This is a genomic window from Clostridium sp. YIM B02555, assembly GCF_022320955.1.
In the GTDB taxonomy this organism is placed as follows: domain Bacteria; phylum Bacillota; class Clostridia; order Clostridiales; family Clostridiaceae; genus Clostridium; species Clostridium saccharoperbutylacetonicum.
The window spans coordinates 1-57,671 of the sequence record NZ_JAKJJY010000023.1 but is presented as its reverse complement, the minus strand read 5'-3'; the positions used below and the strand labels follow the sequence as shown (position 1 = coordinate 57,671).

Sequence of the window (57,671 nt, the reverse complement as noted above, 5' to 3'; positions counted from 1 at the left end):
GGTACTACGAGCATTTTTAATAGATCCATGAATCCATTACCAACTAATCCATACCATTTTATAACTTCACCTATCCATTTAACATCTCCACTGCTCTTTGGAAAACCAGCTATAAATTGTATAACAACTCCCAGAATTAATCCAGCCCCTGTAGAAATAAGCATACGCTTTGAAAAATTCAAACCTGCCTTTTCCAGTTTATATATTACAAACATTAGTCCAATTAATACTGCTATGAATACAAGCGGCATAAAGCTTGTAATCATTATAAATTTTGAAAAAAATGTATTTTCCATAATTATCCCCTTCCATTTCTTATAATTCCTATAAATTTAGTAAGATTATATTATCAATTATATTCTTCTATGTCAATAGCGTGTGTTTTATTTTTTTCTTCTATTATAAGCAAATATTTAAAGCTTTAAACGGTTTCTCTAATATATACTGATTTTTTATGATATTACTCAAAACTTTTAAAGCATCTGTGACACGTTTAATTAATTATCCATCATTCACCTTCAAAACCCTTTATTTCATATGGCTCTCAGGTTTCTTAAATTCTTATTCCTGTACAATAAAAAAATCGCAGGCGACTGTGGAGCCTTAGATTTTTAATATTAAGTTCCGTATTGTGCTTCGCACTCTTTTTATAGGTGCGCATCTGCCTTTTCGACCGCATGTGAGAAAAATGTGCACCTTAGAAAAGGCAGCTATGCTGCAAATAAGAACATTTTATTAGAAAAGGCAGCTATGCTACATATAAGAACATTTTATGCAGGCGAATATGATTTATTTTTTTCTTCTTTTAAAATATTAAACCTAGTTGATTAGTCTGTTTCAAAAGTTATCCACAGATTGTCCAACAATATAATTTCCTAAAGAATAAAAAAACTATGTATAAACTTAATAGTGTTAAGACTCTTATACATAGTTATATATTGGCTTCTTATTCATGTAGTCTTCTGATGATTTTATATGCTACTACATTTTCCATTACTAAGGGCGACTTATGTGCAAAAAATATTATTCCATCAGTAGGAGATATAACTTTTTCTATAACCTCTCCTTCATAAGGATGAATTATCTCACCAAGAATATCTCCTCTTTCTACTCCATCTCCGGGATTTTTTAATCCTCTATATATTCCGGCAGCTGTAGTCTTAACAGAAAGCAAATCATCTTCTTGCAAAACACTTGCTATATAACCACTATGACTAGTATACTTTATTACTCCCATTCTTGTTAAGAATCTCAGAACTGCAACCACTGCATGCTTTGCAGAGCTTTCATCAATTTGATCTGTAGCATTTGTATATAATGAAAAAGCACTTGATTCCCACATTTGCCAATTATAATTTAAGGTCATTTTATCATATGGTTTAGGCTTACGTATCACTACATATTGCAAGCCAAACAAATTTGCAAGACTTGGACTATGATATCCAGTTTCCATCATTCTTATATGTGGTATAAAATCTCCTGGCATATAAAAACTAGTGAATTGAATTCCATATGGGTAATCCTTAACCTGTTCAAAAACACCATTGGCAATTCTTTGAGTAGTTTCTCCATTTGCTTGTCCAGGAAACATTCTATTTATATCAGTATTATCCATTGCCCAAAATCTTTTTCCTATATTCATGGAATGTGGATTTACACAAGGTATAACAAGAATTTCACGATCTTTTGAAATTGCTCCTCTATGTTCTAACTTAGTTAAGGTTTTAATTAACTGAGAACACGTATATAATTGTTGAATTTCATTTCCTCTTATAGCTCCAACTATGCAGGCTGTCTTTTCACCTTTTCCAAATTTATATCCTGTAATTCTCATATCTTCACGATGAGGTGACTTTAAAGTATATATTATTTCCTTTCTCATTTTGTACCTCCAACAACCCTTGCAATAAGAGAGCCTTCATAAACTACTGGATATTCTCTTAATGTAAATATTACTCCATCACATGGTGAAAAAACTTTTTCATCTATTTCACCAGATAAAGAATTTATTATTTCACCTATTTTTTCACCTTCTCTAACCACATCTAAATGCTTAACAGAGGGCATAAAAACGCCTGAAACATTAGCATTAATAAAGTTCATTTCCTTTTCTACAGATATTATTGGTTCTCTAACATCAATTACTTCACCCTTCCAGATATTTAACTTTTTCATTAAATTAAATATTCCATCTACCAATTGATCCCCATATTTCTTAGTAATTCTCATTCCAACTCCCATTTCTACAAGTAAGGTTGGTATATTTCTTTCATTTAAGTTGTATGTAAGAGTAGATTCTAATACTGTTGATTCTGGATGTATCCATATAAAATCCATATTAAGCAATTTTGCATAAGGTACAAGCTTATCTTTCATATTTTCACTGATTCTTACTTGAGGTACTTCTCTTAAAAATATGTTACTTGCATGTAAATCTACACAAATATCAGCACCTTCTATATCCTCAATTATTTTTGCTGCGACATGTTCTGCCATAGCTCCACTTTCTGATCCAGGAAAAATTCTATTCATATCTAAATCAAAAGTTGGCAAGCCCCTATGTACCGAATCTATTCCTAGTGGATTTAAGGATGGATATATATCAACTACTCCATTTAAGCACTTTATATTATCTTGTATTAATTTTATTAATTTATAGCATACATACTGCCCCTCTAATTCATCTCCATGCATTCCTGTAACAATACATATTCTTTTTTCTTGTCCATTTATATTACTTGGAGTAAGCCTATTTTTCTTGATGATTAAATTTTCATCTACTGCTAATTCCAAAGATACAACATTTTCTATCATAACGCCCTCCTTATGCTTACTGCTACTTCTTATATGTATAATACTATATAAAAAATGACTATTTTATTATTTTTCATGTAAAAAATTTTTCTTCGAACATATTATAAATATCAGATATAAAAATAGACAAAGACCTCAGTAATGAGCATCTTTGCCTTAATTTAATATTACTACTCCATAATTTTATTGTCAAATATTTTAATATAACTGTCTAATCAAGTTCAAAGGTATCTATAATATTGTTTAAAGTTAAGGTAATTTCATTTAAGTTATCAGCTAATGAACTCAATTCCCCAATATTACTTTCTTGGAATTCCATTGAATTTAAAACCTCTTGAGATGAAGCTGAGGTTTCTTCTGTAGCTGCAGATATATCAGAGAAACATTTAATAACTTCATTTTTATGTTCATTAACCTTGCTTATAGAATTTACTAAACTAGATACACTTTTATTCATTATATCTACTTTGTTATTTATATCTACAAATACATTTTTTGTTTCATTCATACTTTCAACATATTCATTTGTAGATTTCTCTGCTACCTCCATATTTACTTTTGTTAATTCTATTTCTTTTTGAATTTCTTGAATAATTTGAATTATACGCTTTGTAGAACTTGCAGTCTCCTCTGAAAGTTTTTTAATTTCATTTGCTACTACTGCAAAGCCTTTTCCATATTCTCCTGCCCTAGCTGCCTCAATAGATGCATTTAGCGAAAGTAAATTAGTTTGAGTTGCAATTTCACTTATAGCATTACTTATTTCACCAATAGAAATTGATTTTTCAGCTAACACTTCAACATTCTTACCTGCCTTACTTTGAGCTAATGCTGTATCTTCTATTTTTCTTGATAATTCATCAATATACATCATACCTTTATCGATATGCTCTACTGTAACAGTGGAAATTTTCTCTAAAGTATTAGTATCCTCTGCTGCTGTGTAAATTTCTTCTGAAAGGTTAGTCAATTGTTCAATACCATATTGAGATTCTTTAGCTTCACTTTCAATTGCCTTTACAATTTGCGAAAGAGTTTTAGTAACATCTTCAATAGAAGCTACATTTTCATTTACAACTTCTGAAAGCTTCGAGCTTCCATCAATAACCTTGTTAGATGCCCATCGTAATTCCACCACAATATTGATCAACGTAGCTCTTAAAGCATCTACAGCCTTGCATATAGTATCAGTTTCTATATTTGAAGCTTTAATATCTCGATATTTTATACTTTCTTCGTTATTGGTTAATTTTAAATTTTTAATATCATTAATTGTAGCCGTCAATATAGAAATAGGCTGAGCTATTTTAACTCCTAGCAAGTGACCAATGACATATGTAATTATTGATGCAATGAGAATTATAACAACAAAAATACTTATTAATATTCTTAATGAAGAATTATAAACACTTTCAGGCACTGCTAATCCTATTTTCCAACCTGTACTAGGAATAGTTGTAAACATAAATAGTCTATCTATGCCATCATAATCCTTTAATTTATTTGTATTATAAATACCATTGCTTATTTGTGCAGCGCTTGAAAATGCATTTCCAATAATACTTTCAATATTAGTAGTTTTATCTTCTTTAGGCATATATTCATCATTTGGATGAGCTATAATATTATTTCCATTATCAAGAACAAATCCATATGTATTTTGATCCTTCTTTGCCTCCTCAATAGTTTCTGCTAGTACTTTTAAATTTACATCTAAAGAAATAACACCTACAATTTTATTTTCTCTAATAATAGGTTTAGAAATAGCTACGCACATACTTTGAGTTGTAAGATCAAAATAAGGATCACCGTAATTAAGATCTTTCTTATTAATAGCATTTTTAAACCAACTTCTTGTGGTACAATCAAAATCTGCCTTTGGAGTCCATCCAGATCCATCTAAAAATGTTTTATCTATTAATCCAACATATATATCTGATGTGGATTTATTTTGTTTAAATTGTTCCGTTACAAATGAAAGAATTTTTTCATTACTAAAATCAGACATTGTCTCTAAATAATTATCTATAATATTTATAGTATTTCCATGAACCTTAAGATATCCATCTATCTTTGAAGAATATGCTTCAATTTGATTTGAATATTTATCCTGTGTTTTAGAAGAAATCATCTTTGATGAAATAAAACAACTTATAAACATAGCAATAACTAGACACCCTATACAGACCAAACTAAATACCGTTATTAATTGTGTTTTTATTTTTTTCATAACTAATCACCTCTTCTTATCAATACTTATCCCCAATTACAAATCATATAAAAAATTAAATCCATGCAATCTATAAATTTCGATTTATAGATCACATGAATTAATTCCTACGTTGAAATATTAAATTATATAGATACTAGAACTTATATATAGTTTATATTTTTTAACTTATAGACATTCTTTAATTGATTCTTCTAATACATCCATTCCATATTTAACTTGTTCCTCTGTCATTACAAGTGGTGGTAAAAAACGAATTACATTGCTAAGCAATCCTGCATTTAATAAAATAACACCTTTTTCATAGCATTTTTTAATTATTGCTTTTACTAAATCTGCTGCTGGTTCTTTAGTTTCCAGGTCTTTAACAAATTCTACTCCTATCATAGAACCAAGCCCCCTTACTTCACCAATAGCATCAAATTCTTCTTTCATTTTATTTAATCTACCAGTAATATATTCTCCAAGCTTTTGTGATTTCCCACATAAATCCTCTTTTTCAATTTTTTCAATTACTTTAAGTGCAGCCACACATCCAAGCGGACTTCCAGCATATGTTCCACCAATTCCACCTACACATGCTGAATCCATTATTTCTTTTTTAGCAACTACAGCACTTAATGGAATTCCAGCTGCTATTGATTTTGATAGTGTAACAATATCTGGTTCTATACCATAGTGCTCATGTGCAAACATTTTTCCAGTTCTAGCAAACCCAGCTTGTATTTCATCTACAATTAAAAGTATATTATTTTCATTACAAAGCTTTTGTAATTCTTGCATATATTTTGCAGATGGTACTATAAATCCACCTTCACCTTGTAATGGTTCAATAATCAAACATGCTATCATGTCTGGAGATAATGTTGTTTTAAGCATACTTTTTAATTTATTAAGACATTCTTCTGCATAGTCTTCCTCTGAAACTCCAAGTGGAGCTCTATAGGAGTATGGGTAATCAAATTTATAAGTTTCAGGTGCAAATGGTCCAAACCCATTTTTATAAGGCTTATACTTACTTGTAATTGACATAGTCATATTTGTACGACCATGAAAAGAACCTGTCGCTGAAAGGATTCCTGTTTTTTTCGTATAAGTTCTTGCTATTTTTATAGCATTTTCTACTGCTTCTGCACCACTATTTGCAAACATTACTTTTTTTTCAAAATCCCCAACTGTTATTTCTGTTAATTTCTTTGCTAAAGCTCCATAAGATTCATAAGTTACAACATTATATCCTGGATGAATATACTTAGCTGTTTGCTCTTGTATTACTTTAACTATCTCATCATCACAATGCCCAACATTTTGGACACCAATTGCTCCAGCAAAATCTAAAAATACATTTCCGTCAACATCTTTAATTAAAGCCCCTTTTGCTTCTGCAATAGCAATGTCTGTGGATATCGATACACCATTTGCTACATATTTTTTTCTTTCTTCAAAAATTTCCTTTGATTTAGGTCCTGGTATGGCTGTTACTAATTTTACATTTGATTCTTCTATCATTTTTAATCCCCCTATATTTTCAAATGAATGATGAATAATGAATGATGAATAATTTCGGTTGAAATTACTCCGTAATTTCTTTAATGAACTTTATCCTATGAAGCTTTTCTCATCAATCATTAGTCATATATCATTAATTATTAAGAACAAAGTGGCTACGCCACGTTTAATTAATGGTGAATAATGAATAATTGAGGTTGAAAACCGCAGGTTTTCTTTAATTTATTCTTATTTTTTGAAAAGCCGTAGGCTTTTCTTCCTTAATCATTCACCATTCACTATTCACCAAAAAAAGAGTCTTCATGTTTATACCCATAAAGACTCCATTGTCTACAAAACTTTTGTGTTGCGCTCTTTGTATTAGCTTGTTTATATAATAATACTTTCTTTCCTTTTTTTCTATGTCCAAACACCATAATATTTTTGTCTATTTTGACCAAAACACTACCTCATCTATAGTATTTTATTTATATATAATGCCATTTTTATATTAAGACATTCTTCAAAATTGTGCAGACTGCAATTTAATAACTCTTCAATTTTTTTTATGCGATATGTTAGAGTATTCCTATGAATGAGTAATTTTTCTGCAGTTGTAGTAATGTTACAATTTTCATTTAAGTACATATCTAATATTTTAATATAATTAACATCTTTATTATTTTTTGATTTTTCAATAATTGGCCCAATTACTTGCTTGCAATAATTTTCTAATATACTCTTATTATTAACATTTAATATCAAACTATATATCCCTATATCATTATATTTCTTAATTGCCTGTCTCCCACCATCAAATTTTAAACTCTCAATTACTATTTTCGCTTCATTAAAAGATTCCTTCATAAAACCCAAATCTTCATATCCATTCCCAATTCCTACATTTATTGATATCCCCGCCATGCGCTTAGAAACTAATTCTTGTATTTCTTGCAATGCTCTGTTTAATCTATACATAGAATTTTCTTCTGCTCTAATTAAAAAAATAATTTCTTCTTCATTATCAATTATAGGAACCTTCAACGAATATTTTTCTAATATGTCCTGAACTAATTTCCTTAGCGTAACTTTAATTTTAGTTATACTAATTTCATCTTCCAGAGCTTTCGACTGAGCAAATTCCTTTAATCCATTTATCTGCAAAATGCATATACAGCATTTTCCCTGCAGGTTATATCTAAAATAATTAGCTTTTTCTTTGACATTAACCCCTAAGTCCGCTTGAGCAAATAATATATTATTCAAAAAATCATTCATAAATTTTTCTTCAATTCGTGCTAATATAATAGCATTGCTTATTTCCTTTGAGACCTCTACAAGCCTAACTTCCCACGGAAGTGCAAATAAAGGAATTTCAAGTTTATCAGCAATTTCAACCGCAGTCTCTGGTATTTTTTTTATGTATTTACCTACATTTACTATTAAACCCACTCCACTTTTTTTGCTTATTTCCTTGATAAGTTTTGTTAATACTCCTATATCACTTTTTATTCCTACACCTGTTATAATTACAATTTCTCCCCCTTGCAGCCACTTTATACCTTCCAATGGATCTTCTAAGCATTCTGATACATATATCCATTCTATGCATTTTTCTAGACCTGCACTTCCTCCAACCAATACCATGTCTTTTAGAGTGTCTAGTTTCAGAATATCTTTTACTAAAATTGACATATAACCACCCCACTTCTCAGTTTACAGTTTACAGTTCACAATTCACAGTTATTCTTATGCTTAAAATCTATGAAAAAACAAAAGCCTATCACTGCTGTGATAGACTAACATCGTCTTTTTATTTAATTATCCAATATTGATAGTTAAATTATAATATATATAAGTTATAACTATTATTGTACATCTCACTCCAATAAATTCAAAAAACTTAGCTATTAATTTACAATTTAATATTAATAATTAGCAATTAGAATATAACTATTATATAAAATTCTGTATTTATTTTATATGTCTACAAACTATAATAAAATTGTCCACTGTATCCATAACCTTACTTTTTTAATACTTTGCTAACATATAATGCTATTTTCACTTTAGTACATTCATTAAAATTATGCAAATCACAATTCAATAATTCTTCTATCTTTTTTATTTTATATTTAAGGGTATTTCTATGTAAAAATAATTTTTCGGCTGTAACTGTGATATTGCAGTTTTCATTTAGATAAGTTTCCAAAATTTCAATCAAATTATTATCTTTATTCTCACTATTTATAATTGGTCCCAAAATTTCAGTAAAATAATTTTCTAATACAGTTCTGTTGTTAATACTAAACAAAAGACCATAAATTCCTATATCTTTATATCTTGTAACTGTATCATCTAACCCTTGACATTTTGCGCTATCAATAGCTAGTTCCGCTTCATTTAATGATTGCTTCATCATTTTTAAATCTTTATATGAATTACCAATTCCAACACTTACAGAAAGATTATCCATACGCTTTTTTATTATTTCTTGTATTTCTTTTAAAGCTTTATCTAATCTATTCATGCAATTTTCTTCTGATCTAATAAAAAAAATAACTGCATCATCTTTGTCAATTATTGGAACTTTAAGTGCATGCTTTTCCAAAATATCTTGTACTATTTTTCTAAAGGTAATCTTAATTTTAGATATACTCATTTCATCTTCTAATTTTTTGAACTTTAAATATCTTTCAAAGCCATCAATATCAACAACACAAATACAACATTCACCAGCTAAATTATATCCAAAATATGCTGCCTTTTGTATTGCATCTCCTTCAATTTCTCCATCACCAAATAAAATATTACTCAAAAAATGAGTAAGCGAGTTTTCTTCTATACGCGACAAAACTATTGCATTGCTAATCTCTCTTGAAACTTCTACCAACTTAACTTCCCATGGCAATGTAAATAATGGTATTTCAAGTTTATCTGCAAGCTTAATAGCTTCTTCAGGAATGCTTTTAATATATGGGCCTATATTTACAATTAATCCAGCTCCATTCTTTTCATGTATTCCCTTAATTAAATCTAATAATCTTTGAACATTATCTTTTATTCCTACACCTGTAATAAATATAATTTCTCCACCTTGAAGCCACTTAATTCCTTCTAATGGATCTTCAAAACATTCTGCTACGTAAATCCATTCAATACACTTTTCTAATCCAGCCTCCCCACTAACTAGTTCTACTTTTTGTAATGAATCTAATTTAAATATATCCTTTACTGAAATTGACATGTCATCCACCCTTGCCCTTTTATTATTAAAAATATCACTATTGCTTATAATATTTTTATCACATATTAATGCATAAAAAAAGGGTAATTTATAATATTCTTAAATATAAAATAAAAACCACACCATTATTGCCTTTATTTTAATGTAAGCAAAAGATGTAGTCTTTAATAATTTAAGGACCTAACTGAATTTTAGCATTTTCTTTTCTACTAATTTTACTAATTGAGATAGTGGCAAACTCAATATTAAATAAAAAACAGCTAAAATTGTATATGATTCAATGGTCAAGAACGATTGAGATGCATAACTTTGAGTTCTTAACAACAATTCACTAACTGATACATATGCAAGTAATGAAGTATCCTTCAACATCATAACCAAGTAATTTCCAAATACAGGTATTACATTTCTTAATGCTTGAGGTATTATTATTCTAAATAAAGCTTGATTATTTGTAAGTCCTAATGCCAATGCTGCTTCATTTTGCCCACCATCAATTGATACGATTGATGATCGAATAACTTCTGATATATAACAACCATAATTAATTCCAAGGCCTACTATTCCAGCAACTAACGAACTTATTTTAAATTGATATCCAGGATTCCAAAATTGTACAATCATTGATACTAAAAGTGGTACTACATAATACATATATACTAATTGAACTAACAAAGGCGTTCCTCGAATAAATTCTAAAAATACTACTAAGATTCCTCTTAATACTTTAAATCTGCTAATACGTCCAATTGCAATAAGTAATCCTAAAACTATTGCTAAAAAAAATCCAAATACTGTTGCTTCCACAACAATCCAAAGTCCATCCCCTAAGGAAGGTACCAAATATTTAAAAGCGGTGTCAAAATCTAAATTAGATAAAATATCCATATATACTTCCTCCTTTTCTAAAAAAGAATCCTTTTGGATTCTTTTTTAGATTTTATTATTTATCTGAAGTTTTACCATCTTCTATTGATACAAAATAATCTTCATTCATTCCATACTTCTTAAGAAGTTTAAGAATAGTTCCATCTTTTTTCATTTCATCAAGTTTTTCATTTACAGCATCTGCTAAAGCAGTGTCATTTTTTCTAACTGCTGCTGCTATCATTCCAGATGCCTCTGCCTTATATGGTGATAAAATCTTCAAATTAAGGCTACTATCCTGAGATAAAGTATAGCCGGCAACCATTCCATCTGTGATACAAGCATCAACTTTTCCAGTATTAACAGCTAGCATTAATTCAGATTGACTTGCAAAGATTTTAACATCTTTAACCAAACCATCTTTTTGCCACTTTTGAGCTGTTTCTAAGAAGGCTGTTCCTTTTTGTCCTCCTAATGTTGCATTTTTCAAATCATCTTTGCTTGTAATTTTAGAATCTTTAGGAATAACTATTGCTTCTCCTTCTTTGTACCATATATTTGTAAATTTAGCTAATCTCTTACGTTCATCCTTAACATACATTCCATCTGTTACCATATCTACTGAATTATTATTTAGTTCAACCAATAAATTCTCAAATGGTATTTGCTTCATTTCAACTTTATTTATTCCAAGTCTTTTAGCAATTTCAGTTATTATTTCTGCATCAATTCCAGTAAATTCATTACTCTTAGCATCTATAAACGCAAATGGTGCATCATTTGATGAAGCAACCGTCAATACTCCTTTTTCCTTTGCCGCTGCTAAAGTATCCTTTCCCTTACTACTATCTGCTGCCCCTGAATTACTAGCATTTCCTCCTGATCCACATCCTGCCATTAATCCAATACACCCTATAACAACTACCGTCAATATCACTAATTTTCTCCACAATTTCTTCATATTAATTTCCCCTTTTCATAATTATTTTTGCTTATTTTGCTATATTAATTAAATTTAATATTCTATTTAATTGAGAACTCTAGATAAAAATTCTTTTGTTCTCTCATTTTTAGGATTTGTAAAAATCTCTTTAGGTGATCCTTCTTCAACTATATAACCTTTATCCATAAAAATTACTCTATCAGATACATCTCTAGCAAATCCCATTTCGTGTGTAACAACTACCATAGTCATACCATCCTTTGCTAACTGCTTCATAACATCTAATACATCTCCAACTAATTCTGGATCTAGAGCGGATGTTGGTTCATCAAACAAAAGCATCTTAGGCTCCATCGCTAGTGCTCTTGCTATAGCAACACGTTGTTGTTGTCCTCCTGACAAAGTCTTCGGATACACATCTGCCTTTTCTTTCAAGCCAACCTTTCCTAAAAGTTCTAATGCTTTTTCTTCTGCTTCTTTTCTATTTTTCTTTTTAGTGAGTACTGGTGCTAGCATAACATTTTGAACCACAGTATGTAGTGGAAATAAATTATACTTTTGAAACACCATTCCTACTTCTTCTCTAAGAGTTCTGCTATCTGTATTTTTCTCCATAATACTTTTACCGTTATAATACATTTCTCCACCTGTTGGAACTTCAAATAAATTTAAACACCTTAAGAATGTACTTTTTCCGGATCCAGAAGGTCCTATAATACATACAACTTCGCCTTCTTTTATATCTACACTTATATTCTTCAATACTTCAAGATTTCCGTATTTTTTTGATAATTCGCAAACTTTATACATATTCTCAACTCCTGTTTTCTTATAATATAAAAAGACGCACTGTTTTAATTTCAGTGCGCCTTTGCATTCAATATAAATTATTTTCTTGTTTTTGTTAAAATAATATTATCACGATATTTTTATAATTTCTATACTCATAAGTAACATTTTTTATGTGCAGTGTGCACAACATTTAATTTTAATTTATTCCTCACCATTGATTTTCAAAACTAAGCTGCGTTTCACTAAATAATCTTTGCTACTTTTAAGAATTAATTTGCTTGTATGTATATTATCACATTAATATTTATCCGTCTATTATCATTTATAACAATATTTTAGTGCAATGTGCACAACCTTTTAAAGTGCATTAATGTAAATATCTTTAATCTCTTCTAAGTTAAATTCTTTAGGATTATTTGCTATACTTGGTTTTGATACTTTCATACAGTTTTCTGACATCCAATCAATATCACTTTTTTTAACTCCAAGTTCACCTAATGTCACTTTAAGATTAATTTTTTCAAGGAATTTTCTTATAGCCTCAGCACAATCTTTTGCATCTGTTCCTCCTAGAAGCCTTGATATATCACTATATTTTTGCACATTACTTTCCCATGATTTTTCAATAATTACAGGAGTAAGTGCTGCAAGACCTTTTCCATGAACAATATCATACAATCCACTTGCTGGATGTTCAAGACCATGTGGTGCTGCAACCCCTGCTACCCCAATAACCATACCTCCTAAAGTACTAGCTAATGTTACTTGTTCCCAAGCATCCATATCAGCAGGGTCATTATATACTCTAATTAAGTTATCAGCTAATAATTTTATTCCATAAAAAGCTTTCATATCTGTTAATGGTTGTCCTATTTTTGATACATAAGCTTCCATATTATGTGCTAATGCATCAAAACCAACAGATGCAAGTATACTCTTTGGCATTGTTGTCATTAATTCTGGATCAATAATCGATGCTTTTGCAATTATTACATTGGTCCTAAGAGACTTTTTATCCTTTGTTTCCGGATTAGTAAGAACAGAAAAACAATTTCCTTCACTACCAGTCCCACAAGTTGTTGGTACTAAAACTATTGGTAATGCTTCATTTCCTTGCTTTATTCCAAATATGTATTCTGAAATATCTCCAGAATTCTTAGCTGAAAATGCTATACTCTTTGCAGCATCCATAATACTTCCGCCACCAAGACCTAAAATAACATCACAACCTGTTTCTCTTAAGACCTCTACACCTTCATATACAGTTGTAGTCAATGGATTTTGCTCAACTTTATCAAAAATTTCATATTCAACTTTTGCGTCTTTCAATAAAGTTATGACTTTATCAAGTAATCCACTTTTTTTTGTACTGCTTCTTCCAGTTACAATAAGCGCCTTCTTCCCATATTTAGATACTTCTGTTCCTATTTCATTGCTTCTTCCCCTTCCAAACAAAAGATTTACTGGTAAATTATAATCAAAATTCATTTCTGACTCCTCCTAAAAATAACTTAATAAATATCACTCGATTATTACATTTACTTAAATAAATGCAAAAATGCCTCTATTTTAAAAATAAAGACACCTTCGTCAAAATAATGATATCATAAGAAAAATATATATTCCATGATTCTTGCTAACAATTTTTTAGTGCACCTCGAACAAATTTTACAAAAAGATATATATATAAATTAAAAGAAGGCATCTCAGCCTTCTACCAATTATCACTTTTATTATTAAATTTATTTATCTTCAAATAGTGCAGTAGATAAATAACGTTCCCCTGTATCAGGTAGTAATACAACTATTGTCTTTCCAGCATTTTCTGGAAGTTTTGCTAATTCAGTTGATGCATAAATTGCTGCTCCTGACGAAATTCCTACAAGCAGCCCTTCTGTCTTTGATAATTCTCTAGCGGCACTAAATGCTTCTTCTGTTTTAATCTTTATTATTTCATCATAAATTTTTGTATTTAATACATCTGGAACAAAACCTGCACCAATTCCTTGTATTTTATGTGGACCTGATTTCCCTTCTGATAATACTGGTGAATCAGCTGGCTCTACAGCCACTATTTTAACATTTGGATTCTTAGATTTTAAATATTCTCCAACTCCTGTAACTGTTCCACCTGTTCCGACACCTGCTACAAATATATCTACTTTTCCATCAGTATCTTCCCAAATTTCTGGTCCAGTAGTGTTTCTATGAACTTCTGGATTAGCCGGATTTATAAATTGACCTGGAATGAATGAATTTGGAGTTTCAGCTGCTAACTCATCAGCTTTTGCAATTGCGCCTTTCATTCCTTTAGCACCTTCTGTTAATACTATTTCTGCACCATAAGCCTTTATAAGACTACGTCTTTCAACACTCATAGTCTCTGGCATTACAATTATAACTTTATAACCTTTAGCAGTTCCTACAGATGCAATTCCGATTCCTGTATTCCCACTAGTTGGTTCAATTATAACTGAGCCCGGTTTTAATAAGCCTTTGTTTTCAGCATCCTCAATCATAGCCTTTGCAATTCTATCTTTAACACTACCTGCTGGATTAAAATATTCTAATTTCGCAACTACAGTAGCTTTTAAATCCTTACCTTTACTATAATTAGCCACTTCCAATAATGGTGTTCTTCCAACTAACTCTGCAAGATTTTTATATATTTTTGACATTACACTCACTCCTTATTATCTTTCTTAGAATTCTTATCTATTTACTATGTTATAAGTATATTCCTATGTTATTACCTAGTCAATACTTTTTTCCATAATTCTTATTAAAATTGTAGGAATTATTCATTTCATCATTCAATTAATTAATTTTAATTATGACAAATATGTTCTAATTATAAATTAACAGCAAAACTCCAATGAAATATTTAAAATAATGAGCTATGAAATATTCACAAGAAAAAGCTCCTAAATTTATATTCTCATTAATGCTCAAGTCTTATTTAATTTGAACAATAATTAAAATATTATACATAAAAAAATCGCAGGCGACTGTGGAGCTGGAGATTTTTAATATTAAGTTCCGTATTGTGCTTCGCACTCTTTTTATAGGTGCGCATCTGCCTTTTCGAACGTATGTGAGAAAAATATGCACATTAGAAATGGCAGCTATGCTGCATATAAGAACATTTTATTAGAAAAGGCAGCTATGCTACATATGAGAACATTTTATGCAGGCGAATATGATTTATTTTTTATTCTTTTTTTATACCCAACTCACTTAAATAGCCCTTTTCATATATTATCCACAGATTTTACTGCATTATAAATTCAAAAAGAATAAAAAATAACAAGCCTCTATGGAATTTATCCAACTACTGACTTGCTATTTCCAGTATCTAAATTATTATATAGATATCCAATTTAATAATCAAACTTATAAATGGAATATACATACATCATTGAGAAATTATAATCGTAACACTACACTAGAAATTAGATACATTTTTGTGCAAGCGGCATATGAAATTAAGCTGTGATGGTTATTAGTGGAAGGTTGTTCCATTTTCTGCTTGTCATAAATTTACTTTAGGAACATGCAGAAATGGGTGCATCCTTCCACTTAGAACCCATCCAGCGAAAATTTCATAAGTCCGCTGTAATAAATATCTATCTAATTTCGGTAATTGTTGCATAAATTTAATTCTCGCTTTGGATATCTATAGTTATTTGAATTTATCTAATACTTTTCAAACTATTTTACAAATTTAACCACTCCAGCTTTTCTTTCATGAACTGCTGGCACATTAGCAGGATATCCTATAGCTGCTATTCCCCATACAATATGATTTTCTGGTATATCAAAACTATTTAACACTTTTCTTACTTCTTCCTCATCACAAATGGTCTTTAATTGATTAATCCAACACGACCCTATTTTTAGTGAATTTGCCATTAAGAATATATTTTCTAATGCACATGCACAATCTGCAAGTCCATTTGTATTATCTTTATCATTAGACAAAATAATTAAAGTTGGAGGCGCATAAAAATTATATCCAGCATCTCTGCCTAAAGCTTCTCTAACTACTTTTGCAAGTAATTCTATTTTTTCTTTGTTTTGAACAACAGTAAATTGCCAGCTTTGCTTATTCATTCCACTTGGTGCATATATCCCTGCTTTTAGAATTAATTCTAACTCACCATCTTTTATTTGATCTTCCTTAAAAGCTCTCACGCTTCTTCTTGTTAATATGTTTTCTAAAACTTCATTCATAGTAGCATCTCCTTGTAATAAATGATTTAATAAGTACATTATACCATTTTATAATTCAATTAGTTATATTATCATTATATTAAGTATTATTTACTAATTTTTTCAAAAAAGTCAAATACCTCATTGTTAACTTTTTTGAAAAAAATTTATAAGATAAATGTTAAAAAGTATAAATAAAAAAAGAGCCTATCTATAGGCTCAATTATGCTACCTTTAGTTTTTTAAGAAATACTGCATATTCCTTATCAGCTCCCATGATGTGCTCACTAATCCATTTAGATAGAAAATCTATTATTTCTAATACAACTTTCCTTTGATTTTCATCAATATCTTCTCTTGATGCTACTTCCTTTATTTTATAAACATAAAATCCATGTTCTTCCTCTTGATTATGAATATGTTCATAATTATATTGTTTTAACATATTTTCTTCATATTCAAAGTGATATTTTGTATATTCCAAAAGCTCATCAAGGATTGTCATTATCTCATCATATCTATCATATCCATCATCTATTACTGCAATATCATAAGCTTTTTTTCCTATTTCCATTAGCTTTCTATGCTGCTTATCTATTTCCTCTATGTTTAAATTATATTCATCTTTCCATTGAAATGCTGCCATTTCTTACATCCCCTTTATTTAATAATTATTATTACCAAATAAATTATATCACTTTAAAAAATAATTGCAACATTATTCTAATTTATGAAATATATATATATCACTTAATAGAACTCACTCTTTACTAATTTTATATAATATATTTTACTTCTTTTTCTTCAAACAATTCATCAATTTCTTTCATAAAAAATTGCTTTATATCATCTATACTCTCCTTTGGATACACATATTTTCCATATCCAAATTGTCCATATTTAAATTTTCGCTCGTCTTCTTTCATTGGAAGTTCACTTTTAGGGAAAGCTTGAAGTATAATATTCTTTGCTGTAGTAGTATAACGATGAGATATTATTTCAAAAGTTACCGGGGCCTTTAAATCCTTTGGAAGTTCCTTACTCAGTTTTAATAATAAATCATGATATTCTTCTTTCCAATTATCATAAATAAAAACAGGCGCAATTAAAAATCCTATTGGATATCCTGCTTTAGCTGCCTTAATACTAGCCTCTATTCTCAAATCTCTAGATGCTGTAGCATGCTCATATTTATCTATTATTGAAGAAGTATTAATACTAAATCTTATTTCTGTATGACAATTGTGTTCTAACTCTAATAATGAATCTATATCGTTGTATTTTGTAACAAACCTAAATCTAGCATTCTTATTTTTTCCAAAAAATATTATGGCCCTTTCTATAGAGTGAGTATATGGTTCCACTGGTATAGGATCAGAGGTTGCAGCACCTTCAAATATAGTTATATCAGGTAATCTTTCTTCAATATATTTCTGAGCTTGGTTAAGAATATCCTCTACATTAACATGAACTTTTATAAAAGGTTTATCTCCTAGCTTTGTATTTAAATAGCAATATTCACATTGTCCAATGCACCCTGATATTAGTGGAAGTTGATAATGCGCTGATGGCTTACAGGATTGAAATTTTAAACTTTTTTTAGTTCCTACTACTAAAGTCTTTTTTCCTTCCCTATATTGAGAATAAAAATCTTCTCCTGGAATATGCTGTTTCAATTTGTTTGATGTTAAACTTATAATCTCTATTTGCTCTTCTTTTTTTAATTTATCGTATATATTTCTTCCTGTTTCATAATTTAATGCATCTTTTTCAAATATAATTCTTTTAGGTATAAACATAATTTCTACCAATAAAACTGCCATAAGGCTGATTTATTTCTCCTCTCCTAATTTATAGGATTATTATTTGCAAAAACTTATAATGTCTATACCATATTTTTATTGAAATTACTTAATATTATTTTTTAGTTTATAATTTTCAACTCTATTTCTAAGCTTTTGAACTTCTGGCTTTCTATCTATTGTAATTTCTGAATTATTATAAATCTTATAAATAACCGGAACCGGTATGCCCTCTTTTAATAGTTCTAGCTCCTCTTCTCTAATAACAGTTGTTACCTCTCCATAAAATGAATTTTCATGCTCATCTAAAACATCAAATTCAAATTTAACTTCAGGTAGTTTTCTTACATAATTTCCTGTTTTGCTTACATTTTTAATAAGCCCAACACTTTTTATTCCACTTGCAATAGCTTTTCTATATCTCAACTCTCTTAAAGCAACTGTAAAAGCAATAGCCATTAAAGGAACAATTAAAACTAATGCTGGAACTAATAAAGGTAATGCCGTTTCAATACCATCTTTGGACATTTGTAATAAAAAATTTTGTGAAATTGTAAAAAAGCTAAACCCAATACATATTATTAGTATTCCAATTAGTAAATAATTTTTATTTTGTTTCATATCTATTTTCCCTCTTTATGCTTCCTAATAATGCTTAAGATAATCGAGTTTTAAAATCTTCATATCCAAATTGTCTTATTACCTCAAGGCCTTTTTCTTCACTATATTTTACAATAGCAGGAAGATTAACTCCATTAAAGGTATTATTTTTAACCATAGAATATATGGCCATATCACAGAATACAAGCTTATCTCCTGGTTTTAATGGTTCTTTAAATGAATAATCTCCAATAATATCTCCAGCGAGACAAGTTGGTCCACCAAATCTATAAGTATATTCATATTCATTTGGCTTACCTGCTCCTATAATATTAGGTCTATACGGCATTGCAAGCACATCAGGCATGTGACATTCTGCTGAAGTATCTAGTATTGCTATATCCATTCCATTTTTAGTTGTATCTAAAACGGTTGATATTAGAAAGCCTGTGTTTAATGCAATGGCTTCACCTGGTTCTAGATATACTTGTACTCCATATTTATCTTTTATAAAATTAATAGATTTTATTAATGTATCTAAATCATAGTCTTCTCTAGTAATATGGTGTCCTCCACCAAAATTTATCCACTTCATCTTTTTAATATACTTACCAAACTTTTCATCAACAACTTTTATTGTACGTTCAAGAGTATCAGAATTTTGCTCACACATTGTATGAAAATGTAATCCATCTATTCCTTCTAGTTCATCTTCTTCAAAGTTATCTAAGGTAACTCCCATTCTTGAATTTGCAAAACATGGATTATATATATCAGTTTCTATTTCAGAGTATTCTGGATTAATACGAATACCACATTCTATTTTTTTTCCTTCAAAATTTTTAACTTTACTTCTAAATTTTTTCCATTGATTAAAAGAATTAAAGATTATGTGATCAGAATATTTCATTATTTCTTCAAATTCATCATCTCTATATGCAGGTGAATAAATATGTACTTCTTTTCCCATTTCCTCATATCCAAGTCTAGCTTCATGCAAAGAACTTGAAGTAACACCTTTTAAGTACTTTCCGATTAATGGGAAAGTTGAATACATAGAATATGCCTTAGTTGCAAGTATAATATTACAGCCTGTTTTATCCTGAACATAGTTTAAAGTTTCTAAATTCTTTTTAAGAAGTCTTTCATCAACCAAATAACATGGTGAAGGTAATTTACTTATATCTATATCTCTCATTTATTTTTATCTCCTCTAATAAAATCAATTTTCAATTGTCAACGATCAATCATCTATTTTTAATAATATGTAAGATTCACCATTCCAAATTTACTAATAAGTATTGACCATTTACTATTGATCATTCATTCTCATTTTTAATAAAAATCTACTTTCTTAGAAAGTATTTAAATAAAGCAATAAAAAACAAAAAAGTGGCCGAGCCACTCTTTTATTTTTTATTTAGTGCCCCTTATGGGTACCATGTAATAACTTAAAAATTAAAATAATTAAAAATGTAATTTTTTATTACTTTAACTTTAGAAAAGCCATAAGGCTTTTCCTCCTAAACTGTACACTGTAAATTGCCCACAGGGTACCCTAAAAGACATAAACTGTAACCTGCCTACTCAACAAGTGTTGGATCAAAACTTTCTTTCCATGGCAATCCCCATTTGTTTAATTCTTCCATAAATGGATCCGGATCGAATTCTTCAACATTATATACTCCTGGCTTCTTCCATAAGCCTTTCATTACTAAGCTCGCACCAATCATTGCTGGAACTCCAGTTGTATATGAAATTGCTTGTGAACCAACTTCTTTATAACATTCTTCATGATCACATACATTGTAAACATAGTAAGTCTTATCTTTTCCATCTTTCTTACCTTGGAAAATACATCCTATGTTAGTCTTACCTTTTGTTCTTGGTCCAAGTGATGCTGGATCTGGTAAAACTGCCTTTAAAAATTGTAATGGAACTATTTGTTTCCCTTCAAATTCAATTGGTTCAATTGAAGTCATACCAACATTTTCAAGCACATTTAAATGTGTTATATATTTTTGTGAGAAAGTCATCCAGAATCTTATTCTCTTAATTCCTTTGATGTTTAACCCTAGAGATTCTAATTCTTCATGATGGAGTAAGTACATATCTTTTGGTCCTATTTCAGGGAAATCATAAACTCTCTTTATTTCAAGAGGTTCTGTTTCTATCCATTTTCCTTCTTCCCAATAGCTTCCTGGAGCAGTTATTTCACGAATATTGATTTCAGGATTAAAGTTAGTTGCAAATGGATATCCATGATCTCCAGCATTTGCATCTAATATATCTATGTAATTTATTTCATCAAAATAATGTTTTTGAGCATAAGCACTAAATACTCCTGTAACCCCTGGATCAAATCCAGTTCCAAGTAATGCAGTTATTCCTGCTTTTTCAAACTTTTCTCTATATGCCCATTGCCATTTGTATTCAAATTTAGCTGTATCAAGTGGTTCATAGTTAGCTGTATCTACATAATGAACCTTCGTTTCTAAACAAGCATCCATAATTGTTAAATCTTGATATGGAAGTGCAAGATTTATAACAACCTCTGGCTTAAATTCATTTATTAATGCTACTAATTCTGGTACATTATCAGCATCTACCTTAGCTGTTTGTATCTTAGTTTTAGTTTTTCCTTCCAACGATGCTTTTATAGCATCACATTTTGATAAAGTTCTGCTTGCTATACATATTTCTTCAAACACCTCTGAATTTTGACAACATTTGTGGATAGCTACGCTAGCAACACCACCAGCACCAATAATTAAAGCTCTTCCCATACTAATTCCTCCTGTTTCTTTAATAATTATTTATCTTTAATTGAATACACAATTAAATTATTCTTTATCACAATTCTTTTTTAGAATAAATAGCATATAATAATCATGAACAAATATCAACTGCCAATTAACATTAATCGAAAATTGATTATTGAGCATTGTTACCGATTATTCTGTAAGTCCTCGCAACATTTCTTTAACATAATTAGGTAAAGCAAAACATCCAACATGAAGCTCAGTGTTATAGTATTTAGTTTTTATATTTAATTTATTCCATGCTTCAGCATTTAAATCCCTTATAGGATGATATTTTTTTGAAGCAAATCCAAATAACCAATGACCTGATGGATATGTTGGAATGTGTAGTTGATAAACTTTTATAATAGGGAATACTCCTACTATTTTTTCATGAGCGTCTTTCATTGCTCTTGCATCATTATCATAATATGGACTTTCATGTTGATTAACTAATATTCCATCTTCCTTCAATGCTTTAAAACAATTTCCGTAAAATTCTTTAGTAAATAATCCTTCACCAGGTCCAAAAGGATCTGTAGAGTCTACAATTATTAAATCATATTCATTTTCTTTATTACGAACGAACTTCAAGCCATCTTCATAAACTATATTAACTCTTGGATCATCTAGTTTACATGCTGTTTGTGGAAAATATTCCTTACATATATCAACAACTCTTTTGTCTATTTCAACCATATCAATTTTTTCAATTGTATCATATTTTGCAAGTTCTCTTATAGTACCACCATCTCCAGCACCTATAACCAATATCTTCTTTGCATTAAGATTTGTTGCCATTGCAACATGAACTATCATCTCATGATAAATGAATTCATCTTTTTCAGTTATCATCATTAATCCATCTAAAGTAAAAAATTTTCCAAATTCTTTAGCTTCCAGTACATCTATTCTTTGAAATTCAGTTTGCTCTGTGTGTAATTCCTTTTCAACTTTAATTGAAAATCTTACATTTTCAGTATGTTGTTCTGTATACCATAATTCCATAATTAACCCCGCTTTCCCAGTTAAGAGTTATGAGTTATGAGTTATGAGTTAAGAACTTTAATCTTCCGCAGAAAATTCGAGGTATCTAAATATTTCAACTTGATGCCTCGAAATTTTCTTTAGAATTTCAACCTTAACTTTGTTACTCGCTTACTGTTAGCTGTTAACTGAATTAATAACTATATTAATATTCTCTATTTTCGGATCTGCTGTTCCTGTTAAGAAACATCCTTTTTCTTTTGCATAGCTTATATAATCTAGAATTTCTTGAGTTATTTTTTCCCCTGGAGCAAGAATTGGAATACCAGGAGGATAACACATTACAAATTCAGCACATATTTTCCCTTGACTTTCATTCATTGGCATTGATAACTTTTCAGAATAAAAGGCTTCTTGAGGAGTAAGTATTACTTCAGGATTTATATACTCATGATCAAACATTCCTGCTTTATCCCTTGAATGCAGCCTTTTAATCTCTGATAGAGAAGATATTAATCTTTCAATTGCCAAACTTCTATCACCTACAGAGATAATGGCTAAAATATTTGCTATATCTCCAAATTCTATTTGTATACCATATTCATCTCTCAAAAGATCATATACTTCAATTCCTGCAAGTCCTATATCTCTAGTAAATATAGATAACTTAGTTACATCAAAATCATAAACTGCATCTCCATCAATTAATTCTTTTGAGAAAGCATAATAGCCATCTATCTTATTTATTTCACTTCTTGCATATTCTGCTATATCAACTACTTTATGAAAAATTTCATTTCCATGCAATACCAAATCTCTTCTTGCTAAATCCAATGAAGACATTAAGAGATATGATGCACTTGTAGTTTGAGTTAAATTTATTATTTGACGAACATATCCAACATTTAAATCACAATTTAAAAGTAAAAATGAACTTTGAGTTAAAGACCCTCCAGTTTTATGCATACTGATTGCAGCCATATCTGCACCTGCTTCAACTGCTGATACTGGCATATTTTCTCCAAAATAAAAATGAGTTCCATGAGCTTCATCTACCAAAACATACATTCCATTTTCATGAGCAATTTTAGTAATTTCTTTTAAATTAGAACATATCCCATAATAAGTTGGATTGTTTACTAAAACTGCTTTTGCATCTGGATTTTCTTTAATAGCTCTTTTTACGTCATCAATTGACATTCCAAGTGGAATTCCAAGCTTTTTATTTGTACCCGGATTTATATAAACCGGAATGGCGCCACTAATTATTAATGCATTAATAGCACTTCTATGGACATTTCTCGGCATTATTATTTTTTCACCTTTTTTACAGACACTCATGACCATAGCTTGAACTGCCGAACTTGTTCCATTTATCATAAAAAATGCATGCTTTGCACCAAACGCATCAGCTGCAAGTTCTTCTGCTTCCTTTATGACTGATACCGGGTGACAAAGATTATCAAGTGGTTTCATAGAATTTACATCAACAGAGAGACATTGTTCGCCTAAAAATTCCCTAAGCATAGCATTACCTCTGCCTTGCTTATGTCCTGGCACGTCAAATGGAACCACCCTAGCCTTCCTATATGCTTCTAAAGCTTCATAAATTGGAGCTTTTGAGTGATATTCTTTATTTTTCATCTTATCTGTTCCTCCGTTAATATATATTTACTCCACTAAAAATCTCAATCATTTCTTTTCTTAAATTATTTTCGATTTCAAGCCTTTGCTTTGGCTTAATTTCATAAACATCTCTATTGAAAAGATAATTTTGAAGATGCATTTCTTTAATTAACATTTTAGTATGAAATATATTTGATTGATACACATTTATATCCATTGCATCATATTTTTCTAAAGTTTCTATATCGATATAATCTTGTATCGATGTTATTTTGTGATCTATAAATAATTTTTTGCCATCAACATCTCGAGTAAACCCTCTGACACGATAATCTATTGTTATTATGTCTGAATCAAAACTTCCGATAAGATAATTTAATGTATTTAATGGAGATACCTCTCCACAAGTGGCTACATCAATATCCACTCTAAAAGTAGCAATTGAATTATCTGGATGATATTCTGGATAAGTATGAACTGTTACATGACTTTTATCTAAGTGTCCTACTACAGTCTCCCTAGATTTCAAAACTTCGATTTCACCTTTGTTGCAAGAGTCATCTATTTTTTGTACTCCTATATTTTTTTCTGATATTAATATAGTTACACTTGCTCCTTGAGGATCATAATCCTGCTTAGAAATATTAAGTACATGTGCTCCAATACTTTCCGTTACATCACACAGAATCCTTGTAAGTCTTTCCGAATTGTATTGCTCATCTATATAAGCAATATAGTCCTTTTGCTCGCGCTCACTTTTTGCATAGCATACATCATAGATGTTAAAGCTAAGTGTTTTGGTGAGGTTGTTAAAGCCGTATAACTTCAGCTTGTTGTCCAACCCTAACATCACAACCTTTCTGGCTTAAATTAATTTCTAGTCGCATAGGATTTGTTTCAAAATCCATATATTATATATCGATAAGTTTTCATCTAATTCTTATTATTGTAAATAATAAGTTTTTGTACCCAGCAAATACTAAATTTAAAGTCAATATTGAAACATTTTATCATACAACATTGACATTTTACTATATTATGTTTAAAAATGCTACTGTTTATGACAATATTTCTTGAATATCCACTATAAATTTATTTAAAGTCACTTATGCTCTGTTTTCTTTAATATTCCTTATCATTTCATATACATATAAGCGCAAATTCAACTAACTATTTTTTTTCATAGCTCTCTCTTTCACATATTGATTATATTCTTCTATTGAATAAACTTCTGGTTCTCTTACTTCTTCTAAGAAATGTGAAGCTTCAGCATCAGCATTGCTAAAGGCCAAAACTGATTTATACATTTCTATGGCTTTATTATAATCTCTATACTCATCCTTTGGTACATAAGCTCCCATATGCCATCTTATCATCAAACATTCTTCTAATGTAAGTTTAACAAATTGTTGAAGTAAAATTACACTTTTTTCCCCGTGCCCTAATGGAATTTTATCATCAAATTCATAAGAGGCATATCCTATCCACTTTCCAGTCATTTCATCTTTTTTTAATCTCATGGTTTTATCATACAAGTTGCACTTGCATAAATCATGCAAGTACCCAGTTAAATACATTGTATCATTACTTAATCCTAGCTTATATTGTTTATTCTTTTGAATTAATAGTTCAACAACATTGTCAGAATGAAATGCTAAACCTCCATCAAAGTTTGAATGAAACTTTGTTGATGCAGGTGCTGTAAAATAATCAGTCCTTTCAGTAAGATAATTAATTAATTCATCTATTCCATCTCTATTAATAGAGCTTAATCTTTCTAATATTTTATCCTTTAGTTCTTGCATCTCCTGTGCTGCCTTAGCTTTTGTCATTTCTTTCAAGTCGCGTAAATCACTCATTGATACATCTCCTTACATTGATTAAGTTCTTAATATTATAACTTTTAGTATTTCAGAATAAGTTTATTATATTTATTCTTCTTTTACTATTCTATCACTTTTGAAAAAAAACTTATATCATTCTATTAAATGATATAAGTTTTTAAATTAAACATATTATAATTCAAATCTATATTTTATAAAAGAAAAAAATACCTAAAGTATAAAATTATATTTTTAATCACATAATATTATTGCAAAATGCTAGGAGGTGAAAATTATGAGTCCAAAAGAATTATCGTATATTGAAGATGCACTAAATCATGAAAGACATATGAAAACAAAATGTTCAGATTATGCCAATAAAATACAAGATTCAGAACTTAAATCTTATGTAACTCAATTATCTAATGCTCATCAACAGAGATTTAATGAATTTTTAAATTTATTATAATTAAGGAGAATCAAATTATGAATGATAAAGAATTATTTGAAGACCTTTTGCTTACAGTAAAAGGTGGATCTGATTTATATTTACATGGAACAATAGAATCATCTACTCAAAACGTTCATGGCACATTTGATAAAGCATTAAATGATTCCTTAAAAATGCAGAATGAAATTTACACTAAAATGTCTCAAAAGGGTTGGTATCCATCAGAAAAAGCTGATCAAAACAAAATAAATCAAGCTAAACAAAAATTTTCATCACAACAATAAGAGTATCTTATATTCAAATATAGTTTTTACTAAATAAAAAATGCAGATTTTAATTTAACATTTAAGTTAAATAAAATCTGCATTTTTAGATAAAACAAAACTATTAAATTTCTTATTGTTATAAAATCCAAATCATTTATTATCAAATATTTTTTCTTCTGATACTTTTTTATATTTTTTTTGTAATTTATTTATAGTTTTATCTTCATTAAACCTATTATATGGCCATATCCTTGTCTCTACTTTGCATCTGATCCATTCTGCTTTTAGATATATTTGTACCAATACATCTATCTCACTATTTAAACAATCAATCTCATTTTCATATTTATTAATCAAATAATCGCTTTCTTTTATTATTTGACTGATTAGTACTGGATTAGCTAAATATAATAATTTCACTTGCTTTTTTAATTCAGACAAACTCATATTATTTAAATTCTCAGTATTAATTCCTATATTTAAGAACTGCTCTAATACCCGTTTTTCACTTATGGAATCGATTATTTCATCGAATTTAATTAAAAGTTCTTCCTCATTCTTAATAAATTTAATCGTATTTTTACAATAATATATAAGCAAATAGCTATTTAATGCAGCTTTCAATTCTTCTACTTTAGAAATTAATATAATATCATGCTTTCCAGTAAAGTTAAGATGCATTTTTATTAATGATACTATTTTTTCAAGCTCTCTTCTATAGGCTATTTTATTAAATCCATCTTTAGTTATTATATACAAATTAGTTATATTACTTAATTCTTTTAAAGAAGCAATATAAGATCTGAAAGTATTAATCCATATCACTCTAAATTTTGTTATATTGTTTATATATAGGGTTTTCTTATTTTGGCATAAATTCAATACTCCTGTTATAAAAGTAATCATAATTCCTGTAAATGTAATTATATCAATTATTTCCAATTCAATTTCTCCAACTCTCATAAATCACTCCATAATTTTATTCTAATCAAGAATTTTGCTTCTTAAAAAAATAAAATGTTTTAACATAGTTGAATTTATTTTATACATATTTTTATCTTTTATTCCCTAAAATTTAACCATGAAACTTTATTTTATTAAGATTATTATATAATTTTCTATAAATCATATTTTTTTCTAAATTAATATGTACTTTTATATAATTTTGAATTATTATAAATAAATATACACAAATACCAATCAACTTAATATGTTTTAATCTATATTTTTCACAAATTAATAATAGAAATTTATTGAAATTTATACTATTTTATATAAATTTAGGAGGTAAAAATGAAATTCACAAAAAATAAAAATCAAAATCCTGTTAATAAAAAAATCAAATTGAGTAATTTCTCATTTAAACAAAAATTTATCAATTTAAAGAAAAAAAATGAAAATTCAACGAAGTCTTCTTATAGTCACTTAAATGATAATTTTAAATTAAATAGAAACTCAATCAGCTTCAAAGTGCTTTTAAAAGTCGTTCCCATTGTAATTATTACATTAATAATAGTGTCAGTCTTCACTTACACTTCAGCACAAAAGGCATTATACTCTAACAGTTTGGAATTATTAAATCAATTAAGTAGCATTACAGCACAAGATATCAGTGATGTAATGACAGAAAAGATAAAATCTATTGACAGTTTAGCTCATAATCCAATAATCACAAATCCAGAAGCACCAATGCAGGATAAACTTAACATATTATTAGAAGAAAAGAAATTTCAGCAATATAATAATATGGGTATAGCAACTCCTGATGGAAAGCTAACTCTTTTGGATGGAAGTACTGTAAATATTAAGTCTTACGATTACTTTTCCATAGCACTTTCTGGACATTCTTATGTTTCAGAACCTTTTCAAAGTAATTTTAGCAAAGATTTTGTAATTGCAATATCTGCTCCAATTAAAGATATGAATAAGACGTTAGGAGTTTTAGTTGCTTTTAAATCAGGAGATGAAATATCAAATATAAGTAAAAAAATATCTTTTCTAAGTACTGGTAAAGCATATGTAGTAAATTCCAACAGTAAAATAATTGGACATTCTAATGAAGACTATGTAAAAAATGCAACTAATCTTGGTGAAATTTTAACTAATACTGACAAATCAGCTCCTTACGATTTATTAAGCAAAATTTCTCAAGCTCAAAGTGGTTCGACAGAAATTATTTCTGATAATAAATTACAAACTTTATCATATTCACTAGTTCCAAGTACTGGGTGGTCAGTAATTGTTACAGTTGAAAATGATGACTTACTAAAATCTGTAGCAAACTTAAAATTTACAAATATTATCACTGGTATTGCTAGTCTTATATTAATATCTTTAATACTAATTTTTGCAATTTCAAAAATTTCTAAACAGATATTATATGTTGTTAGCTTAATGAAAACTTACGCTCAAGGTGATTTTTCTGTTGAGATACATGAAAAGAACTTGAAAGATCCAACTGAAACAGGAATTATGTGTAATTCTCTTATGAGTATAAAGAACTCCCTTAATACTAGTATTGATATGATAAAAAGTAATTCTTCTAATCTTAATGAACAATCAACTGGTTTGTCCTCTATTTCTGAAGAATTATCTTCACTTATAGATACTATTGTTAGAGCAATTAGTGATATTTCTGAAGGAACATCAAATCAAACTGATAATCTAATTAGCAGTACAAATAATTTAAATGAATTTGGTGAAAAAATTTCAACTCTTACTGATAAAGTTAATGATGTAACAATGACTTCATCTGAAATTGGTACTAAAGCTAAAAAAGGAAACGCTGAAATCCAAGTATTAGTTACTTCAATAGAATTATTAAACAATAACTTTAATGACTTCAATAAATCTTTGGCTGTTATGGCAAATGATATTAAAGAAGTTAATGAGATGACTTCCTTAATTAATAGTATATCAGAGCAAACTAATTTACTTGCTTTAAATGCTGCAATCGAAGCTGCAAGAGCTGGTGAAGCTGGAAGAGGCTTTACAGTTGTTGCTGATGAAATAAGAAAACTTGCAGAAATGAGTAAAAACTCTGCTCAAACCATTTATTCCATTGTATCAAAGGTTCTAAATAATACTGATAATATATCTAAGAATACTAATAATATTACAAAGGATGTCCAAAATCAAACGGATGTTATTAAAAATACAATAACGGCATTTAATGAAATTTCAACATCTGTAGAAGAAATGGTACCTCAAATGTATTCAATTGCTAAAGACTTTGTTGATTTGAATTCAGAAAAAGATGCTCTTGTGACTAATATCACTAACATTTCTGCAGTAGCACAGCAGATTTCTGCTACTACTCAAGAGATATATTCTTCTTCTGAAGAATTAAGCTCAGCTAGCTCTGAAGTTGCTAATTCTGCACAAAAGGTTAGTACTTTATCAAATGAATTGAATGAAAGCTTTGATCAATTTAAATTTTAAAACAGTATCGTTTTATACATCTTTGCAATAAACTGTAGTAAAGCAATTTATAGATAAGGTGGTAAAATGAATCCATTAATAAATTTAATACTTTCATCTCTTTTTAATGGTATGGGCAATGGTATGATGAATAACCCTATGATGCCTAACCAAAATGGAAATATGCAAAACCAAATGAGTGGCATGAATCCAAATATGATGACTGGTAACCCTTTATTAAACCTTCTTATGGGGAGTATGTTTGGTGGTATGAATCAAATGAATGGAAATCCATTAATGAGTATGCTAATGGGTAATCCGCAAAATGGTAATAATATGCCATTTGGAAATTCTACCAACACCAACAATAATCCTCAATTCAACAATATGAATTCAAATAACCCTAATATGAATAACATTGCTCCTCTTTTAAGCATGTTAATGGGTAATCAAAATCGAATGGGTATGCCTAATATGATGAATAATACCCAAAATAGAAATTCTTATCCAAAAAAATAGTAGGATAAATAATAGGTAGTTTAAGTGACTACCTATTAATTTTTTTTGCAAAATATAGATATACAATGCAAGAATTAGAAAACCCTTTCTATGCTTAATTCATTCTTCATAATAAGATTATGTATAAATTTAAAACTAATTTACATTAAATAAAGTTAATCAATCACTTTTCTTTATAACTTTCTGCTAATTATTATTTAAAATACCTTATACAAAAAATTTTCTTAAAATTATTAATTCCCCCTTTACTTTTATATAGTAAGCGGTTACTATATAAATAAGAAGGAGGAATTGATTATGGAAAATATTAATGTACTAAAAAATGATTTTACTGAATTATTTAAAAAGGACTCTGAAAATGTTTACTTCTCACCTGGAAGAGTTAACTTAATTGGTGAGCACACTGATTATAATGGAGGTAACGTTTTTCCTTGTGCCCTTACTATTGGAACATATGCTTTAGTAACTAAAAGATCAGATAAAAAAGTATTAGTTAGTTCTTTAAATTTTAAAGAATTAGGAATAATTGAATTTAATTTAGAAAATATGGTTTATGATAAAGCTCATGATTGGGCAAATTATCCTAAGGGTGTAATTAAAACTTTTGAAAATCATGGCTTTAATATTACTAACGGCTTTGAAATACTTTTCTATGGAAATATTCCAAACGGTTCTGGATTATCTTCTTCTGCTTCAATAGAAGTTTTAATGGGTGTAATATTAAATGAAACATTTAATTTTAATATCGATATGGTAGAAATCGTTAAAATGTGCCAAGAAGCTGAAAATAAATTTATAGGTGTAAATTGTGGAATAATGGATCAGTTTGCCATTGGTATGGGAAAAGATAACTGTGCTATACTTTTAGATTGTAACACTCTAAATTATTCTTACAGTAATATAAATATGGAAGGCTACAAAATAGTAATTGCTAATACAAACAAAAAACGTGGCTTAGCTGATTCTAAATACAACGAAAGAAGAAGTGAATGCGAAGATGCTTTAGCAAAAATTCAAAAGGTAAAAAATATTAAAGCTCTTGGAGAACTTACTGAAGAAGAATTTGAAGAAGTAAAAGATTGTATTGGCGATCCAATTAAAATTAAGAGAGCAAAACATGCAGTATATGAAAATAGAAGAACTTTAAAAGCTGTAAAAGCTTTAGAAGAAAATGATCTTACCTTATTCGGAAAGCTTATGAATGCTTCTCACGTTTCCTTAAGAGATGATTATGAAGTTACTGGGATAGAATTAGATACTTTAGTAGCTTTAGCTTGGGAAACTGAAGGTGTTATTGGTGCTCGTATGACAGGTGCTGGTTTTGGTGGATGTACTGTTAACATTATTAAAGAAGACTGCATTGATGCTTTCATTGAAAAAGTTAAAAAAGCATACACTGATAAAATAGGTTACGAACCTGATTTTTATGTAGTAAATATTTCTGGTGGTGCTAGAAAACTTAGTTAAATCTATTTTTATAATATAAAGGGAGATGTTAATATGTCAATTTTAGTTTGTGGTGGTGCTGGATATATCGGCTCACATACAGTACATGAACTTGTAAAACAAAATAAGGATGTAGTAATTGTTGATAATCTTCAATCAGGTCATATAAAGGCTGTTAATCCAAACGCTAAATTTTATAAAGGCGATATAAGAGATGCAGAATTTTTAGATAAAGTTTTCTCTGAAAACAATATTGAAGCTGTAATACATTTTGCTGCTAATTCTTTAGTTGGCGAAAGTATGATAAAACCACTTTTATACTTCAACAATAATGTTTATGGAATGCAAATTTTACTTGAAAGCATGGTAAAACACAACATAAAACATATTGTATTCTCTTCTACTGCTGCAGTATATGGAGAACCAAAAAGAATTCCAATACTTGAAGATGATGAAACAAATCCAACAAATCCTTATGGAGAAACAAAATTAACAATGGAAAAAATGATGAAATGGGTTGGGCAAGCTAACGGAATAACCTATGTTTCCTTAAGATACTTCAATGCAGCTGGTGCTATTGAAGATGGAAGTATTGGTGAAGATCATTCTCCTGAAAGTCACTTAATACCATTAATTCTTCAGGTTCCATTAAAGAAAAGAGAAGCTATAACTGTTTTTGGTGAAGATTATGATACTCCAGATGGCACTTGTATTAGAGATTATATACATGTACTTGATTTAGCAGATGCACATATAAAAGCTGTTGAGTATTTACTTAAAGGAAATGAAAGCAATATTTTCAACTTAGGTAATGGAGTTGGATTTAGCGTAAAAGAAATGATTGATTCAGCAAAAGAAGCTACTAATGAAGATATAAAAGTAGTAATAGGTGATCGCCGTGCTGGTGACCCTGCAAGATTAATTGCTTCAAATGAAAAAGCAAGAAACGTCTTAGGGTGGAAGCCTAAATTTACAGATGTAAAAGATGTTATAGGTACTGCTTGGGGATGGCATAAAGCTCATCCAAATGGATTTGAGGATAGATAATATAATATCATAGTTTTATAAAAAATTGTAAGTGATTAGGTAAGGAAAAGATTAAAGTTTTCCTTAACTCTTCACTTATCCTTTTAAATAAACCACTCTATCTTACCGCATTTTCTCTATTTAGGCCTAAGAACTGTTTACAAATCAATTTTTCTTTCATACTAATAATTTATACCAATTATACTTTTAATTTATATACTATTGTTAAAATCAAGGAGGTCATTATGATAAACATAAATCTTGAAATAAATAGATTAATTAACTTTGCTTTAAATAAAAAATTAATAACTAATAATGATATAATTTATTCAACAAATATGATACTAGGTACCTTAAATTTAAATGAATTTGAAGTTTCAAAAGTAGATGAAACGCTTGAAACTCCAACTCCTATTTTAGAGAACATTTTAGATTATGCATGTGAAAACAATTTAATAGAAAACACTACTACTGAAAGAGACTTATTTGATACTCAAATAATGAATTGTCTAATGCCAAGACCTTCAGAAGTTATAAATAAATTTAATGAATTATATAATTCTTCCCCAGAAAAAGCCACTGAATATTATTATGATTTGAGTATTGCATCGAATTATATAAGGAAAGATAGAATAGATAAAAATATTGTTTGGAAAGCACCTACTGAATATGGTGATTTAGATATAACTATAAATTTATCTAAACCTGAAAAGGATCCCAGAGATATAGCAAAGGCTAAATTAGTGAAATCAAGCTCTTATCCAAAATGTTTATTATGTAAAGAAAATGAAGGATTTTTTGGGCATATGAATCACCCAGCAAGGCAGACACATAGAATTATACCTTTAGCTTTTGATGAAGGACAAAAGTATTTCTTACAATATTCTCCTTATACTTACTATAATGAGCATTGTATTATTTTCAATGCTGAACATATACCAATGAAAATCAATAAAGCAACTTTTAAGAATCTATTAAATTTTACAGATATACTTCCTCATTATTTTGCAGGATCTAATGCAGACTTACCAATAGTTGGTGGATCAATATTATCACATGACCACTACCAAGGTGGACATTACACCTTTGCAATGGAAAAAGCTCCTGTAGAAAAGAATTATTCTATGTCAGGTTATGGTGAGGTTGAAATAGGCAGAGTTAAATGGCCAATGTCTGTTGTTAGACTTACAAGTGATAATAATGAAAAACTATTAGATTTAGCTGATCATATATTAACTTCTTGGAGAAATTATTCTGATGAATCTGTAGAAATACTAAGTCATACAGGTGATGAACCACATAATACAATAACTCCTATTTCAAGAAAAAGAAACGGAAAATATGAACTTGACTTAGTTCTTAGAAATAATAGAACTAGTGCAGAACACCCACTTGGAATCTTCCATCCTCATGATGAAGTACATCATATAAAGAAAGAAAATATTGGGCTTATTGAGGTTATGGGACTTGCAGTTCTTCCTGCTAGATTAAAAGAAGAATTAAATATATTAAAAGAGAATTTAATTAATAAAACATCAGACATATCAGATAATGAAACAGTAGCAAAACATTCAAAATGGTATAAATACATTTTAGGAAAATACAGCACTATATCTGCTGAGAATGCTGAAGACATTTTAAAATCAGAAGTTGGTCTTAAATTTTCAGAAGTATTAAACCATGCTGGTGTATTTAAAAGAAATGAACAAGGTCTTGCTGCTTTCGATAAATTTATAAATACATTATAATAAGGTGGAATAGTTATGAAATTAACCATAGTAGATGTGGCTAAAAAAGCAAATGTATCTGTTGCAACAGTTTCAAGGGTAATGAATGGAAATTATCCAGTGAAAGAGGAAACAAAAAGAAGAGTATTAGAAGTAATAGAAGAACTTAATTATATTCCTAATATGCAAGCACGTGAACTTACACAACAAAAGTCAGCTACTATTGGTGTTGTGGTTCCAAGTATTAATAATATGTTTTTCCCAGAAGTTATAAACGGAATTGAAAATAGTTTAAAAGTTCAGTCCTTATCTTTAGTTTTAGCATGCAGTAATAATGACATGGATGAAGAGAAGCTATGTATAAATAACTTATTATCTAGAAATGTATCTGGTATAATTGTAATCGACCCTAATACAGGTAATATTAAATCAAAGTTTTACAATTCTATCTCAAAGTTAACTCCTCTTGTATTTGTAAATGGTTATTCCACTTCAGCAAGTATTTCTTCAGTAGTTAATGATGAAGCTATGGGTGCAAATATGGCAATAGATTATCTTTTAGAAAATAATCACAAAGATATATTATTAGTACGAGGTAAAGATAGTTATTCTTATGATATAAAGGAAAAAGTATATATTGAAAAAATGGAAAAAATAAATGCTTTTAATTCAAAAAATATTATTAACATCGGTAATGGAAATAGCAGCGAGACTGTTGACAATACAATAAATAAATTTATTGAAATACTAAAGATAACTTCAGCAACTGCTGTATTAGCTTGTAATGACCTTATGGCAGTAGGCGTTCTTAATGCCTGTAAGAAATTAAATATAGATGTTCCAGGAAAATTATCTATTATAGGCTTTGATAATATTGATTTAAGTAAGTTTGTTGAGCCAAAATTAACTACTATAGATCAAAATATGTTTCTTCTAGGAACAAATGCTGCAACTTTATTATTAGAGAAAATAGAATATGATAATTCTTGCAGCAAAAGAATAATTCTTATGAATTCGTTAATTGAACGCGATACTGTAAGTTCAATCTGATTAATTTCACTTATAATCACATAGAACAGAAGTAGCTACGCCACGTTTAATTAATATTGAATAATGAATGATTAAGGAGGATATTCCTTCGGAATATCTCTTTAATCTTAATAAGTTTCAAGTTGCAGGAAAGCTCCTAATTGCAGCATAGTTGCTCTTTTTATTTAAGTTCCTTTATTGCAGCATAGCTGCTCTTTTTATAGGTGTATCTATTTTATTCTCTAACATAATCAGATATTTTAGACACACTTTCTTCTAATTTCTTATCTACCTTACCAGCCTCTTCAATATGACCCATGATTTGATTATTTGTTGTTATAATCGTTGAATCTACTTCTTTTATTGTGCTAATAGTTTTAGCCACATAATCTTTTTGCGAATCTATTGTACTTATTAATTTACCAGCTTCTTCTTCAACAATATTGAATGAATTTAAAGCTTCTTCTATTTTTTCTAGTGCTCCTTTAGAGGATTTTACACCTTCTGAAACTACAAATGTACTTTTTTCAACATTACTTAAAACATTTCTAGTTTGTGAATCTATACTACTAATTAGCTTAGATATATTACTACTGCTTTCACCTGTCATTTCAGCTAATTTTCTTACTTCATCTGCAACAACCGAAAATCCTCTTCCTTGCTCTCCTGCTCTAGCAGCTTCTATTGCAGCATTAAGTGCAAGAAGATTGGTTTGAGATGCTATTCCACTAATCAATTGAGCTATTTCTCCAATCTCCTTTAACTTCTCCCCTAAGGTAGTAATACTCTTATATGTATCTTTTGTTTCTAAATCAAGGTTTTCAATTACTTTAATCATTCCTTCAACAGATTCTTTTCCTTCAATTGATTTTTCTAATGTACTTTTTGTTATTGTTAACAAATTTCCACCTTGATTTGATAGTTTATCTGTTGATTCACTAGTTTGCTCAGTAAAATTTAATACTTTGTGCATTTGTTTATCAATTTGTTCTGCTAATTCTGAGAGAATATCATGCTCGCTATTAACTTTATTATGTTGTTTTATTATATCTTCAATATGTACACTAATCCTCTTTAAAAATTCTATAGTATCATTATTTTTAGCTTGAACTTGTACTTTATTTTCATTTATACCTGTATTTTGAACAGATTCATTACTGTTTGCCTTCTTAAAAAAACTCATTCTTTTGTATCCTCCCTAATAGTTTACTATTACTATTTTCGTATAATTATATTAATAACTGAATTGAAAAAGAAAAAAATAGCATTATTAATTTAAAATAAGTTGCAAGAGAACAAACATTCTTATATAATATAATTAGCGAATGTTTGTTCTGCTCATTTCATTGAATAAGGATGTGTACCCAATATGGATTTAATGGAAAAATTAAAAGTTCTATCTAATGCAGCAAAATACGATGTATCTTGTTCTTCTTCTGGTTCTAAGAGGAAAAATATAAATAATGGACTAGGAAATGCCTCAGAAAGTGGAATTTGTCATAGTTTTACTCCTGATGGACGTTGCATTTCATTGTTAAAAATATTATTTTCTAATGATTGTGTCTTTGATTGCAAATACTGCATAAATGGAGCCTCAAGAGATTTTTTAAGAGTAAGTTTTACGCCTGATGAAGTCTGCGATCTAACTATTAATTTCTATAAGCGCAACTACATAGAAGGCCTTTTTTTGAGTTCTGCTGTTATTAACAATTCCAACTATACTATGGAACTTTTACTTCAAACTGTAAAAAAATTACGCTTAGAAAAAAAATTTAATGGTTATATCCATCTAAAAGCAATACCTGGTGCTGATGATAAATTAATTCAAACGGCTGGTACATTTGTTGATAGAATGAGTGTTAATATTGAGCTACCGTCTAATGACAGCCTTAAACTCTTAGCGCCTCAAAAAAGTAAAGATAAAATATTAAAACCAATGTCAATAATAAAAAATTCTATAATTAATTACAGTGAAATGAAAAAATCAATAAAAAGTACACCTTTATTTGTTCCTGGTGGTCAAAGTACTCAGTTAATTGTTGGTGCTACACCCGAAAGTGACAGCAAAATAATAAAACTTTCTGAAGCACTTTATGATAAATACAGTTTAAAAAGAGTATATTATTCAGCTTATGTTCCTGTTATTAAAGATAATAAACTTCTGCCAGATATCACACATCCTCCTATGCTTAGAGAACATAGACTTTACCAAGCCGATTGGCTTCTTAGATACTATGGCTTTAAAGCAGACGAATTATTGAAAAATGACAATGATAATTTTGATTTAAATTTTGATCCAAAAACTCACTGGGCATTAGAAAATTTAAATGAATTCCCTGTTGAGATAAATAAGGCCACTTATGAAAAATTACTTCGAATTCCAGGTATTGGTGTGACTTCTGCAAAAAAAATACTCAAAATCAGAAGAGTTCATAATTTAACTTTTGAAGATTTAAGAAATTTGCGTGTTGTGCTTAAAAGAGCTAAATACTTTATTACTTGTAATGGTAAATATCAAGGAGATTCTTTATTTGATAATATTCATATAAAAAATAAACTTTTAAATCAAAATACTTCTAGAGGAAATATAAACCCAGATCAATTATCATTTTTTGACTCTTTTTCATATAAAGAACAAACAACTAACTCTGGAATTATATTGGCAAATGAAAATACTATATTTAATAATTCTGCTTTCACTACAAATAAAGAATCATCAAATATTTTATTGCCTCAAAGAATTAATTTAATTCCAGATAAAATAACTTCTATTACAGGAGAGTTTTAGTATGAAGATTTATGTATACGATAATACATTTGAAGGTTTATTGACTGCAATATATGAAGCATTTTATGAAAAAAATCCACCAGCAGCTTTTTACGCACAAAACGAACTAGATGCTCCACTTCTTCTTGGAGAAAACATTACAATTTTAACTAATCACGAAAAATTTAAAAAAGTTAAAAATGCAATTATAAATAAACTTGACTTTTTAGCTTTCAAAAAATTATATATGGTTTTTTTGAGTAACGAGAAAGAGAAAGGCGTTATTATCTATAAATATTTAAAAACAGCTTTTAAACTTGGTCCTGAGGTTCATAATTTTTTAAATCTTAATGAAATAAGAATTGTTGATAACATCTCTAAGCAAATCTCTTATGAGACCCATAGATTTGAAGGCTTTATAAGATTTAATTATATAGATGAAAAATTTTTATATTCTTCAATTGAACCTGATAATGATATTTTAGAATTACTTGGCGATCATTTTCAAAACAGATTTCCTAAAGAATATTTTATTATCCATGATATATTAAGAGATAAGGCTTTAATTTATAACACCTTTTTTTATGAAATAATAGAAATGACTAATGATACTTATGAAAAACTCAAATCACACAGCGATGATTATACTAAGCTTTGGAAAGCTTATTTTAAATCAACTACAATAGAAGAAAGAAAAAAACCACGCCTACAATCTAGAATGATGCCTAAAAGATATTGGAAGCACATATTAGAAACATAGGCTTTCCTAAATAAATCAAAATAGCCAATGCTCAATTTTCATATATTAATTGAGCATTGGCTATTTATTCTATTGAATCATCTGATTTTTATTAAGCATTACCATCTACTATAACTTCTAATTCCCCTGTTTCTGGGCTCATGATAAGTCCATGTACCTTTATATCAGATGGAATTAAAGGATGATCTTTTATCATTCTCACACTTTCTTTTATTGATTCTTCAACTGACTCAAATCCATGAAGCCACTTCTCAACATTAACACCTGCATTGTTTAATGTTGAAATTGTTTCTTCCTTTATTCCTCTATCTACCATCTTTTTAACAAGACTTTTAGTATCCAAATTACTCATCCCACAACCATGATGTCCTACTACAAAAACATCTTCTGCTCCAAATTCATAAACTGCAACTAATATACTTCTCATTACACCACCAAAATGGTGCATAACAGTAGCCCCAGCATCTTTAATTATTTTAGCATCCCCATTTTTTATATTCATTGCTTTAGGTAGTAATTCAGTAAGTCTTGTATCCATACATGATAATATAACCATTTTTTTCTTAGGAATTTTAGTTGTTATATATGCTTCATAATCCTTATTCTCAATAAACTTCCTATTATAGCCCAATATTTCTTCTAGTTTGCTCATTTGCCCCACGTCCTTACTTGATAAATTATTTTTGATATAACTTTTCGTATTACATCAATATTAATTTAAATTTTAATAATTGTAAAGTTAATAATTTTAAACCTAGTGAAAATAATAGTTATTTATCAGTTGATTTTTTTAAAAATAAGTCAACATTGTCAATCGTAACTTCTGTATGAGATGTTCTTATATATTTCCCTTTTTCCAACCCTTGCACTGAACTCATATCTCCATGTGTAGCTAACTTGTAAGCTAAATCAAAAATTGCATCTGCTTGTTTCCATGAATCATTTATAACAGTTCCAATCATTGTTCCTTTTTTTACAGCCTCTAAGGCCTTTGGAATTCCATCAATACCTATTACTAGTGGTTTATTCTTAATTCTGCTTTGACCTTCCAATGCCTGTATTGCACCAAGGGCCATATCATCATTATTACTAAACACCACTTCAATTTTATCACCATAAGTATTAATCCATTTTGACATTTTTGCAGTTGCTTGTGCCGATTGCCAATAAGCCGTATCATCAGCTACCTTCTCTAACTCAATTCCATTCTTCTCCATAGCTTTTATGCAATATTCTGATCTTATTAGTGCATCTTGGTGTCCAGGTTCTCCTTCTAACATAGCATATTGTATTTTTCCATCACCATTTCTATCTACCATTTGCTTATTTTTTCTATATGCATTAATTATTATATCAGCCTGCATTTCTCCTGCCTTTTCTGCTTCAGCTCCTACATAATATAACTTATTCCATCTATCTAAATCTTCTTCCACAGGTTCTCTATTAAAAAAGACAACTGGTATATTCGATGCTTTTGCCTTATCTATAATTGTTGATGCAGTTGTACGATCCACCATATTTACACATATAACATCATAATTTTGTGAAACAAATCTTTCAACCTGACTACTTTGTTCAGATGCACTGCCTCTTGCATCTAGTACGTTAATTATTATTTTATAATTCCCATCATTTTCTTTATCTTTAGCTATTTCTTCAATATTTTTTACAATTGTTGATATAAATGCATCATCTTGATTATATAAGGTTACCCCTATTTTTATTTCTTTAATATGATTATTATAATTGCTTATAGTTACATTTTTATCGCAGGCTGATAATAAATATATAATTGGTATTATTGTTAAGAATTTAGATAATTTCTTGATTTTTTTCACAATATCTCCTCCACAACACCATTCATTCAAATTCCAAAATTTCAACCCCAAAACTTACTATATCTTTATTTAATAAATGGAAATAACAATCTTTGATTTGTTTCTGAATACATATTATCTTTATTAATTACAGTTGAAGAAATTGAATTTTCATTTTCTTTTTTCTTATTCAATTTATCTACCGCTGTTTTTATTCCCAAATATCCTACATTAAACTCATTTTGAATAGCAGTTGCATTAATAATCTTATCTTCTAAAAAGGAAATAATTTTATTCGTACTTCCAACCCCGTAAACCTGTACATCTGCTATTTTTTTGTCTATATTCCCAAAATCTTTCTTTGTTTGAGCAATCCACTCTAATTCTTCAGAGTCAAAAGCAACTATTACATTTATATTACTATCTTCTAATATTTTTTTGGTCTCCTCACGATAGGTTGATGGATTACTATCATTAAACTCCCAAAATATATAGTTATTTTTTGTGTTACTTAAGACGCTCATAAATCCATCATACCTTTCCTTTATGCTGCTACACTCCAAGTTATTTTTCACAATTACAATATTATTATTCACATTACCATTTTTAACAACTTCTTCTGCTAAATTTTCACCAAGAGCATAATTATCACAAGAAATACTTGAAAGTTTTTGTTCTGACTTAATTGTTGATTCAATCATCACAACTGGAATTTTTCTCATTGCATTTTCTATTGGTTCCGCCATTTTTTCATAATCAGTCGGTGCTATAACTATGGCATCAGCCTTATTTCTAATTTCCTTTTCAATGAGTTCCTTTTGCTCTATTGTACTATTATCCTCTGCTAAATTAATGAATCTTATATTTACATCCATTTCAGATGCAGCTTGTTCTATTCCCTGCCTTATTATCATTGAGCTTTCACTGTTTTTCCCTCTAGTTATAACTGAAATATTATACATTCTCTTCTCTTTTTCATGCAATATAGTATCATTCATAAGAAGTACAAAGGATGTTATTAATAATAAAAATAGAAAAATAAAAATTCGTTTTTTTTTCTTTCTCACTAATTATCTTCCTCCCTCTTCCTTACTTCAGAATAATCAACGCATGGCATATGGATACTTATTGTCGTTCCTTCATCTGGTTCACTAAAAATTTTAAGTCCATAACCTTTTCCGTAATACAATTGTATTCTTTCATGAACATTTTTAAGTCCAATTCCTGAACTTTTCTTCTCATTTTCAGCTTTACTTTTAATTGTTAGGAGTGCATCTGCGACTTCCTGTGGCATGCCTAGACCATTATCTACTACATCAATAAATAAATCCCCCTCTTTAATATATGACTTAACTAAAATCTCACCGTCTCCACTCATGAACTCCATTCCGTGGTAAATTGCATTTTCAATTATTGGCTGAATTATCAACTTAATACTTGCTAAATTTAAAGTATCCTCATCTACCTCAATATTATAAGTAAATTTATTTTTATATCTTATATTTTGAATAGTCAAATAGTTACGTGCATGTTCAATTTCATCTTTTACAGTTATTATATTTTTCCCTCTGCTCAAACTTATCCTAAAAAGTCTTGCTAAAGCCGTTACCATTATAATAGCCCCATCATAATTTTCATTTTCTATCATCCAAATAATAGAATCTAACGTATTATATAAAAAATGTGGATTTATCTGAGCTTGCAATGCATTAAGTTCGCTTTTTCTTTTAGATTCCTGCTCAGATATTATATTATCCATAAGCGAATGCATTTGATTAACCATGGATCTAATTGCTTTTCCTAAATGCTTGGTTTCATAGGAACCACTAATTGAGATTTCTACATCTTTAACTCCACTTTCTAGTTCTTTTACGCTTTTTTCTAGAGATCTTATAGGATTAGCTATACGTGACGATACAAGCATATTAAGAAATACGAGCACGCTAATACCAAATGATATTATAAATATTGCAAATATGCTCATTTGAGAATAATCAGAAGTTATATCCTTCATAGGAGTAACCCCAACAATCTTCCAGCCTGTATATCCTACAGTTTTAACAGTTACTAACCTTTCTTCCCCTTGAAAATTCTCTTCATGGTTTCCTTCTTCATATGCAGCTGCAATCTTATTATTTTCTTCAATTAAATTTGAATAAATTAATTGTTGGCGTGGATGATATATTATTTCTCCATCTCTATCAATTAAATATACATATGCTGATTGACCTAAACTTGCATTTTTACAAATTTGCTCAATACCACTAAAATTAATATCTACTAGCAAAACACCTGATGTAGTTCTCTTATTATTTGTAAGTTCTACTGCACGACTTAATGATACAACCCAATGATATTTATTATCTGGATCAATAAATATATTTTGCACATGCGGTGTTGAAAAATGTAGATTTTCTTTTCTACTTAACGCAGTATAAAACCAATCATTAACCCTTGGATCAACTGAGCTTTTCAACTTTCCTAAAGGTGATGCTGCTACAACTTCACCATCATTTGAAAAAACACATATGCTTGTAATAGAATCTTTATTTGCTCCATAAAGTAAATCCATTTCTTTATCTATACTTTCATTTGCTAAATCCTTCTTTTTAATAACATCATAATATGTTGTATCAGATATTCTCATCATATTATGTAGATAGTTATCTAAATTTAAATTAACTTGGTCAAGCATAGATTTGTTATTTTCAGCTATTATATCTTCGGTAGAATTTATAAATCTAAAATATAAGGCCCCACTAACAATTAACATTCCTATAACTGCAATTCCTGTAAAAGCAATTGAAATTATATATTTTATACTTGCATTCTTAAAATATTTAATTATTTTTTGTATTTTTTTCCTTATTAAATTAAGCATTGCAACTCACTCAACTCTTTCTATACTTTGACGGCGATACTCCAAACTTCTTTTTGAATACATAACTAAAATAATTTGCTTCTGGATATCCAACCTTTTCAGCTATCATATATGTTTTATCATCTGTTGTATTTAAAAGTTTTACAGCTTCTTCTAATCGTACTGTAGTAAGATAATTAACAAAGTTTTCACCTGTTTCTTTCTTAAAAATGGTTGAAAAATACGTTGGACTAACATGTAACTTTGAACAAAGCTTTTCAACAGAAACATCAGAATCTGAATAGCTCTCTTTTATATATTGCTTAGCCTTTTCAATTAGCAGCATAGAGGAATTAATACGTTCCTTTTTAATATAATCATTTATTTTAATAGCCTTATTTGTAATCCATTTCTTTACTTCATCTATTGAATCAAAAGCTTCTAGATAACTATAACAATTAAAATTCTCTCCAAAAATTTCATTGATATCTAGGTTATAATTTTGAACTAATTTTAAAATAGATGTCATGATTTCCATCAAATAAATTCTATATTGATTAAATGGTAGGAGAAGATCTTGAAATTTTTTAAATAAATTATCTATAGCCTCTGTAATCTCTTCTTCTGAAGAAATTTTAATTGCATTCAACATTACACGCTCTTCTTGCTCATCTAACTGTAAATGAATAGAATTATCTGGTTCGACGTCATCAATATAAATAGCTTTACCAGTTCCTAATATAAATCTATAATCTAAAGCATTCTGAGCACTTCGATATGAAAATCTCATTTCAGCTGGATCATTGTAAACATAACCTATACCTGCTGATATATTTAAATCCATGATTCTCATATACTCTTTACAAATTTCATTTATTCCTTTAATAAATTGCAATATATCATTTTTTTCTATAAGGTTTCCAATAACTACTACCATATCTGAATAAATAAAACTTACGAATTTTGTATACTTATCCATAGTCTCATCTACCATTTTCTTTATTGAAATAGGTACTAGTGTAGGTTCTTTTTGAATTCCAGCATCTGCACTATCTTTATTATCTTCTAACATTAATACACCATCTGCTCTTATTAATGCTACAGATATATACTCATATTTAAAATCTATCCCTAAATTTTCCGATTGATCCTTCCACTGACTTCCACTAATTCGACCTTCAAGCATACCTACCAAAAATTGTTCTCGAATCACAGGCAGACTTTCTACATAATGCTTGTAAAGTGTTTCCAAGTTTCTCTTTTCATCATACTCCTTATCTAACTGTGATTTTAGCCTTTGCAGTACCTCAATAAATTCTACAGAGTTAATCGGTTTCAAAACATATTCGACTACATTTATCTTTATTGCTTGATGTGCATACTCAAAATCATCACATCCTGAAAATACAATTATCTTTGTAGATGGCATTAATTCAACAAGTTTCTTTCCTAGTTCCAAGCCATCCATATATGGCATTTTTATATCCGTCATTATAACATCTGGCTGAAGTTTTTCAGCTTTTTCAAGTGCATCTTGACCATTTTCTGCATCGCCCACAACTACAAATCCATACGCTTCCCAATCAATTTTTTTTATAATTCCAAGACGAATTTCTTCTTCATCATCAACAATCATAATTTTATATAAATTCATTTAGTCACCTCCAACAGATGCATTAATCACTAAAATTTATTAATACAACTCTTGCTATTTAAAAACATATTTTTATAATAAATACTAAATTATTAGTGAAATCTTACAATAATCTAGATATATTATACATTAAGTATTTAATTATTACTAGTATTATCGCAAATACCTATTTCACTAAATTACACACAAAAAAACAGGCAGATATCATAATTTAAAATATGATACCCACCTGTTATATATATATCTTATTTTCTTCTATACTTAGCCATATCAATTGCAACTGCAACTGCTATAATAATCCCCTTAATAACTTGTTGCCACATAGGACTTACTGCTATAAATTGTAATCCATATTGAATTACTGTGAATATAAGTACACCACTTACTATTCCGCCTACTTTACCAACACCACCGTTTAGTGAAACACCACCAACAACGCAGGCTGCGATTGCATCAAGTTCATAACCATTACCATAGTTATTAGTAGCACCTGCTGTCCTTGCAGCTTCTAGGACACCACCAACACCATATAGAAGTGATGCGAAGATGAATATTCCCATTATAGTTGCAAATACATTAACTCCAGAAACTACTGCTGCTTCACGGTTACCACCAATAGCATATACATTCTTACCAAATATAGTTTTGTTTAATATAAACCAAACTAAAATTATGAATACAATTGCAATTGGAACTAGGATTGATATTCCAGGAAAACTTCCTATTTGGAATAACTTTGTTTGACCAAGAGCTATGAAATCTGGACGAATACCACCAATTGGTTGTGATTTATTAGGTGGCAAATCAAAGTATAATGAAGTTACACCATAAACTATAACTTGTGATGCTAATGTTGCAATAAATGGATGCATATCGTATTTAGCTACTAAGAAACCATTTAACACACCAAATATAGCACAACCTATAACAGCTAATAATATAGGAATGATAACTGCCAATTGTGGCAAACCTGGGAAAAATCTATTAGCATAATCTGGGTTTTGTAACATTGAAGTTGAAATTACCGCTGCAAGACCAACCATACGTCCTGCTGATAAGTCGGTCCCTGCAATTAACAATGTAAAACAAATTCCAAGTGCAACAATCATTTTAGTCGATGATTGCGTCAAAATATCTAAAAATACAGCATATTGCATGAAACGTGGTTGAATTATCATAATTACAACTACCAAAACTAATAATGCTAGAATAATTGCATTATCTGTTAAAAAGTTTTTTACTGTTTTGGCTGAAAAAACAACCTCCATATCTGCATTTTTCTTATCAAAAAATTGTTTTGCTCCATAAATAAGAAGAGCAATTCCAACCCCTCCAACATATATAGGTAAATCGTAAATTATATTGGGATCTAAAATAATATTAAAAACAATTCCAAGTATCACAAAAAAAGCACCAATACCTAAAAATATTTTTCCAAAGTCTTTTCTCGAAATTATCTTTTCTCCATTCATTTTATTATACCTCACTTTCTTTCTCCTGCTAAAAATCTTTTGTTACTAAAATTATATTTATAAAGGAGATATCTATTATTTCATAAATTCTGTAGCAAGACTCATAACTTTTACTGAATCCGCTTCATTTTTATCTAAAATTCCTGTAACTTTACCTTCACACATAACCATAACTCTATCAGACATACCAAGTAATTCTGGCATTTCAGAAGAAATCATAATAATTGATTTGCCTTTCTTAACCAATTCCTGCATGATTGTATAAATTTCATATTTAGCTCCTACATCAATTCCTCTTGTAGGTTCATCCAATATAAGAATATCTGGATTAGTAAGAAGCCAACGTGCAATTAAAACTTTTTGTTGATTTCCTCCTGAAAGGTTTTGAATTAATTGTTCCATACTTGGAGTTTTAGTTCTTAATTCTTGATTTGACTTTTTAGCAGCTTTATATCTGCTGCCTTCCTGTAATACTCCAAATTTTGCATAATCTTTTTGACTTGCAATTACTGTATTATCTAACACTGAGAGAATACCAAAAATTCCACTTGCACGTCTTTCTTCTGTTAAAAGTGCAAATCCGTTTTCTTTTGCATCTCTCGGAGTTTTGATTTTTATTTCTTTTCCATCCTTGATTATTTCTCCACTTTGTATTTCACGAAGACCAAATAAAGCTTCTACTAATTCTGTACGTTGTGCACCAACAAGACCACCAATTCCTAATATTTCACCTTTACATAGTTCAAAATTTACATGTTGGAATGATTTTTTTATTGGAGAACATAGATTTTTCACCTTCAAAACTATATCCTTAGTTGGTTCATAATCACTTGGTGGGAATCTATTGGTCATATCACGACCAACCATACGATTTATAATTAAGTCTGTTGTAAGATCCTTTGCTTCCCAAGTTCCTACATACTGACCATCTCTCATAATTGTTACTTCATCAGATATTTTTAAAATTTCCTCCATTTTGTGCGATATATATATAATGGCACAACCCTTTTTTTGTAATTGCTTTATAATCTTAAATAAGTGCTTAGTTTCATTTTCTGTTAATGATGAAGTTGGTTCATCCATAATAATAATTTTTGAATTATAGCTAACAGCTTTCGCTATTTCTACTAATTGAAGACTAGATGGTGAAAGTTTTCCAGCCAATATTTCAGGATTAATATCTAATTCAATTTCTTCGAATAATTCTTTTGTTTTCTTTATCATAGTTTTTTTATCAACAGCAATTCCCTTCATAGGAAATCTACCAAGCCAAATGTTTTCCATAACTGGACGGAAACGAATTGGGTGTAATTCTTGATGTATCATCGATACTCCTAATTCTAATGCTTGTTTTGAAGTATTTATCTCAACTTTATTTCCATCTAATATTATTTCTCCACCATCTTCATGATAAATACCAAAAAGACATTTCATTAAGGTTGATTTTCCTGCACCATTCTCACCCATTAGTGCATGTACACTTCCCTTTTGCACTTTGAGTGTTACATTATCTAGTGCTTTTACGCCTGGAAATACCTTTGTAATGTTATTCATCTCCAGTACATATTCACCCATAAAGCCATCCTCCTTTTTAATTATTAATGATTAACAAGTAATGATGAATAATTGTGGTTGAAATCACTTCGTAATTTCTTTAAGTATATATTTTGAAATTACGGAGTAATTTCTTCCTTAACCATTCACCATTAATCATTAATTCTTAATTTAATTTATTTAATATACTTTGTATAGTTATCTTGAGTAACTTTTACATAGTTAATCCATACATATTTTCCATCTGTTACATCATAACCAATATTTTCTTTGTTTATTTCTTTTCCTTGAGCAGCTGCTATTGCAATATTTACAGTTGCCTTACCTTGATTTTCTGCATCATTTAATACTGTTCCAAGAAGTGATCCTTCTTTCATAGCTTGTAATGCTGGTGCTGTTGCATCAACTCCAACTACTGGAATATATTTGCTTGCATCACCTTTGTTATATCCTTCAGCTTTTAAAGCTTCAACAGCTCCAAGAGCCATATCATCATTGTTACAAAGAACAGCTTCTATCTTGCCTATACCTTGACCAGTTATAAATGCTTTCATAAGGTCAGTAGCTTTTGCTTTATCCCACATTGCTGTATCAGCAGCAAGTTTTTGTGTTTTAAATCCAGCAGCTTCAATAGCCTTTATTGAATATTCAGTACGAAGAGTTGCATCTTGATGTCCTGGTTCTCCTTGAAGCATTACATATTGGATTACTCCATCCTTGTTTTTATCTGCTTCTGGATGAGCTTTAAAATAATCAGCTATAATTTCACCTGATTGAGTTCCTGATTGTTCAGCTTTTGCCCCTACATACCAAACTTTATCATAACCATTCATATCATTTTTTTCTGGTTCACGATTTAAGAATACTATTGGAAGTTTCTTTGCTTTTGCTTTTTCAATAATTGGACCAGCTGCAGTTCTATCAACTGCATTTATTGCTAAAGCGTTTACACCTTTTGTAATAAATGTGTCAACTTGCTCATTTTGAGTAGGTTGCTTATTTTGAGAATCCACCAATTCAAGTGTTGATCCTTTTTCTTTAGCTTGTGCTTCCATTGCAGAACGAACACCAGTCATAAATGTATCATCAAATTTATAAATAGCAGACCCAACTAACACTTTTGAGCTATCAGCTTGTTTAGGTGCTTCAGCAGTACCAGCTCCACCTCCACTTTTACATCCTGTCACAGTAGCTGCAACTAAAGCAGTAGTCATAACAATTGCTAATAATTTTTTAAACCTTTTCATTTTTTACCCCTCCATGTTTCATTAAACTATTGTAAACATAATTTATTTTTATACCGTTTACATATCTGATTATAAATTAATTTGTATTTACTCTCCATACAAAATTCTTCACTCTTTTATCGAAATTCTTATATAAACATATTAATTTTTAACTTTTTATATTTAATTTATTAATATCTTATAGTTTCATATAAAAAAACTGCTCAAAAATCTATTAAATTTATGAGCAGCCCTTCTATACTTTTTGCAATACTCAATTATAAACGAATGCTTATTTTCTTCGGAAATCTTTAAGTTTTGAACAATTCTTTTTTGCAGCATATATTATTAAATATTTAAAATCTAAAATCACGTTTTCCTTCATTTAATTCTTCGAGATGTTCTAATACAATTTTTCTAACTTTTTCATTTGGAATGTTAGGAATTTCATTTCTTATAACTTCTTCACCTTTTTTCTTTGTATCTTCTGAAGCATAATCTTCTAAATATTCTTTTAAAGTCATAAGTGCGTTAGGTTGACAACAGTTTGCTATTTGTCCTGCCTTTACAAGAGTCATGAATCTATCACCTGTTCTACCTTCTCTATAACAAGCTGTACAGAAACTTGGTATATGTCCTCTTTCAAGCAACCAATTAACAATTTCATCTAGAGTTCTATCATCATTGACTTCAAATTGTGCTGAATTTTCTTCTTCTTTTTCCTTTTCAACATAACCACCAACACTTGTAGATGATGCACCACTTATTTGTGATACTCCAAGCTCAAGAACTTTTTCTCTTGTTTTTTGTGATTCTCTTGTTGATACTATAAGACCTGTATATGGTACTGCAATTCTAAGTACAGCAACAATTTTTGCAAAAATATCATCTGAAATAGCATTTGAAAATTCTTCAGGATTGATATCATCAGCTGGCCTTATTCTTGGTACACTTATTGTATGTGGTCCAACTCCCTTAGCAGCCTCTAAATGTTCTGCATGCATAAGAAGACCAACAAAATCATATTTATACATATTTAATCCATACAATACGCCTATTCCGACATCGTCTATTCCTCCATCCATAGCTCTGTCCATAGCTTCAGTATGATAAGCATAATCATGCTTTGGACCTGTTGGGTGAAGTTCTTCATATGACTTCTTGTGATAAGTTTCTTGGAATAATATATATGTTCCAATTCCTGCTTCTTTCAATTTTCTATAATTTTCTACAGTTGTAGCTGCAATATTTACATTAGCTCTTCTAATTGCTCCATTTTTATGTTTTATACTATAAATAGTCTTTATACTTTCTAATACATATTCAATTGGATTATTTACTGGATCCTCACCAGTTTCTAGTGCAAGTCTTTTATGTCCTAAATCTTGAAGTGCTATTACTTCATTTTTAATTTGCTCTTGAGTAAGCTTTTTCCTAGCAATATGCTTGTTTTTATGATGGTATGGACAATATGTACATCCATTTACACAATAATTAGAAAGATATAATGGTGCAAACATTACAATCCTATTTCCATAAAATTTTTGCTTTATTTCCTTTGCTAGTTTAAACATTTTTTCATTTTCATCGTCTAATTCACACTCAAGTAAAAGTATTGCTTCCCTATGTGATAGTCCTTTGTACTCTTTAGCTTTCTCTAAAATTTCATTAATAAGTTTTTTATTATTCTTATTTTTTTCAGCAAATTCAAGACTTTCTAATATTTCCCCATCATCAATAAATTCTGTTGCTACATTAGATTTAACATTATACATATCCTACACTTCTTTCTTTAAATTGGATTTTTACTAATCTTATCTTCGTTCTGATCTATGATTTTTCTCATCCAACTTCCAAAGGCAATTCTATTTTCCTGTTTTAGAATACATAGTTTTTACATTTATCCCTGGAACCATACCAAGTTTTCCTGACAATGAACTTATAACATCATTAGAAGCATCAACAACAATACTTATTATACTTATACCTTTTTCGCGATAAGGTATTCCCATTCTTCCAATCATGTATTGTGAGTACTCATGTAAAATATTATTAAGCTTATCAGTTGAATTCATATCCTCAACTATAATTCCTATCAATGCTATTCTTGTATCCATTTTTACTATTCCTTTCAAAACAAAATACCTATAATTACAAAAAACCCCTATACCAAATCAAGGCGTAGGGATTGTGTCTATGCTTAATTAATAATAACGCCTTTTCATTTGGGACGAACCCTCATGTATTTCAGAACGATTACGCTTATAAAATCTTTCTTTTTGGGATTCTTGAATTTCCCTAAAAGTCAGACTACAATATTATATTAACACAAAGATTTCTTTAAGCAAAGCTTTCATTAATTAAAATTTTAAATGCAGTTGCTTTTATTCAATCAAATTAAAAAAGTAACCAATTTTATTCCTATAATAAATTAGTTACTTTTTGGTTTATACTAAAAACAAATTACAATCCCACCATCATCGGCATAAACTGTACTAAGTCCACCACTTTCAAAAATAATAATATCCTTAAAATTATATCTATTGCTGATTTCTTCTTTAAATCTTTCAGCTTTTTCTCTTGCATTTACATGACCTATACCAATAACCTTATTTTTAAAGTCATTTGTTTCTTCACCTATCATTTCAACTAATCTATTAAAAGCTTTTTTCTTTCCTCTTACTTGTTCTCTAAGAATTATTTCTCCACTTCCATTATCAGACATAATCGGAATAACTTGTAGCAATGTCCCCATCAGTGCCTTTGCATTGCTGATTCTACCATTTTTAGCTAAGTTATCAAGTCTTTCTAGAACAAATAACGTTCTCATTTCATCTATATATTTAGTAACCTTTTCTACTATTTCTTCGTTGCTAGCTTTTTCTTCAATTAATTGTTTTATCTTTAAAACAACTAAATCAGGTCCTGATACAGCTGATTGAGTGTCAAAAACATGAACAAAACTGTCTGGTAACTCTTCCTTAAGCATTTCCTTAGCAAGAAGAGCACTATTGTACGAGCCACTTAATTTGCTCGAAATAGTTACAATAAAATTATTCTTACACTTTTTCAAAGCTTCTAAAAAGTCATTTGGTGATGGACATGCAGTTCCTATTTTATTTTTGCTACTCTTCATTTTTTGAAGCAGTGAGTTTATATCTAAATTTCTATCTATAATTTCTTCATCATCAATTAGTATTTTAAATGGTACTCTCTCCATATATTCTTCTTCATTTCCAAAAGCCTCAGAATTGAAGTCAACACAGCTGTCAACTATTATTTTGGTATTCATTATATTCCTCCATTTTATTTAATCTTTAATTTCTTATTAAAGTTATATATTCCAATTATCAATGTTAAATCATCAATTAATGAGTAAATTCCTTCAGCATTTCTTGAATTGAAATGTACAATTTTAATTACAAATCATATATATATATTGAAAATATGATTCTTCATAATAATTCTAAAAATCCTTCAAGAAAAAGTGATGCTATAAATCTTGTGTTTGACTAGCAGAACTTTATAAATAACTGTAAACTGTGCATTGTAAATTGTAAATTGAAACATATATATATTAAAAGATTAATTTATTTTTAATTAATTAAGTTTGTCCACTAAATTATATATTAAATTCCTTTTTATTAACAGTTATTTTTTATCTTTTATACTTAAGGTACTATAAAATGAATCATTTTTATATTAATTTAATATTATTTATCTTCATTATAATTAATTATACATAAAATGCAAATTCTTAAAAATTAATATTTTATACAAAAAACAGCTGCTATAAACTAATTATAATAGTTCAATAACAGCTGTTTAAAATTATCTTATATTAAAAGTCTATTTAAGTTTAACTGCTCTTTCTACTACATTTTCTACAGTAAATCCAAATTGCTCAAATAAAACTTCTGCTTTACCTGATGCACCAAAGGTATCTAAGGAAATAACATCTCCGTCTAAACCTACATATTTATGCCATCCAAAGGATGTTAAAGCTTCAACAGCTAATCTTGCACGTACCGCTTTTGGCATTACTGATTCTTTATAAGCTTCATCTTGAGCATCGAATAGCTCAAAGCTTGGCATACTTATTACTCTCGCATCAATTCCTTTTGCTGATAACTCATCAGCTGCTTTAAAGATTAATTCTACTTCTGAACCTGATGCCATTAATAGTACATCTGGAGTTTCTTTCTTAGAATCTTTAAGTATATATCCACCCTTTAATGCTCTCTTAGGGCATCCATCATATAGTGGTAACTTTTGTCTTGTTAATACTAATGAAGTTGGTGTAGTTCCATTTGTTACAGCATAATACCAAGCGGCTGCTGTTTCTTTTGAGTCTGCTGGTCTAAACACTGTCATATTTGGCATACTTCTAAGTGCTGCTAAATGTTCTATTGGTTCATGAGTTGGACCATCTTCCCCTACTCCAATACTATCATGAGTTAATACATAAGTTACTGGAAGCTTCATAAGAGCCGATAATCTCATAGCACCTTTCATGTAATCACTGAATACAAAGAAGGTTGCACAGAATACTTTTAGTCCTCCATGAGCATACATACCATTAGCTATAGCTGCCATAGCATGTTCTCTAACTCCAAAGTGAAGGTTAGATCCACTTCTATCTTCTGCTGAGAAATCTCCTCTATCATTCATATGAGTTTTATTAGATGGTGCTAAATCTGCTGATCCACCTATAAAATTAGGAATAAGCTTAGCTAGTCTATTTATCATTATTCCTGAAGATTCTCTTGTAGCCATTTCTTTATCAAAACTCCAAAGTTCTTCATTGTTTAATAATCCATCTTTATCAATTTCTCCACTCATCCACTTAGTATATTCTACTGCAAGCTCTGGATAAGCCTCTGAATATTTATTAAATAATTCTATCCATGCATTTTCTTTAGAAACACCACTTTCTATATATTCATTCATGTTTGAATATACTTCATCTGGAACATAAAATGCAGGTTCAGTCTTCCAGCCTAAGTTTTCCTTCATAGCTTTTACATTGTCTGCTCCTAAAGGTTCTCCATGAGCTGAAGCTTTTCCTTGTTTTGCTGGGCAACCAAATCCAATTTGATTTTTAACTATTATCATTGATGGCTTTTTAGTTTCTGCTTTAGCTTCTGCTATTGCTTTTTCGATTGCATCTATATCATTTCCATCTGCAACCTTTAATACTTGCCAGCCATAAGCTTCATATCTCTTTGCGGTGTCTTCTCTAAATGCTATATCTGTATTTCCTTCTATTGAAATATTGTTTGAATCATATAATACGATTAATTTTCCAAGTTCTAAAGTTCCTGCTAGTGATGATGCTTCTCCTGAAATTCCTTCCATAAGACATCCGTCACCAACTATAGCATATGTATGGTGATCAACTATGCTATACTCTGGCTTATTAAACTTTTCTGCTAAATGCGCTTCTGCTATTGCCATACCTACTGCATTACAAATACCTTGCCCAAGCGGTCCTGTTGTTATTTCAACACCTTTAGTATGACCATATTCAGGATGTCCTGGTGTTAAACTTCCTACTTGTCTAAAGTTCTTTAAATCTTCAACGGTTAATCCATATCCGAATAAATGTAATAATGAATATTCAAGCATTGATCCATGTCCTGCTGATAATACAAACCTATCTCTATTATCCCATTCAGGATTTTTTCCATTATGATTCATTTTTGTCCATAATGTAAATGCCATTGTTGCTGAGCCAAGCGGTAACCCAGGATGTCCAGATTTTGATTTTTCTATAGCATCTGCTGATAATACTCTTATTGCATTAATTGATAACTTATCTAATTCTCTACTCATTTCTTACCTCACTTCATAAACATAAATTTTATATAGATATCCAAATGAAGAATCAAACTTATAAATGGAATATACATGCACCATTGAGAAATTATAATCGTAACACTACACTAGAAATTTGATACATTTTTCTGGAAGCAGGCATGTGAAATTTAGCTGATGATGGTTCTTAATGGGGGCTTGTTTCATTTTTAGCTTGTCCAGATTTTACATCTGGAACACGCTGAAATGACGATAAGCCGCCATTTAGAACCTTCCAGCGAAAATTTCACTAGTCCTGTGGAAGATAAATGTATCTGATTTCGGTAATTGTTGCATAAGTCCAATTCTCGCTTTGGATATCTTTATTGCTACCTAAATTGAATCTTTACTTTACTCTACTATATTTTAGAATAAAATTTAGAAAAAGGGAATATATTCTTATATAGATATTTCATTAATAATATTTTTGTAATATCTATATAAAAAATATTTCCCCAGTTTATTTAGCAAAAGCTACATTACTTACTCTCATTGACAATAGCAATACTAGCACTTGCACCAATTCTGCTTGCACCTGCATTTATCATATCCATAGCTGTCTTAAAGTCTCTAATTCCACCTGATGCTTTTACTCCTAATTCTGGTCCTACAGTTTTTCTCATAAGAGCAATATCCTCTTTTGTAGCTCCACCAGTTGAAAATCCTGTTGATGTTTTAACAAAATCTGCCTTAGCTTCCTTAGAAATTTCGCAAGCCTTAATTTTCTCTTCATCAGTTAATAAGCATGTTTCAATAATAACTTTAACGATTGCCTTTCCTTTTGCTGCATTTACTACTGCTTCTATATCTTCTTTAAGAAGTTCATAATTTTTAGCTTTTAATGCACCAACATTAATAACCATATCTATTTCGTTAGCACCATTTTCAATTGCTTGAGCAGTTTCAAAAGCCTTAGCTTCCTTAGTCATAGCTCCTAATGGAAATCCAACTACTACACAAGTTTTAACATCGCTTCCTTTAAGTTCAGTGCTTACTAATTTGGCATAACATGCGTTCACGCAAACAGACGTAAATCCATATTCCTTTGCTTCTACACAAAGTTTCTTTACATCTTCTACTGTTGCCTCTGCCTTTAAAATTGTATGGTCAATATATTTTGCTATATCCATATGCTACCTCTCCTTAATATTATTTTTATTCAGTTTACAATTTACAGTTAACAGTTGTGGTTGAAATCCCTTACGGGATTTCTTTAATTTTTATTATACCTCACAGAAAAAGCCAAAAGCTTTTTCCTCCTTCAACTGTGCACTGCACCTTGTAAACTGCAAACTATCCCAAACTGCCAAGTTTTGCTCTCAAACTCTAAACTGTGCATTGTAAATTATAAACTGTCAAACTATTCCCTCAACTGTAAACTGTGCCTTGTTAACTGTGAACTGGAAACGCTGCTGCCCAATCCGCCTTAAACTTTTCAAGCCCTTGGTCTGTTAAAGGATGCTTTAGCATTTGCATTACTAAGTTAAATGGTATTGTTGCTATATCTGCTCCTGCCTTGGCTGCTTCAATTACGTGAATTGGATTTCTTACACTTGCTGCTATTATTTCTGTTTCTATTCCATGTACTG

General features: G+C 29.4%; 49 protein-coding genes (1 of these 49 running past the window's edge). 10 read left to right on the top strand and 39 right to left on the bottom strand.

Annotated elements, in window-relative coordinates:
- The 23 genes from L3B98_RS23545 to L3B98_RS23435 all read right to left on the bottom strand — a co-directional run.
- On the bottom strand, window positions 1–296 hold the 5' end (the start) of the coding sequence (locus tag L3B98_RS23545) for a cation:dicarboxylase symporter family transporter (protein ID WP_238918456.1). 1,105 nt of this gene lie to the left of the window's left edge; the window shows 296 of its 1,401 coding nt (coding positions 1–296); it begins with the start codon at window positions 294–296; its stop codon lies off the left edge, out of view.
- A gap of 650 nt (window positions 297–946) precedes the next feature.
- Window positions 947–1,882 (bottom strand): M14 family metallopeptidase, encoded by a 936-nt coding sequence (locus tag L3B98_RS23540; protein ID WP_238918455.1) that lies wholly within the window; start codon window positions 1,880–1,882, stop codon window positions 947–949.
- On the bottom strand, window positions 1,879–2,814 hold the full coding sequence (locus L3B98_RS23535) for a M14 family metallopeptidase (protein ID WP_238918454.1): 936 nt from the start codon (window positions 2,812–2,814) through the stop codon (window positions 1,879–1,881). The genes L3B98_RS23540 and L3B98_RS23535 overlap by 4 nt, the downstream gene beginning before the upstream one ends.
- Window positions 2,815–3,025: 211 nt before the next feature.
- Entirely contained in the window at window positions 3,026–5,044 is a 2,019-nt protein-coding gene (locus L3B98_RS23530) for a methyl-accepting chemotaxis protein (protein WP_238918453.1), read from the bottom strand.
- A 168-nt stretch (window positions 5,045–5,212) separates the two neighbouring features.
- The gene (gene gabT / locus L3B98_RS23525) at window positions 5,213–6,553 is read right to left on the bottom strand and encodes a 4-aminobutyrate--2-oxoglutarate transaminase (RefSeq protein ID WP_077365751.1); all 1,341 of its coding nucleotides are present in this window, start codon (window positions 6,551–6,553) and stop codon (window positions 5,213–5,215) included.
- A gap of 278 nt (window positions 6,554–6,831) precedes the next feature.
- Window positions 6,832–6,993, bottom strand: a complete 162-nt coding sequence (locus tag L3B98_RS23520; protein WP_238918452.1) for a hypothetical protein — start codon at window positions 6,991–6,993, stop codon at window positions 6,832–6,834.
- Between the two features lie 13 nt (window positions 6,994–7,006).
- A complete protein-coding gene (locus tag L3B98_RS23515; protein ID WP_238918451.1) occupies window positions 7,007–8,227 on the bottom strand; it encodes a PucR family transcriptional regulator in 1,221 nt (406 codons plus the stop codon).
- Window positions 8,228–8,558: 331 nt separating this feature from the next.
- A complete protein-coding gene (locus L3B98_RS23510; RefSeq protein ID WP_238918450.1) occupies window positions 8,559–9,779 on the bottom strand; it encodes a PucR family transcriptional regulator in 1,221 nt (406 codons plus the stop codon).
- A gap of 180 nt (window positions 9,780–9,959) precedes the next feature.
- The gene (locus L3B98_RS23505; protein WP_077365757.1) at window positions 9,960–10,667 is read right to left on the bottom strand and encodes an amino acid ABC transporter permease; all 708 of its coding nucleotides are present in this window, start codon (window positions 10,665–10,667) and stop codon (window positions 9,960–9,962) included.
- Between the two features lie 55 nt (window positions 10,668–10,722).
- Window positions 10,723–11,607, bottom strand: coding sequence for an ABC transporter substrate-binding protein (locus tag L3B98_RS23500; RefSeq protein ID WP_238918449.1), 885 nt, complete (start codon window positions 11,605–11,607; stop codon window positions 10,723–10,725).
- Window positions 11,608–11,673: 66 nt separating this feature from the next.
- Window positions 11,674–12,399: an amino acid ABC transporter ATP-binding protein gene (locus L3B98_RS23495; RefSeq protein ID WP_015394700.1), complete on the bottom strand. Its 726-nt coding sequence runs from the start codon at window positions 12,397–12,399 to the stop codon at window positions 11,674–11,676.
- 339 nt (window positions 12,400–12,738) lie between these two features.
- Window positions 12,739–13,869 (bottom strand): iron-containing alcohol dehydrogenase, encoded by a 1,131-nt coding sequence (locus L3B98_RS23490; RefSeq protein ID WP_238918448.1) that lies wholly within the window; start codon window positions 13,867–13,869, stop codon window positions 12,739–12,741.
- A gap of 254 nt (window positions 13,870–14,123) precedes the next feature.
- Window positions 14,124–15,059: a cysteine synthase A gene (cysK, locus tag L3B98_RS23485; protein WP_238918447.1), complete on the bottom strand. Its 936-nt coding sequence runs from the start codon at window positions 15,057–15,059 to the stop codon at window positions 14,124–14,126.
- Window positions 15,060–16,092: 1,033 nt separating this feature from the next.
- A complete protein-coding gene (locus L3B98_RS23480) occupies window positions 16,093–16,614 on the bottom strand; it encodes a nitroreductase (RefSeq protein ID WP_238918446.1) in 522 nt (173 codons plus the stop codon).
- 202 nt (window positions 16,615–16,816) lie between these two features.
- A complete protein-coding gene (locus tag L3B98_RS23475) occupies window positions 16,817–17,239 on the bottom strand; it encodes a bacteriohemerythrin (RefSeq protein ID WP_238918445.1) in 423 nt (140 codons plus the stop codon).
- A gap of 130 nt (window positions 17,240–17,369) precedes the next feature.
- Complete coding sequence (splB, locus tag L3B98_RS23470; RefSeq protein WP_238918487.1) at window positions 17,370–18,392, bottom strand: spore photoproduct lyase; 1,023 nt, start codon at window positions 18,390–18,392, stop codon at window positions 17,370–17,372.
- A 108-nt stretch (window positions 18,393–18,500) separates the two neighbouring features.
- Window positions 18,501–19,016 carry a hypothetical protein gene (locus L3B98_RS23465; RefSeq protein ID WP_238918444.1) on the bottom strand — a complete coding sequence of 172 codons (516 nt, stop codon included), beginning with the start codon at window positions 19,014–19,016 and terminating at the stop codon, window positions 18,501–18,503.
- A 34-nt stretch (window positions 19,017–19,050) separates the two neighbouring features.
- Window positions 19,051–20,193 (bottom strand): carboxynorspermidine decarboxylase, encoded by a 1,143-nt coding sequence (nspC, locus tag L3B98_RS23460; protein WP_238918443.1) that lies wholly within the window; start codon window positions 20,191–20,193, stop codon window positions 19,051–19,053.
- Window positions 20,194–20,578: 385 nt separating this feature from the next.
- Window positions 20,579–21,781 (bottom strand): saccharopine dehydrogenase family protein, encoded by a 1,203-nt coding sequence (locus L3B98_RS23455; protein ID WP_015394708.1) that lies wholly within the window; start codon window positions 21,779–21,781, stop codon window positions 20,579–20,581.
- Between the two features lie 168 nt (window positions 21,782–21,949).
- Entirely contained in the window at window positions 21,950–22,804 is an 855-nt protein-coding gene (gene speE / locus L3B98_RS23450; protein WP_015394709.1) for a polyamine aminopropyltransferase, read from the bottom strand.
- A gap of 156 nt (window positions 22,805–22,960) precedes the next feature.
- A complete protein-coding gene (locus L3B98_RS23445) occupies window positions 22,961–24,427 on the bottom strand; it encodes an aminotransferase class I/II-fold pyridoxal phosphate-dependent enzyme (protein WP_015394710.1) in 1,467 nt (488 codons plus the stop codon).
- Between the two features lie 16 nt (window positions 24,428–24,443).
- A complete protein-coding gene (speD, locus tag L3B98_RS23440; RefSeq protein WP_173682137.1) occupies window positions 24,444–25,262 on the bottom strand; it encodes an adenosylmethionine decarboxylase in 819 nt (272 codons plus the stop codon).
- Window positions 25,263–25,575: 313 nt separating this feature from the next.
- Window positions 25,576–26,268, bottom strand: a complete 693-nt coding sequence (locus tag L3B98_RS23435) for a hypothetical protein (RefSeq protein ID WP_015394712.1) — start codon at window positions 26,266–26,268, stop codon at window positions 25,576–25,578.
- Window positions 26,269–26,527: 259 nt separating this feature from the next.
- Here L3B98_RS23435 and L3B98_RS23430 point away from each other — a divergent pair, with 259 nt between their 5' ends.
- Both L3B98_RS23430 and L3B98_RS23425 read left to right on the top strand, forming a co-directional pair.
- Window positions 26,528–26,701 carry a hypothetical protein gene (locus L3B98_RS23430; protein ID WP_015394713.1) on the top strand — a complete coding sequence of 58 codons (174 nt, stop codon included), beginning with the start codon at window positions 26,528–26,530 and terminating at the stop codon, window positions 26,699–26,701.
- Between the two features lie 17 nt (window positions 26,702–26,718).
- Entirely contained in the window at window positions 26,719–26,967 is a 249-nt protein-coding gene (locus L3B98_RS23425) for a spore coat protein (RefSeq protein WP_238918442.1), read from the top strand.
- Between the two features lie 132 nt (window positions 26,968–27,099).
- On the opposite strand, the gene L3B98_RS23420 is transcribed toward L3B98_RS23425, so the two are convergent.
- Entirely contained in the window at window positions 27,100–27,912 is an 813-nt protein-coding gene (locus L3B98_RS23420; RefSeq protein ID WP_238918441.1) for a hypothetical protein, read from the bottom strand.
- Between the two features lie 330 nt (window positions 27,913–28,242).
- Between L3B98_RS23420 and L3B98_RS23415 the strand changes: the two genes are divergently transcribed.
- The 6 genes from L3B98_RS23415 to L3B98_RS23390 all read left to right on the top strand — a co-directional run bounded on the left by L3B98_RS23415 (window position 28,243) and on the right by L3B98_RS23390 (window position 36,137).
- The gene (locus tag L3B98_RS23415) at window positions 28,243–30,390 is read left to right on the top strand and encodes a methyl-accepting chemotaxis protein (protein WP_238918440.1); all 2,148 of its coding nucleotides are present in this window, start codon (window positions 28,243–28,245) and stop codon (window positions 30,388–30,390) included.
- 66 nt (window positions 30,391–30,456) lie between these two features.
- Window positions 30,457–30,888, top strand: a complete 432-nt coding sequence (locus L3B98_RS23410) for a hypothetical protein (protein WP_015394717.1) — start codon at window positions 30,457–30,459, stop codon at window positions 30,886–30,888.
- A gap of 297 nt (window positions 30,889–31,185) precedes the next feature.
- Window positions 31,186–32,355 carry a galactokinase gene (locus L3B98_RS23405; RefSeq protein ID WP_238918439.1) on the top strand — a complete coding sequence of 390 codons (1,170 nt, stop codon included), beginning with the start codon at window positions 31,186–31,188 and terminating at the stop codon, window positions 32,353–32,355.
- Window positions 32,356–32,388: 33 nt separating this feature from the next.
- Entirely contained in the window at window positions 32,389–33,381 is a 993-nt protein-coding gene (gene galE / locus L3B98_RS23400; protein ID WP_238918438.1) for a UDP-glucose 4-epimerase GalE, read from the top strand.
- Window positions 33,382–33,605: 224 nt separating this feature from the next.
- Window positions 33,606–35,108 carry a UDP-glucose--hexose-1-phosphate uridylyltransferase gene (galT, locus tag L3B98_RS23395; protein ID WP_238918437.1) on the top strand — a complete coding sequence of 501 codons (1,503 nt, stop codon included), beginning with the start codon at window positions 33,606–33,608 and terminating at the stop codon, window positions 35,106–35,108.
- Between the two features lie 15 nt (window positions 35,109–35,123).
- Entirely contained in the window at window positions 35,124–36,137 is a 1,014-nt protein-coding gene (locus L3B98_RS23390) for a LacI family DNA-binding transcriptional regulator (protein ID WP_238918436.1), read from the top strand.
- 214 nt (window positions 36,138–36,351) lie between these two features.
- Here L3B98_RS23390 and L3B98_RS23385 read toward each other — a convergent pair whose 3' ends face one another.
- Window positions 36,352–37,299 (bottom strand): methyl-accepting chemotaxis protein, encoded by a 948-nt coding sequence (locus L3B98_RS23385; protein WP_238918435.1) that lies wholly within the window; start codon window positions 37,297–37,299, stop codon window positions 36,352–36,354.
- A gap of 186 nt (window positions 37,300–37,485) precedes the next feature.
- On the opposite strand from L3B98_RS23385, the gene L3B98_RS23380 reads away from it, so the two are divergent.
- Both L3B98_RS23380 and L3B98_RS23375 read left to right on the top strand, forming a co-directional pair.
- The gene (locus L3B98_RS23380) at window positions 37,486–38,904 is read left to right on the top strand and encodes a putative DNA modification/repair radical SAM protein (protein ID WP_238918434.1); all 1,419 of its coding nucleotides are present in this window, start codon (window positions 37,486–37,488) and stop codon (window positions 38,902–38,904) included.
- Window position 38,905: 1 nt separating this feature from the next.
- On the top strand, window positions 38,906–39,643 hold the full coding sequence (locus L3B98_RS23375; RefSeq protein WP_238918433.1) for a TIGR03915 family putative DNA repair protein: 738 nt from the start codon (window positions 38,906–38,908) through the stop codon (window positions 39,641–39,643).
- 91 nt (window positions 39,644–39,734) lie between these two features.
- Here L3B98_RS23375 and L3B98_RS23370 read toward each other — a convergent pair whose 3' ends face one another.
- The 14 genes from L3B98_RS23370 to L3B98_RS23305 form a co-directional block, all read right to left on the bottom strand.
- Entirely contained in the window at window positions 39,735–40,295 is a 561-nt protein-coding gene (locus L3B98_RS23370; RefSeq protein ID WP_077365783.1) for a carbonic anhydrase, read from the bottom strand.
- 118 nt (window positions 40,296–40,413) lie between these two features.
- Window positions 40,414–41,481, bottom strand: a complete 1,068-nt coding sequence (locus L3B98_RS23365; RefSeq protein ID WP_238918432.1) for a galactose ABC transporter substrate-binding protein — start codon at window positions 41,479–41,481, stop codon at window positions 40,414–40,416.
- A 65-nt stretch (window positions 41,482–41,546) separates the two neighbouring features.
- A complete protein-coding gene (locus tag L3B98_RS23360; protein ID WP_238918431.1) occupies window positions 41,547–42,527 on the bottom strand; it encodes a substrate-binding domain-containing protein in 981 nt (326 codons plus the stop codon).
- The gene (locus L3B98_RS23355) at window positions 42,527–44,341 is read right to left on the bottom strand and encodes a sensor histidine kinase (protein WP_238918430.1); all 1,815 of its coding nucleotides are present in this window, start codon (window positions 44,339–44,341) and stop codon (window positions 42,527–42,529) included. Before L3B98_RS23355 ends, L3B98_RS23360 begins: the two co-directional genes overlap by 1 nt.
- Before the next feature lie 10 nt (window positions 44,342–44,351).
- Window positions 44,352–45,974, bottom strand: coding sequence for a response regulator (locus L3B98_RS23350; protein ID WP_238918429.1), 1,623 nt, complete (start codon window positions 45,972–45,974; stop codon window positions 44,352–44,354).
- A 245-nt stretch (window positions 45,975–46,219) separates the two neighbouring features.
- On the bottom strand, window positions 46,220–47,446 hold the full coding sequence (mglC, locus tag L3B98_RS23345; RefSeq protein ID WP_015394730.1) for a galactose/methyl galactoside ABC transporter permease MglC: 1,227 nt from the start codon (window positions 47,444–47,446) through the stop codon (window positions 46,220–46,222).
- A 75-nt stretch (window positions 47,447–47,521) separates the two neighbouring features.
- Entirely contained in the window at window positions 47,522–49,021 is a 1,500-nt protein-coding gene (locus L3B98_RS23340; RefSeq protein ID WP_077365793.1) for a sugar ABC transporter ATP-binding protein, read from the bottom strand.
- Between the two features lie 155 nt (window positions 49,022–49,176).
- Window positions 49,177–50,247, bottom strand: coding sequence for a galactose ABC transporter substrate-binding protein (locus L3B98_RS23335; RefSeq protein ID WP_015394732.1), 1,071 nt, complete (start codon window positions 50,245–50,247; stop codon window positions 49,177–49,179).
- A gap of 335 nt (window positions 50,248–50,582) precedes the next feature.
- Window positions 50,583–52,001 carry a [FeFe] hydrogenase H-cluster radical SAM maturase HydG gene (hydG, locus tag L3B98_RS23330; protein WP_015394733.1) on the bottom strand — a complete coding sequence of 473 codons (1,419 nt, stop codon included), beginning with the start codon at window positions 51,999–52,001 and terminating at the stop codon, window positions 50,583–50,585.
- 90 nt (window positions 52,002–52,091) lie between these two features.
- A complete protein-coding gene (locus L3B98_RS23325) occupies window positions 52,092–52,343 on the bottom strand; it encodes a TM1266 family iron-only hydrogenase system putative regulator (RefSeq protein ID WP_015394734.1) in 252 nt (83 codons plus the stop codon).
- Window positions 52,344–52,678: 335 nt separating this feature from the next.
- Entirely contained in the window at window positions 52,679–53,518 is an 840-nt protein-coding gene (locus L3B98_RS23320) for a DegV family protein (RefSeq protein WP_238918428.1), read from the bottom strand.
- 557 nt (window positions 53,519–54,075) lie between these two features.
- Complete coding sequence (tkt, locus tag L3B98_RS23315) at window positions 54,076–56,061, bottom strand: transketolase (RefSeq protein ID WP_238918427.1); 1,986 nt, start codon at window positions 56,059–56,061, stop codon at window positions 54,076–54,078.
- 500 nt (window positions 56,062–56,561) lie between these two features.
- Entirely contained in the window at window positions 56,562–57,212 is a 651-nt protein-coding gene (gene deoC, locus L3B98_RS23310) for a deoxyribose-phosphate aldolase (RefSeq protein ID WP_077365799.1), read from the bottom strand.
- Between the two features lie 259 nt (window positions 57,213–57,471).
- The coding region (locus L3B98_RS23305; protein WP_275298486.1) for a transaldolase family protein at window positions 57,472–57,671 on the bottom strand (200 nt) is incomplete at its 5' end.

Bases quoted from the DNA above. Each gene is read 5' to 3' on its own strand.
- L3B98_RS23540 (WP_238918455.1), bottom strand. From the start codon at position 1,882: ATGAGAAAGGAAATAATATATACTTTAAAGTCACCTCATCGTGAAGAT.
- L3B98_RS23535 (WP_238918454.1), bottom strand. From the start codon at position 2,814: ATGATAGAAAATGTTGTATCTTTGGAATTAGCAGTAGATGAAAATTTA.
- L3B98_RS23530 (WP_238918453.1), bottom strand. From the start codon at position 5,044: ATGAAAAAAATAAAAACACAATTAATAACGGTATTTAGTTTGGTCTGT.
- gabT (WP_077365751.1), bottom strand. From the start codon at position 6,553: ATGATAGAAGAATCAAATGTAAAATTAGTAACAGCCATACCAGGACCT.
- L3B98_RS23515 (WP_238918451.1), bottom strand. From the start codon at position 8,227: ATGTCAATTTTAGTAAAAGATATTCTGAAACTAGACACTCTAAAAGAC.
- L3B98_RS23510 (WP_238918450.1), bottom strand. From the start codon at position 9,779: ATGTCAATTTCAGTAAAGGATATATTTAAATTAGATTCATTACAAAAA.
- L3B98_RS23505 (WP_077365757.1), bottom strand. From the start codon at position 10,667: ATGGATATTTTATCTAATTTAGATTTTGACACCGCTTTTAAATATTTG.
- L3B98_RS23500 (WP_238918449.1), bottom strand. From the start codon at position 11,607: ATGAAGAAATTGTGGAGAAAATTAGTGATATTGACGGTAGTTGTTATA.
- L3B98_RS23495 (WP_015394700.1), bottom strand. From the start codon at position 12,399: ATGTATAAAGTTTGCGAATTATCAAAAAAATACGGAAATCTTGAAGTA.
- L3B98_RS23490 (WP_238918448.1), bottom strand. From the start codon at position 13,869: ATGAATTTTGATTATAATTTACCAGTAAATCTTTTGTTTGGAAGGGGA.
- cysK (WP_238918447.1), bottom strand. From the start codon at position 15,059: ATGTCAAAAATATATAAAAATCTTGCAGAGTTAGTTGGAAGAACACCA.
- L3B98_RS23480 (WP_238918446.1), bottom strand. From the start codon at position 16,614: ATGAATGAAGTTTTAGAAAACATATTAACAAGAAGAAGCGTGAGAGCT.
- L3B98_RS23475 (WP_238918445.1), bottom strand. From the start codon at position 17,239: ATGGCAGCATTTCAATGGAAAGATGAATATAATTTAAACATAGAGGAA.
- splB (WP_238918487.1), bottom strand. From the start codon at position 18,392: ATGTTTATACCTAAAAGAATTATATTTGAAAAAGATGCATTAAATTAT.
- L3B98_RS23465 (WP_238918444.1), bottom strand. From the start codon at position 19,016: ATGAAACAAAATAAAAATTATTTACTAATTGGAATACTAATAATATGT.
- nspC (WP_238918443.1), bottom strand. From the start codon at position 20,193: ATGAGAGATATAGATATAAGTAAATTACCTTCACCATGTTATTTGGTT.
- L3B98_RS23455 (WP_015394708.1), bottom strand. From the start codon at position 21,781: ATGGGAAGAGCTTTAATTATTGGTGCTGGTGGTGTTGCTAGCGTAGCT.
- speE (WP_015394709.1), bottom strand. From the start codon at position 22,804: ATGGAATTATGGTATACAGAACAACATACTGAAAATGTAAGATTTTCA.
- L3B98_RS23445 (WP_015394710.1), bottom strand. From the start codon at position 24,427: ATGAAAAATAAAGAATATCACTCAAAAGCTCCAATTTATGAAGCTTTA.
- L3B98_RS23435 (WP_015394712.1), bottom strand. From the start codon at position 26,268: ATGAGTGATTTACGCGACTTGAAAGAAATGACAAAAGCTAAGGCAGCA.
- L3B98_RS23430 (WP_015394713.1), top strand. From the start codon at position 26,528: ATGAGTCCAAAAGAATTATCGTATATTGAAGATGCACTAAATCATGAA.
- L3B98_RS23425 (WP_238918442.1), top strand. From the start codon at position 26,719: ATGAATGATAAAGAATTATTTGAAGACCTTTTGCTTACAGTAAAAGGT.
- L3B98_RS23420 (WP_238918441.1), bottom strand. From the start codon at position 27,912: ATGAGAGTTGGAGAAATTGAATTGGAAATAATTGATATAATTACATTT.
- L3B98_RS23415 (WP_238918440.1), top strand. From the start codon at position 28,243: ATGAAATTCACAAAAAATAAAAATCAAAATCCTGTTAATAAAAAAATC.
- L3B98_RS23410 (WP_015394717.1), top strand. From the start codon at position 30,457: ATGAATCCATTAATAAATTTAATACTTTCATCTCTTTTTAATGGTATG.
- L3B98_RS23405 (WP_238918439.1), top strand. From the start codon at position 31,186: ATGGAAAATATTAATGTACTAAAAAATGATTTTACTGAATTATTTAAA.
- galE (WP_238918438.1), top strand. From the start codon at position 32,389: ATGTCAATTTTAGTTTGTGGTGGTGCTGGATATATCGGCTCACATACA.
- galT (WP_238918437.1), top strand. From the start codon at position 33,606: ATGATAAACATAAATCTTGAAATAAATAGATTAATTAACTTTGCTTTA.
- L3B98_RS23390 (WP_238918436.1), top strand. From the start codon at position 35,124: ATGAAATTAACCATAGTAGATGTGGCTAAAAAAGCAAATGTATCTGTT.
- L3B98_RS23385 (WP_238918435.1), bottom strand. From the start codon at position 37,299: ATGAGTTTTTTTAAGAAGGCAAACAGTAATGAATCTGTTCAAAATACA.
- L3B98_RS23380 (WP_238918434.1), top strand. From the start codon at position 37,486: ATGGATTTAATGGAAAAATTAAAAGTTCTATCTAATGCAGCAAAATAC.
- L3B98_RS23375 (WP_238918433.1), top strand. From the start codon at position 38,906: ATGAAGATTTATGTATACGATAATACATTTGAAGGTTTATTGACTGCA.
- L3B98_RS23370 (WP_077365783.1), bottom strand. From the start codon at position 40,295: ATGAGCAAACTAGAAGAAATATTGGGCTATAATAGGAAGTTTATTGAG.
- L3B98_RS23355 (WP_238918430.1), bottom strand. From the start codon at position 44,341: ATGCTTAATTTAATAAGGAAAAAAATACAAAAAATAATTAAATATTTT.
- L3B98_RS23350 (WP_238918429.1), bottom strand. From the start codon at position 45,974: ATGAATTTATATAAAATTATGATTGTTGATGATGAAGAAGAAATTCGT.
- mglC (WP_015394730.1), bottom strand. From the start codon at position 47,446: ATGAATGGAGAAAAGATAATTTCGAGAAAAGACTTTGGAAAAATATTT.
- L3B98_RS23340 (WP_077365793.1), bottom strand. From the start codon at position 49,021: ATGGGTGAATATGTACTGGAGATGAATAACATTACAAAGGTATTTCCA.
- L3B98_RS23335 (WP_015394732.1), bottom strand. From the start codon at position 50,247: ATGAAAAGGTTTAAAAAATTATTAGCAATTGTTATGACTACTGCTTTA.
- hydG (WP_015394733.1), bottom strand. From the start codon at position 52,001: ATGTATAATGTTAAATCTAATGTAGCAACAGAATTTATTGATGATGGG.
- L3B98_RS23325 (WP_015394734.1), bottom strand. From the start codon at position 52,343: ATGGATACAAGAATAGCATTGATAGGAATTATAGTTGAGGATATGAAT.
- L3B98_RS23320 (WP_238918428.1), bottom strand. From the start codon at position 53,518: ATGAATACCAAAATAATAGTTGACAGCTGTGTTGACTTCAATTCTGAG.
- tkt (WP_238918427.1), bottom strand. From the start codon at position 56,061: ATGAGTAGAGAATTAGATAAGTTATCAATTAATGCAATAAGAGTATTA.
- deoC (WP_077365799.1), bottom strand. From the start codon at position 57,212: ATGGATATAGCAAAATATATTGACCATACAATTTTAAAGGCAGAGGCA.